We start from the raw sequence: 55,446 nt of genomic DNA, 5'->3' as shown, positions 1-55,446 counted from the left end.
GGCGGAGTTCGGTGAGCCATTCCGGCGGGTCGGTGCGGAGGGCTTCGAGGTCGGCGCGCGAGAGGGGGGTGTTTTGGAAGGATTCGGGGGCCGCGGGGAGGTAGATGCCGAGCTTGTTGGCTGCGGTCAGTGGCTTCATCAGCTGGGGGTTCGGGTCCGGGCTCACTGAGACAGCGTATCGGGTGGCGATAGTGTTCCTGGCATGAGCCGGTTCGAGTCGATCGATGTCGCGCGGCTGCGGTGGTTTGTCGCGGTTGCCGAGGAGCTGCATTTTGCGCGGGCGGCGAAGGGGTTGAATATTTCGCGGCAGCGATTGAGTCAGACGGTCATCGAATTGGAGGGGGAGCTGGGGACGAAACTGTTCGTGCCGGGCGCGCAACCCACTCAGTTGACCGAGGATGGGGAGGCGTTGCTGGCGGAGGCGCGGGAGTTGATCGCGCGGGCCGAGTCGGTGGTCGAGGAGACCGCGGACGGGCCGGCGGCGTTGCGGGTGGGGTTTGTGCCCGGTGTGACGGTGTCGAAGTGGACGCGGGTCTGGGGGGAGCGGTTTCCGGATACGCCGCTCGAGGTGGTGGGGGTGCCGATGGGGGAGCAGGAAGCGGCGTTGCGGGCGGGGCGGGTCGATGTGTGCTTTGTTCGGCTGCCGATCGACCGGGACGGGATGAGTGCGATTCCGCTCTATCGGGAGGTGCCGGTGGTCGTGGTGCCGAAGGATCATCCGATCTCGGTGTTCGAGCAGGTGAGCATGGCGGATCTGGCCGACGAGCGGATGCAGGACGCCTCGGATATAGATGCCGTTTCAGGCGCTATCGAGCTGGTCGCGGCCGGGGTGGGTGTCGCGGTGGTTCCGCACTCGATCGCTCGGCTGCATGCTCGTCGTGACCTGGTGTATCGCACGGTCACCGACGTCGCGGACACCGAGATCGCGTTGGCGTGGCCGACGGATCGGACCAGTGATCTGGTCGAAGATTTCGTGGGCGTGGTGCGGGGTCGCTCCGAGCGCAGTTCGCGGTCGCCGGTTGCGCAGGCGAAAAAGCCTGAGCCGCAGAAGAAGTCGGTGACGAAGCGGGCTGGTGGCCGACCTGGTCCTGCGAAGAATGCGGTCGGTAAGAAGAAGCCTGCGAAGCGTCGGGGACGGTAGCTCGGATCCGGGCGGTGCGCGGGTGAATCCTTTTCCGGAGTCCGCCCCTCTCTTACCTGTGCCGGCAACCACGTCGGCACTGGCTCGGGAGGTTGCTGTGATCATTGTCGCGATTGTCGTTGGCGCACTGCTGGTTTGTGCGTGCAGTGTCGCCGTGCTGCGTCGGCGGAGCCGGAAATGAGCTGGCCCGACGAACAATTGGTGGCCTGCGCGCGGGCGGGTGATGTGGAGTCGATCGCCGCCTTGGTGTCGGGAACGCATCCGCATGTGCGGCGGTTCGCCTATTCGCTGTGTGCGTCGCCGGAGGATGCCGAGGATGCTGCGCAGGAGGCGTTGATCATCCTGTATCGCAAGATCGGCACGCTGCGTGCGTCAGGAGCGTTGGCGGCGTGGATGTTTCGTATCGTGCGCAACGAGTGCCTGCGTCAGTTACGGCTGATGGCGCGACCTGTCGAGGTGACACCCGATGTCTCGATGGTCTCGGCGGAGGACGAGGCGATGCGCCGGTTGGAGGCGGAGCGGGTGGCAACGGCCATCGCGGGCTTGCCGATCGATCAGCGGCAGGTGCTCATCATGCGAGACATTCAGGGGTACAGCGGGCGAATGGTGGCGGACCGCCTCGGTCTGAGCACCGCGGCGATGAAGTCGCGGTTGCACCGGGCTCGTTCGGCCGTGCAGCACTCGTTGCAGAGCGGCGTTGCGGAAGCGGGTCGCGGATGAAGGAGCAAAGTTTCGCCAGCACTTCGGTGCCGCGGCATCTGGCCCGAGGGGTGGTCGGATTCGGCGCACTGATCGGAGCGTTCGCGCTGCTGCCGTGGATCGGTGTCGCGAGCCTGCTACTGGCCCCGCTCGGGTTCATCGCACTCCGCGGCTGCCCGACCTGCTGGGCAATCGGGTTGATGCAGACCATTTCGATGGGTCGGTTACAACGTTCGTGCGTTGATGGCCGATGTCAGCTGACGCTCGCCGACCACGTCACCTGACCCCCGCCCCGCCGTCGAGTGGGCACGGCGGCGGTTAGCTCCCCATGTCCCGCTCGACGCCATCGAGCGGCCGTGTCTTCGACTACCTTTCGTCGAGCGGGACTTAGCGGCGGCAAAGTGCGAGTAAGCGCTGCGGCATGTTCCGCTCGCCGGTATCGGGCGGCTTAGCCGGGAGTAGCGGCGGCGAATCGCGAGTGCGGGCCACCATGATGTCCCGCTCGACGCCGCTACTCCCGCAGCGGTCAGGCGCCGCAGACTCGGTTGAGTTCGGTGGTGTAAGGGTCCAGGTCGCTGACGTTCTCGTCGAGCAGGGCGTTGGCGTAGCCGGTGATGGCGGCCTTCTCCTCGCCCTCGGCGTCGAGGGACATCAGCGTGAAGTGCAGTGCCCGCGCGACGACGTCGTCGATGACACCATCGGGGGAGCCGTCGATGGCCTTGTTGATCGCGACGATGGCGCGGTTGCAGGCATCGGACTGGGCGTGCGCCGGGGCGGCGGGGACTAGGAACAGGGAACCGACAGCGCTGGCGGTCAGCAGCGCGGCGGCGAAGATCTTGGGCATGGGGGTTCCTCACAAGTCAGCAGCGAAGGTCCGCGACTCGAGTGAGCCGCGGACCTCTCGACGCACACCGTACTCGACCCCGCTGGCCTGCTGAAAGCCGGTATATCTCAGGGCATTCGGCGGATCGGCCGGTCGCACCATGATCAACGACCGTGGCGACGATCAGGTGCCGTTGATCGGGAAAGCTAGCGAGGCTTGCGCCGCAGGAACGAATCCCGGACCAGGATGCCGACGATGGCGGCGGCGAAACCGATGAGGAAGATGTCCTCGACCCGCCCCTTGTGGTTACCGATGATCATCGCAAGCAGAATGAACGCGGTGATCCAGCCGGCGATACGGAAGGTACGGGGCGACTCACCGCTCCATCCCCACTCTGCGGAGGGAACCTCGGCGGTGTCCACGTGAGTGACGATGCCGCGCTCGGTGCTGGCGGGTTCGAGTTCCGTGGCGGCCACGATCGCTCCTTAGCTGGTTCGGGTACCGCGGGTTCCGGTACACGCTCGATGGACTGCTGCTCGATATCGTGACATACGACGCCGCGTCGTTGTAAGTCGGCCACGCCGGTCGGGCGCTGACAGCGGGCGGGACGGGTAAGCACTGCACGTACTTTCTTGTGCGCCACAATGAACCCGTGTCCGACATCGTGAGAGTCCTGCTCCTCGGCAGTACCGGATCCATCGGTACCCAAGCGCTCGAGGTGATCGCCGCCAACCCCGATCGGTTCGAGGTGGTCGGCCTGGCCGCGCGCGGCGGCAATACCGAGCTGCTCGCCGCGCAGATGGCCGCCACCGGGACGCGCAATGTCGCCGTCGCCGATCCGGCCGCCGCTCAGCAATTGGACGTGGCGCTGGCCGGTCCCGACGCGGCTACCGAACTGGTGCGGCGCACCGAGGCCGACGTCGTGCTCAACGCGCTGGTCGGCTCGCTCGGCCTGGAACCGACCCTGGCCACCTTGCAGTCGGGCACCCGGCTCGCGCTGGCGAACAAGGAATCGCTCGTCGCGGGTGGCTCGCTGGTTACTCGCGCGGCCGCGCCCGGCCAGATCGTGCCGGTCGACTCGGAACATTCCGCGCTCGCCCAGTGCCTGCGCGGCGGGCGGGCCGAGGAGGTGGACCGGTTGGTGCTCACCGCATCCGGCGGCCCGTTCCGTGGCTGGACCACCGAGATGCTGGAATCGGTGAACCCCGCTGAGGCGAAGACGCATCCGACCTGGTCGATGGGTCCGATGAACACGCTGAACTCGGCATCGCTGGTCAACAAGGGGCTCGAGTTGATCGAGACGCACCTGCTGTTCGGCATTCCCTACGACCGCATCGACGTCACCGTGCACCCGCAGTCGATCGTGCACTCGATGGTCACCTTCACCGACGGCTCCACCCTCGCCCAAGCCAGCCCGCCGGACATGAAACTGCCCATCGCGCTGGCCCTCGGCTGGCCCGACCGGGTGCCGGGCGCCGCCGCGGCCTGCGACTTCGGCACCGCCGCCACCTGGACCTTCGAGCCCGTCGACAACAAGGTCTTCCCCGCCATCGACCTCGCCCGCCAGGCCGGCGAAGCGGGCGGCACCGTCACCGCCGTCTACAACGCCGCCAATGAGGTTGCGGTACAAGCCTTCCTGGACGGAGTCATCCGCTTCCCCGCCATCGTCCGCACCGTCGCCGCCGCGATCGAGGCCGCCGACCAATGGCGCACCGAACCGAACTCCCTCGAGGAGGTCCTCGCCGCGGACACCTGGGCCCGCGACTTCGCCCGATCGCGAGTGCGCGCCTGAGGTCGCTCGCCAACCGCGTACGCACGAGGTCGGCGCGTCGGCGCGCGACGAACTCGCGTTGCCGCGGATCGACTCGCCTGGTGAGCCCTGCCTGGCACACTGAATACGCAGGGTCGGGCGGGGTCCGGTTACTGTGGTCGGGGTGCTCGCGGCCGTGACGGGATGTGCGGGTGCAGGTTTGTGGGCGGCCGACCCGGCGGTCGCACTTCATCGAGGCGAGCTGCGCTATGCAGGAGGGCTGCTAAACACATGGTCTACGCGTTGGGGTTCGTGCTGTTCGCCCTTGGCATCACGATATCGATCGCGTTGCACGAATGCGGGCACATGTGGGCCGCCCAAGCCAGCGGTATGAAGGTGCGGCGGTACTTCATCGGCTTCGGGCCGAAGGTGTTCTCCTTCCGGCGCGGCGAAACCGAGTACGGCCTCAAGGCGCTGCCGCTCGGCGGGTTCTGTGACATCGCGGGCATGACCGCGCTGGACGAACTGGAGCCCGACGAGATCGACCGGGCGATGTACCGGCAGGCCACGTGGAAACGACTCGTGGTGATGTCCGGCGGCATCGCGATGAACTTTGTGCTCGGCTTCGTCCTCATCGTGATCATGGCGGTCGGCTGGGGGCTGCCGATATTGACCGAACCGCCGGTGAAGGTCGGCGAATTGCAATGCCTGTCCGACGAGAACCCGGACCGCACCACCAAGCCGTGCTCGGGCGTCGGGCCCGCGCAACAGGCAGGGCTGCAGATCGGTGACACCATCACCGCCGTGAACGGCAAGTCCGTCGACACCTGGGCCAAGTTCACCACCGAAACCAGGAACGCGACCGGGGAGATGACCTACACGGTCGACCGCGCCGGGCAGTCGCTGAGTTTCCGAGTCAACCCCCAGCGGGTCGTGCGCTACACCGAAACAGGCGAGAAGCGTGAGGTCGGCGCGGTCGGCATCGTCCGCGAACTGCCGAAGAGTCCCGATTACAACGTGCTGACCGCGATCCCGGCCTCGCTGTCGTTCACCGGTGACCTCACCGTCCGCACCGTGCAGTCGCTCGCCCAGATGCCCGCGAAAGTGGCGTCGCTGTGGGAGGCGGTGACCGGTGGCGAACGTGACCCGGAGACTCCGGTGAGCGTCTACGGCGCGAGCCGGATCGGCGGCGAGACCGCCGAGCGTGGCCTCTGGGGGATGTTCATCCTGGTGCTGGCCAGTCTGAACTTCTTCCTCGGCGCCTTCAATATCCTCCCGCTGCTGCCGCTCGACGGCGGGCACATCGCCGTGGTGATCTACGAGAAGATCCGCGACGTTCTCCGCCGCTGGCGCGGGCTCGCACCGGGCGCACCCGTCAACTATCTGAAACTGCTGCCCGCCACCTACGTGGTCGTGGTCATCGGCGGTGCGTACATGCTGCTCACGCTCGCCGCGGACATCGTCAATCCGATCAAACTGTTCTGATTTCGCACTACTCGACCCGGACGAGCTCCCGGTCGAGGACCGAACCCCCACTGTGCGCCCGCGACGCGGTACCCTGTCGCCGGCACATGGGGGACAGCACGTTGTCGTGGGCGTCACAGGGTGGTCGTTCGGCGTGCGCGACTAAGCTCGGAAGGCGAACGGCCCGGAATGTACGTACGAAAGTAGGCAGCCGAAGGTGACCAGCACAATCGGATTGGGGATGCCCGCCGCTCCTGCGGCCGTTCTCGCTCCTCGACGCAAGACCCGTCAGTTGATGGTGGGCAATGTCGGGGTCGGAAGTGATCACCCGATCTCCGTGCAGTCGATGACCACCACCAAGACCCACGACATCAACGCCACGCTGCAGCAGATCGCGCAGCTGACCGCCTCCGGCTGCGACATCGTGCGCGTGGCCTGTCCGCGTCAGGAAGACGCGGACGCACTGGCGACGATCGCCCGCAAGAGCCAGATCCCGGTGATCGCCGACATCCACTTCCAGCCGCGCTACATCTTCGCCGCGATCGACGCGGGCTGTGCCGCGGTGCGCGTGAACCCGGGCAACATCAAGGAATTCGACGGCCGGGTCGGCGAGGTCGCCAAGGCGGCGGCGGCCGCGGGCATCCCGATCCGCATCGGCGTCAACGCCGGTTCGCTGGACAAGCGGATGCTGGAGAAGTACGGCAAGGCCACCCCGGAGGCGCTGGTGGAATCCGCGCTGTGGGAGGCCAGCCTGTTCGAGGACCACGGTTTCGGCGACATCAAGATCTCGGTCAAGCACAACGACCCGGTGGTCATGGTGGAGGCCTACCGGCAGCTGGCCGCGCGCAGCGACTACCCGCTGCACCTCGGCGTCACCGAGGCGGGCCCGGCGTTCCAGGGCACCATCAAGTCCGCGGTGGCGTTCGGCGCGCTGCTGTCGGAGGGCATCGGCGACACCATCCGCGTCTCGCTGTCCGCGCCGCCCGCCGAGGAGATCAAGGTCGGCGACCAGATTCTGCAGTCACTGAACCTGCGCCCGCGCAAGCTCGAGATCGTGTCCTGCCCGTCGTGTGGCCGCGCCCAGGTGGACGTCTACACCCTGGCGAACGCGGTCAGTGCCGGACTGGAAGGCATGGAGGTGCCGTTGCGGGTGGCCGTGATGGGCTGCGTCGTGAACGGTCCCGGTGAGGCGCGCGAGGCCGATCTCGGTGTCGCGTCCGGCAACGGCAAGGGACAGATCTTCGTCAAGGGCGAGGTCATCAAGACCGTGCCGGAGGCGATGATCGTGGAGACCCTGATCGAGGAGGCGCTGCGTATCGCCGAGCAAATGGGCGTGGAAGCGGGTGCGGGCGAACCGGTCGTCACGGTCGGCTGAGCCGCCGACCGGACTTTCACCAGGCCCCGGCGCGCGCTGAAGGTGCGCTTCGCGCGGTTCAGTTCGACACACCTCGGACTGTTGCGTTCGGCATAGCCGTACCACATCGTCGATATTCGTGGCAGGCTATCACCGTGCGGAGTCTGCTGGAGCCGACGCGAAGGGCGAAGTACGTCCCCGCGCGGCAGCTCGCGAACCGGGACCTGGGCCAGGTCCTGCGAATTCTGGATGCCGATCCGGTGGCCTCGTGCATGGTCGCCGCCCGGCTCCAGGAATTCGGCCTGGACACGGCCAGGTGCGGGCAGGGTGAACTGTGGAGTCGCGGCGGCCCCGCGGAGTCGTTGTGCTTCTCCGGCGCGAACCTGATCCCGCTGCGCGGTGACCGCAATGCGCTGCGGGCCTTCGCGGACCGGGCGATCCGGTGGCCACGCATCGCCTCCTCGGTGGTGGGACGTCGTGAACTGGCGTTACCGCTGTGGGAGATGCTGTCCGACCATTGGGGTCCGGAGCGGGAATTACGCGGCGAGCAGCCGCTGCTCGCCCTCACTCAACCGCCGCTGGTGGCTCCCGACCCGACCGTCCGCCGGGTGCGCCCGGATGAACTCGACCGCTACCTCTGCGCCGCGATCGCCATGTTCATCGAAGAGGTCGGCGTGGATCCCCGCGCTGGTGACGGTGGCCGCGGCTACCGTCGCCGCATTCAGAGCCTGATCGAATCCGGCCGTGCCTGGGCACGTTTCGAGGACGGCGAGGTCGTGTTCAAGGCCGAGGTCGGTTCGCTGTCCCGGCGCACCGGCCAGATCCAAGGTGTCTGGGTGCATCCCGAACATCGCGGCACCGGGCGCGGCACCATGGGCACCGCCGCCATCGCCAACGCGGTCATCGCGTCCGGCCGCACCGCGAGTTTGTATGTGAACGACTACAACGAAGTCGCGCGCCGTGCTTACTCCCGGGTCGGCTTCCGGCAGATCGCTACCTTCTCCACGGTCCTGCTCGACTGATCCGCTTACGCTGAAAACCGTTTCAGTGGAAAGAAACACGGAGCGGCGCGAGTGTTTGCTCGGTGTTGGCTATTACCATCGGTATCGATGTCGACTAGCACTACACCGCTGAGAACACCGCTTCTCATCACGCTCACTGTCGCGCTGCTCGCGGTGCCCGCGGCGGGTTGTGCGCGCGGTCCGCAGGGACCGGTGCCCGCGGCCGACGACTTCGTCGCGGCGTTCGCCGAGCGCGACCTGTCGGGAGCGGCGCGGCTCACCAATCAGCCCGAAAAGGCCGGTGCTGCAATGGGTTCCGCCTGGGACAACCTGCAGGCCGAGCGGCTCACCGCTCGCATCGGCTCGTCCAGGGTCACCGGCGACACCGCGACCGTGGACTACACCTACGAGTGGCGGCTCCCCAAGGACCGGACCTGGCGCTACACCGGGCAATTGCAGATGGGCCGCAGCGGCGGTCGCTGGAAAGTGCGCTGGACCTCCTCGAACATCCACCCCAAACTCGGTGACACGCAGACGATGTCGCTGCGATCGACCCCGGCCCCGCGCGCCAGGGTCAACGAGCAGGCGGGCAGCGACGTGCTGGTGCCCGGCAAGGTCTCCCGGGTCGCGTTCACCGCGGCGAAAGCCGCCGACCCCGGCGCGGTCGCGACCGTGCTCGCGGCGGCGCTGGGCCGGTTCGACCCGCAGCTCACGCCCGAATCCATCCGGGACGCCGCCACCGCGACCAGCGGCGCGTACACGGTCGCATTGCTCAGCGAGCACGAATTCGACCAGGTGAGTACCGATCTCATCGGCCTGCCCGGCGTGGTGATCAGTACGCAGTGGGACCTGGTGCCCACCGACCGCGCCTTCGCCCCGGATTTGCTGGCCCAGATCCGCAAGACGGTGATCGCCGAGGTGGACGGCAAGGCGGGCTGGAGCGTGGTCACCATGAACGCGAACGGCGCCGACACCGATGTGCTCACCGAGGTGCCGTCACAACCCGCCCCCTCGTTCTCGCTCAGCGTGGACCGCAATGTGCAGAACGCCGCGCAGCGCGCCGTCGACCTGCGCGAAGAGCAGACCATGATGGTGGCGCTGCGCCCGTCCACCGGCGCGATCCTGGCGATCGCGCAGAACAAGGCGGCGGATCGGGACGGCCCGGTCGCGACGATCGGGCAGTATCCGCCGGGTTCGGTGTTCAAGACGGTGACCGCGGCCGCCGCGATGTCGACCGGCCTGGCCACCCCGGACACGGTGCTGCCCTGCCCGAGCCGAATCACCATCGGGGAACGCATGATTCCCAACTACAACCTGTTCACAGTCGGTGACGTGCCGATGATCACGGCTTACGAGCGGTCCTGCAACACCACCTTCGCCAACGTGGCCAGCAGGCTGCCGGGCGACGCGCTGCACGCGGCCGCCGCGAAACTCGGTGTCGGACCGGGCTATACGGTGGCCGGCCTGCCGACGTTCTCCGGCTCGGTGCCGCCGTCCGACGAGCTGATCCAGCGCACCGAGGACGGTATCGGCCAGGGCAAAGTGGTGGTCAGCCCGCTCGGCATGGCCTTGATGGCGGCCACCATCGCGCACGGCTCGGTACCCGTGCCGTACCTGATCGCGGGCCGCACCACCACGGTCGACGGCGAACTGACGACCTTCTCGCCACAGGTGATCACCGGGTTGCGGGCGATGATGCGCAGGGTGGTCACCGGCGGCACCGCGGAGCGGATCGCCGATCAGGGGGAGGTGTACGGCAAAACCGGTGAGGCCGAGGTCGACGGCGGGTCGCACTCGTGGTTCGTCGGTTATCGCGGGGATATCGCGTTCGCGACGCTGCTGGTCAAGGGTGGCAGCTCCGACAATGCGGTCGCGGTCACCCGCGATATGGTCGCCGCGCTGCCGCCCGGTTACTGAGCCGGGTCTTGCGCTGACTGGTTGCTGGTCGCGGCGGAGTGGTCCATGATCGCGGCGCCCGCGTCGCCGCCGTCGAGGATCTGGACGGTGGCCGCGCCGCTGAGGATGATGGCCACGCTGGCCAGAACTGTGGTGGAACGCTTCATTGTTCGGCTCCCTCGGGTCAGGGGTGTCGACGGGGGAATGGTGCTGATTACTCCGCGCGAGGGTTGCCGCGCAGAGTTTTCTGAAAGTTTGCTGAAGCAGAACCGTAAACCGAGATCGATTCAGTGAACAAGCGCAAGTGACGGACGGCACGTCAGGCCCGTCAAGTGCGGCAGGTCACATTTGCTGACGATCTTCGGTGAGGCTACCGTCGGGCGAGAGGCCGATTCCGCAGATTGTGGCGATGGTGGAACTACTCCGTAAAAGGAGCGATCGGGCCGAATAATGTCGAGAATTTACCCGCGCTCGGCGGAGGTATTCGGATCTGCAGGATTTGTCCGCTGCGTGGGGGCCGGTTGGCCCTCGCCGGACTCGGCGCGGCCCGCGTGTGCCGTCGTCGCCGACCACGACGATCGAAGATATGGCCGCTCGGCCCGCGGCCATTCGCACCGGCAGCGGCGACCGGCGGTTGGTCGAGCTCGTTATGTACGGCCTCGCCGCGTGGAGCCTTTCGTGCGCAGCTACTCGGCGCGGTGCAACGTGGCGGCGAGGTGGTGTTGCAGTGGCTCCCCGACGGCGGCCATCCGCAACGTGTAATCGATGGTGTCGCCTTTCAATTGAAAGGTGCGACCAAGGGCGGTAACGAGTTTCGCGGTGCCGGTGCGGCCGATGCTGGTGGAGTCGAATTCCATGTGCAGCGCACCGTCGGCGACATTCAGTGCGCCCTCACATATTTCGGTGATTCCGGTGGGGTGCGCCAAGATCAATTCGACTCGGTCCGGGCTCGGGCACCGCAGATAGCCGGTTTCGGCGTGCATCGGGCGGCTGCCGTCGGCGGCGCGGGTGCGCTGCCGATAGGTGAGGAACGGGCGGCCGAGATGGCCGAACCGGACTTCTTCCAGGTAATCGAACGACTGGATGGTCGGGTATTCGCCGCGTCCGTTGCCACGCCAGGTGCCGAGCAGTGGAGCGAGGGGGGCGATATCGGGATGGGGCGCGATTGCGGGTTGGGGTTCGACCACGGCGCACAGCCTAAACCTTGTTGGTTCGCGGGGTGTTCGTATACTGCCGAATTCTGCTGGAGCTAAGGTTAGCATCGCCTAAACGCCAATCGTGGTGTGTGGCCCACAGAAATTGCCGGCAAATGTCGACCGGCTCGGAGAATGCGCGTTCGTCGCTGGTGGCGCGTGCTCCGCTGTGTGGTTCGTCCCGGCAGGGGCGAGTCTGTCGGAAAGGAACAAGATGGTGAACGGACACTGCAGTGATGTGCGCCCGGCCGGTGCGTGGCGGGCGCGGACGAGAAACGGTCTGCTGCGCGCCTCGGTGCTCGGCGCCGCGCTGGTGGTCGCCGTCGCATGCTCGGAGTCCAAGCCGGCCGACACCGAGGTTCCCGCGCTGGACGGCAATCGGTATGTGCAGACGAACCTGGCCGCCAATAAAGCCGAGTATCAGGCGCTGTTCACCTTTCCCGACATGGTGAATGCCTGGGGCCTCGCCGACCGGCCGAAGGGTGCGGGTGGCCATTTCTGGGTGGGTGCGGGCGGCAAGTCGTTCCAGTTCGTCGGCGATGTGACGGCGTCCGCGGACCCGAAGCTGCAGAAGCTGTTCCAGGATCCGCTGAAGATCGTCACCATTCCCGGCGCCGACGCCGACACCTCGGACAACGGCATCGGCAAGGCCACCGGTGTGCTGTTCAACCCGGCGCCGATCACCTCCGACCTGTTCGTGGTGCGCGATCAGCCGGTCGAGGTGAACGGTGCGCGGCAACTGCTCAGCGGTTCGGCGCGGTTCATCTTCGCCACCGACTCAGGCAAGATCTCCGGCTGGACCGAGCAGGCCGCCGACGGCACCATCGTCCGGCAGGACGGACCCGCCAACCTGATGTTCGACGGCGAGTCGCAGGGCATGCAGTTCTTCGGAATCGCGCTCTCCCCGTCCGGTGACAAGCTGCTCGCGGCCGACTTCGGCGAGGAGCCGCAGGTGCGCACCTTGGACAAGAATTGGCAGCTGATCCCGACCACCGGCTTCGTCAACCCGTTCGCCACCGGAGATGCCGTCGACGCCGCCGCACCGGACAAGGGCAAGAAGGTGAAGCCGGGCGATCCCGCCCCGTTCAACGTGTCCACCGTCGGCGACCGGGTGTTCGTCGCCTACGCGACCACCAAGCCGGCCGAGGCCGACCCGGCCAAGCTCGACGTCGGCGAAGAGGATTCGCTGGACAAGGATCAGGAGACGGACGCGAAGGGTCTGCCGGACAAGGGCAAGGTCGCCGAGTTCGACGCCGACGGCAAGCTGGTTCGGGTGCTCGACGGCGACAAGCGCTTCAACGCACCCTGGGCCGTTACCGTCGCGCCCGCCGGCTTCGGCCCGCTCAGCGGCAAACTGCTGATCGGCAACTTCGGCGGTGCCGGCTACATCCTCGCGTTCGATGACGCGACCGGCGAGTTCGTCGACTACCTGCGCGATGCGGAGGGTAAGCCCGTTGCGGTCGAAGGGCTCTGGGCGCTCATGTTCGGCAACGGGGAGAGCCTCGGGGATGCCGACTCGCTGTACTTCACGGCGGGTCCGGAGGATGAGAAGGACGGGCTGTTCGGCAAGCTCCGGCTGAAGTAGACCTTGACGTCGACGGCCCGCGCTCTCGGAGTGCGGGCCGTTCGCGTTTGCCCGCCAGAGCCCGCGCGGGCCATCGAGATGCGAATCGACCGGAGTCGAATGGTCGCTACCTGATCTTGTCGAGCAACCATATGACTCTGCTGAAGTGGCAACGCTCGACAACGCCGCCGCAGCCCTGTCGATGCCGCCCAGTTGTGCCTTCGCTCGTTATCTGCTGGTGGGTGCGGATGGCCGGGGTTGGATGTTCTGGGCACGGATTGCCTGTTCGACCTCCTCGACCGCGGTGCGAATCATGGTGGCGTAAGGGGTGTCAGGAAGGGTGTGGAGGGTGGCTCGGGCGGCGCTGACCTCGCGTTGGGCCGCAGTGAAGGAGCTCAGCCGGCGATAGTTGTCGGCCAGGTTGAGGTGCAGGGAGGGGTAGAAGCCTTGAACGTCCAGGCTGGGCTCGTACTGCTGGGCGCGGGCGTTGGTCAGCGCGGCTGCGGCGTCGAGGGCGCGGATGTCCCAGGTGAGGGCTTCGGCCGCGTCGTCATAGAGGTCGGCGAGGTAGTGGGCGAGGCTGCAGCGATGTAGCGGATCACCCTGCGGGCCAAGGGAATTCCAGAGGGTCAGCAGGGACTCGCGGGCCGCGTCGGGGTGGCCTTCGTGCCCGAGTGTTACCGCCTGCGTGATGGCGGCCATGGTTTCGTCTGTCATGGCGGAGGTCCTTATCTGTCGAGTGGCTGCCGGGTCGGCATGGCCAGGGTGGTGAGGTCGCCGTCGGTGGCGGAGCGCAGGACGACCGGGAGGTCGGCTGCGGCGATGTCGAGCATGAGCTCTGGGCCCAGCGCGGTGTGGATCGCGGGCAGCAGTGTTGCTACGTCGAAGGAGATATCGATGGCGTCGCCGGTGACCGTGGCGGGGAGGTGGTGTCGGCCGCTGCCATCGGAGACTGTGAGATCGGTCTGGTCGCGCGGTGCGGCGGCACCGGTGGCGAACGGGTTTACGAAGCCCGTGGTCGGGATCAGCTCGAACCGTACTGTGCGGGAGGAGTTTTCGAGTAGATCGCGTAACCGATCCCGGGCCGTGAGTACCCGTGTTCGGACCGGCGCGAGTCCGGACAGCACCGCGCGATAGTCGGGAAACGGTTCGTCGATCACTCGGCAATGTCGCTCGGCGCCGTCACCGGTGAGTACCAGTGCCTGATCCCGTGGGGCGGCGATGATTTCGTCCTGCCGGCGCAGCCATGCGATGACCGGCGTGACGTCGCTCGCGTCGACGACCAGCGCCCAATCGTCGCCTCGCCGATCCCGTGTCACCACTGTTCGTGTCGACAGCCGATACCGATCGGTGGCGGTGAGCGTCAGCGAATTCGCGTTGGCCTCCACCAGAATCCCGGCGAGCACGGGTATTTCGCGACCGATCGCCGCAGCGGCCCGCACCTGTTCGAAGGCCGCTGCCAGCAATGCGGCTGGCAGCACGACCCGGTCGCCAGTCGATCCGGCGCCGAGGGTCTGTTTGATCGTCTCGGCAACGCGAGCGGCCTCCTGTGCCCGGCGCGTCAGCTCGCCGACGTGCTCGTCCAGCAAGCATTCCGCGCGCTCGGTATCACCGGACAAAATGTCGGAGATGGAGTCGAGCGGTACCTCGATCGCCCGCAGCCTGCGGATGAGTGTCGCGCGTTCCCGCTGCGCCGCCGTGTAGTAGCGGTACCCGGTGAGCGGATCCACCCGTGCGGGCACCAGCAACCCGCTGTCGTCGTAAAACCGCAGCGCACTGGCTGTGAGCCCACTCGCTCGCGCCAGCACGCCTATCGTGATCAACCCGTCGGACTCTGCCACTCCGTCATCATGGAGTCTCAAGTAGGCGGAAGGTCAAACCGTGCGATCGGCCGGATCGGTCAGTGTCGCTGCCCATCGTCGCGACCAATCCCAGACGCCGCGCAGGGCGACGCCGAGTTCGGTTCCCGCGGTGGTGAGTTCGTAGGACTTATCCGTGTTCTTCACGATCAGCCCCGCGCTTTGCAGGTGTTGCAGGCGCACCGACAGCATGCTGGAGGAGCAGTTGTCCATCCGTCGCCGCAGTTCGAGAAACCCGAGCCGCCCCGGTTCCAGCTCCCACAGCACGCGCAGTACCCACCGCTGACCCAGCAGGTCCATCGCGGCCAATACCGGTGCGTTCGCTGGATCTGCCCGGTCCTTGGGCGGTTTCGCCCCGCTTGCACTTCTCATTTAGAACTACCATAGTGATTCTGAATTAGAAGCAATCCGCCGGGCCGCCGGGTCCGCAACCGAGAGGGAGACGGTGGTCGAACCAGCCGGACAGCGAATCGTTCTGATCACGGGTGCCTCCCGCGGCATCGGCGCCGAAACGGCGCGCATCCTCGCCGGCCGCGGCGACCATGTGATCATCAACTATCGCGAAAAGGCCAAGCGCGCCGACACGCTCGCGGGCGAGATCATCGCCGCGGGCGGCAGCGCGTCCGCCGCGGGCGCCGACATCTCCGACGAGGACTCCGCGCGCGCCCTCATCGACGGCATCGCCCAGCAGTTCGGCCGTCTGGATGTGCTGATCCTGAACGCCTCGGGCGGCCTGGAGCGCAACGCCGCCGCCGGCTACGCCATGTCGATCAACCGTGACGCGCAAACCCGGCTGGCCCGACTTGCCTTGCCGCACATGCCTTCCGGTGCGCGCATCGTCTTCGTCACCAGCCACCAGGCGCACTTCCACGGCCGCAAACCCGTTCCCGCCGAATACGAACCCATCGCCGCCAGCAAACGCGCGGGCGAAGACGCACTACGCGCCATGATCCCCACCCTCACCACGCACGGCGTCACCCTGCACACCGTCTCCGGCGACATGATCGACGGCACCATCATCGTCCAGCTCCTGGAACGCCGAAACCCGGACGCCGTCGCCGCCCGCCGCGACACCGCACCACTGCCCACCATCACCGAATTCGCCACCGCCGTAGCCGAAGCCAGCACCAGCCCCGCCGAATCCGGCCACACCACCTACATCGGCGGACCCGACTACCTCACCACCGAGCCCGCCCTCTCGTAACCGGCGCCCGCGTCGGGGTCGGATCAACCGACGGCGATGCCGGATCGACCGGCGTCGTATCGACTGGCGGCGGCGCTGGGTCAACTGGCGGTGGCGTACCGACAGACGGCGGCGCTGGATCAACCGGCGGCGGCAGATCCACCGACAGCGCCGCGGCATCGACCGGCGGCGGTGGCTCGACCGACAGCGGCGGCGCTGGATCAACCGCCCAGCGGTGCTGGATTATTCAGTGGAGACCCGCGGCCCCAACTCCCAGGATGAAAGCATGGTCGACGACGGGGACACCGCCTTCCGGATCGAATGGGACCAGCTGCCGCACGATGTCCGCATCGGGATCGAGCGTCGGCTCGGGAGCACTGTCGTCCGTGCGGACGGGCAACAAACCGGGTTCAGCCACGGCATGGCGGCTCGGTTGCTGCCGGCGGACGGTTCGCGAGTATTCGTGAAGGCCATCCGTGCCGACGACGAGCTGGCGGGGATGTATCGCCGCGAGGCGGCAATAGCGGCGCGGCTACCGGAAAGTCTTCCGGCAGCACGATGTCGGTTCGAAATGACCGTGGCAGATTGGTTCGTCTCGGCATTCGAGGACGTGGCGGGTGCGCAACCTCGATTGGCCGACCCGGGGGAGCTGGCCGATGTGCTGCGGACGGTGCAGCGGCTGGCCGAAACGCTGACGCCATGCCCGCTCGGGGACATCCCGGAGATTGCGGCCGAGATGGAGTCCGAGTTCACCGGGTGGCGAGGTTTCGCGAAATCGGGAGCACCCGCGGATCTGGACGATTGGTCGGTACGCAACCTCGACCGGTTGGCCGAGCTGGAGGCCCGCTGGTCGGCAGGTGTGCGCGGCGAGACGCTGCTGCACGCGGATCTGAGTCCAGGGAATCTGGTGCGACGGCCGAATGGTGAAGTCGTCGTGGTCGATTGGGCCTGGGCGTGCCGGGGAGCGGCTTGGGTCGATCTGATCCTGCTCGCCCCGTATTTCGCAGCCTGCGGTGTCGATCCGGAGCCGATCGTCGCCGGCCATCCGGTCACCGAGGATGTCGATCCGGCCGAGATAGACGCGCTGGTGTGTGCGCTGGCCGGGTATTGGGCGGTCAACTCCCGGCGGCAGTCGCCGGCCCGCTCGCCGCATCTGCGTGCGCATCAAGCACGATTTGCCCGACTCGCCCGGGATTGGTTTCGGCGTCGCGTCGATTGGGTATAGCCGCAGGCCATTAGTTCCGGGTGGCAGATTAAGGTGTGCTCACTCGAAGTTTGCCGAACCCGGAGGGACGCGACGGCAGGCTGGTGGGGAGGTTGCTGACCAGCGCGTGTCGGATGAACGGAAGTAGGTGAAATCGACGTGGAGGGGGGAAGTCTCGTTCACGCTATCGATGTGTGCCAGGTGCGCGATGAGCTGCGGCGACGGTGCGGTGTTCGCTACCAGGGTGCGTGGTCGCACGACCAGGTGGGTGCGCTGCGATGAATCACTCGGGCAACGACCGCGCGCTCCCCGGAAAAGACCTGCTGCTCGCGGCCTTCCGCGGCTTCCCGCACGAGGACCATCCGATGCTGGAGGCGGCCGGTGAACTGGCTCAGTTGCATCTGGTCCGCGAGCGGACCCCGGCGACCGAGTCGGTCAAGATCGATCGGCGTCGCATCCAGCTGGTGCGCACCATCGACCGCTGGGTCACCCTGGCGACCCCGGTCCCGGAGATCGCCGCCCCCGAGCACACCGAAACCGTCGGCAGAATCGTGGACCGGCTCGCGGGGATGACCGCGCAGGCGTTCGCCGCGCTGGCCTACGCCCCGGAGGCGGTCTTCTACGACGCGTGGGTACAGATCGAGGAGCTGGCCGACGTCTACCAGGACCTCATCGACGACCTGCGCTACGGCATCCGGCGCTTACCGGACGACCCGTACGAGCGCTCGTGACTATTTCCCGCGGCCGAACAGCCGGAACGACCGGCTCCGGCGCTGCGGCAATGTCGCGTAGACCATGGTCATATCGGCGAACACCTCCGCCTCCCGCTCCCGCTCGACGCCGAACTCGGTCCGGCCGAGCACATGCTCGATCGACTGCGGCGACACCGACGGCAGCAGCAGTCCCAGCGCAGGCGGCACCGGCGCGCTGCGATCCGATTCGGTCGTGCCGTGGCCGAGCAGCATGTGCCCCACCTCGTGCAGGATGATGTGGTCGGCATTGCGGTCGGTGGCGTCGACGTCGTAGACGATGATGTCGTCGTGTTTGCGCGCGACCCAGAGACCGCCTCCGCCGCAACCGATCTCGTTCAGCAGCGGCTTGGGCGCGGTGTGCAGGCTGATGGAGCGGCCGCGGTGCGCGGCGACAGCGGCCAGATAGGCCGCCAGGTTCCACGGGTTGGGGAGGGGCACGGTTCGGGTCGCGTCACCGAAACGAGCTTCCATGCTGGTCATCCCGGCACACATTACTCACCGTGCCGCGACTAGTCACCTGGTGATCCGGGCGAACCCGGCGTGAGTTGGTGCACTGTCGGAGAACAAGATCCACTATTCGACGGGTGGTTTCGCCGCTGCGGGTGCGGCGTGGAAGTACCGAATCGCCAGGTGGTTGACGCCCCACAGCACGACGCCGACCGCGAGCAGCACCCCCGCGATCGCGTACTGCTGCGGATTCCGATCGGTCCACGGCGTCACCAGGAACCCGCACGTCAGCGCCCCGATCACCGGCAGCGCGGTCGGCGTGCGGAAGTGCTCGTGCGCCACCGGATCTCGGCGCAGCACCAGCACGGCGACGTTCACGATGGTGAACACGGCGAGCAGCAGCAGCGCGGTGGTGCCACCGAGCTCGGGCACCTCGCTGACGACCGCGATCAGGCACAGCGCGAGCAGCGTGGTGAACAGGATCGCGATGTAGGGCGTGCGCCGACCGGCGTGGACGTGCCCGAGCGGCCGCGGTAACACCCCTTGCCTGGCCATGCCGTAGAGCAGGCGGCTGGCCATCAGCATGTTGATCAGCGCGGTATTGGCGACGGCGATCATGCTGATGTAGGCGAAGACGTGCGTCGGGAACGCCGGCCAGCCCACCTGCACCACTTGCAGCAGCGGTGTGTCGCCTTGGCCGAGTTGCGCCACCGGCACCAGCGCGATCGCGGTGATCGAGACGAGCACATAGACGAGCGCGGTGATGGCCAGGCCGGCCAGCAGCACCTTCGGGAAGATCCGGCTCGGCTGCTTGCACTCCTCGGCCATATTGACCGAGTCCTCGAAGCCGACCATCGCGTAGAAGGCCAGCGTGGTGGCGGCGATGACGCCGCCGACCGCGGTCCGGTCGCCGGTGTCGAATTCGACCACCCGGCCGAAGTCGCCGTCGCCCGCGCCGAGTGCCCAGCAGCCGATCCCGATGACGATCAGCAGACCGGTCAGCTCGATGCAGGTGAGCAGCACGTTGAGTTTGACGCCCTCGCTGACCCCGCGCAGGTTGATCGCCGCGACCACCATCATGAAGGCCAGCGCGATCATGGTGATCGCGATGCCCTTGCCGAGATCCAGGTCGAAGGCCGCGGCGAAGTTGGCCGCGAAGGCGCGCGACGCCGTCGAGGCCGAGGTGATCCCGGAGCACATCACCGCGAACGCGACCATGAAGGTCAGGAATTGGATGCCGAAGGCTTTGTGCGTGTAGAGCGCGGCGCCCGCCGCATGCGGGTATTTGGTGACCAGTTCGAGGTAACTCATCGCGGTGACCAGCGCGACCAGGAACGAGACCACGAACGGTACCCACACCGCGCCGCCGACCTCGTTGGCCACCTTGCCGGTGAGCGCGTAGATCGAGGAGCCGAGGATGTCGCCGACCACGAACAGCAGCAGCAGTCCAGGACCCATCACCCGCTTCAGCTCCGGCTGCGATTCCCGCTGTGCGGTGACCTCGGCCATGGTCCCTCCCAGATGTTCGAACAGATGGATGCGGTACCTCGAACCACTCGAAAGTAGTCGACCGGCTTTTACTTTCGCGGCAAATCGCGCGACGCGGTGAACCGAATCGCGCGCTGTCTCGGTATCCCTTAGGACAGTCACCCGCGACATGCGGACAAGTGCCGGTTCCCGGCAAACCGGTGCGGATATCCGCAGGATGAGAGCGTGCAGATGAGCCTGCTGATGGTGGCGTCACGGCCGCGGATCGGGGCGGCCGCTCAGTGGTGGGTGCTGACCTGCCGCCTGATCCGGCCGTCCTGGCGCAATGGCGAGTTGGTGACCGCCGTGGTCGCGCCGACCGTGTTCACGCTTGGGTTCTATGTGCCACTGAACCTGGTGATGAGCGTGTACGGGCACGGGCTCAGCAGTTATGCCCAGTTCCTCATGCCGATGATCGTGATGCAGGCGGTGGCGTTCTGCGCGACCTCGGCCGCGTTCCGCGCGGCCAGCGACGCCAAGGATGGGCTCACCGTCCGATTCGGCTCGATGCCGATGCCCGCGACGGCGCCACTGGCGGCGCGGGTGACGGCGGCGATGTACCGGGCCGTGGTCTCGTTGGCGGTCGCTGTTGGGTGCGGGCTGGTGATCGGCGTCAGGTTCTACGGAAGCTGGTGGCATACGGCGGGATTCATGGCTCTCTCGTTGTTCATCGCGTTGTCGTTCTGTCTGGGCGCCGATCTGATCGGCAGCCTCGCGAAGAGTCCCGAAGCGATCACGCAGGCGCTCATTTTTCCGCAGCTGATCCTCGGCCTGGTGTCCACCGGTCTCGCACCGGCGCACCAATTCCCGTCCTGGCTCCAGCTTTTCGCGCGCAATCAGCCGGTGTCGCAGTTCGTGTACGGTCTGCGCGCGCTGGCCGGTGATCCGAGTGGCAACGCGGGCATCGTCGGCTGGCCGGTGCTCGGGCCCGGCTTGGCCTGGGCGGTCGGGATACTCGTGGTGTTCGGTACGCTCAGCGCGGTCGTCGCCCTGCGGAGGGCGGGATGACCCGCACGGACAGTCGGGTAGCCGCCGCCGATCTGCCGGTGGTGCACGGTCGCACCGAGACCTGGCGATTGCTGGTGCCGCAGACCGTCATTCAAACCCGGCGACTGCTGCTGCGCTGGTGGCGTGACCCGTTGACGATGGTGCAGTCGCTGGTGTTTCCGGCGTTATTGCTGATCGTTCTGAATACCGTGCTGGGCAAGCAGATTTCGGTATTCTCCGGCGCGAGTGCCCTGTACGGCTCGGTGCCGATGGTGGCGCTGGTCGGGGTGATGTCGGGGTCGCTGGCCGGGGCGATCACGCTCGGCCGGGAACGTGATCAGGGGTTGCTCGCCCGACTGTGGGTGCTGCCGGTGCATCGCGCGTCCGGGCTCGCCTCGCGGATTCTCGCCGAAGGCGTCCGAATCCTGTTGTGCACCACGGTGTTGTTCGGGGTGGGCATGCTGCTCGGCTTCCGGTTCGAGCAGGGGCTGCTCGCCGGGATCGCGCTGTTCGGGGTGCCGCTGCTGTATGGGCTCGGCTTCGCGACGCTGGTCACGGCGGTCGCGGTGTTCAGTGCGAAAGCGGCACTGGTGGAGGCGGTTTCGCTGGGCTCCTCGATCATGATGTTCTTCAGCACCGGGTTCGTGCCGTTGGCCGCGTATCCGCGCTGGGCGCAGCCGATCGTCGCGCACCAGCCGATGAGCTACGCGATCGACGCCATGCGCGGGCTGTCTCTCGGCGGAGCGGTGCGAACCCCGTTGCTCGCCACCGTGGCGTGGTCGGTCGGCGCTATCGTGCTGTTCGCGGTGCCCGCAGCCGTCGGCTACCGCCGTGCCAGCCGCGGTTAGTGCCCCATCCGCGCCGCGGCGTCCATGATCATCTCCGCGGAGTCGCGCGGGCTCAGCGCCATCGCGCGTAGCTGGTCGAAAATCACGCCGAACCGCCGGATTTCGGGGTGACCCTCGATGAGTTCGTCGCCCGCGATGCCCTCCACGTACACCAGCTCCGGGTCGGCCGGATCGTGGAAGTCGAGCAGGGTGAACGAGCCTGCCATGCCGGGGTGCGCGCCCGCGTCGAACGGGAGGACCTGCAGGATCACGTTCTTGCGCTTGGTTTCCTGGAGCAGCCGATTCAGCTGGCCGTGCATGACGGCGGGCCCGCCGACGGTGCGCCGGATCGCGGCCTCGTCCATCACCACCCACAGTTCGAGTGGGTCCTCCTTGGTCAGGTTGGCCGCGCGGTCCATCCTGGCGCGCGCCCGGTCCTCCATGATCGACGCTTCCACCTTCGGCATCGACGTGTCGATCACCGCGGTCGCGTACTCCATCGTCTGCAAAAGCCCTGGGATGGTGGAGGTCTGGTAATGCCGCGCGGACAAGGCCTCGGCCTCGAAATTGATGTAGGCCGCGTACACCTCGGACACGCTGCCCTCGTACGCCCGCGACATACCCGGCTTGAGCGCGTCCGACAGCAGCTCCATCGCGTCCTCGCGCTGCTCCTCGGTCACGCCGTACAGATCGAGCATCGCCTGCAGGGTGCGCCGCTGCGGCCGGGCCTGCGCGGTCTCGATCCGGTACAGCGTGGTGACGTTGATACCGGTCTTCGCACTCACGTCTTCTTTGCTGAGCTCGGCCTGCTCGCGCATCACCTGCAGCATCGAGGCCAACCGGCGTAATCGCACGGTCAGGACGGTGCGCTTGCCTGCCATGACCACTTCCCTTCGGTCTGCGCGCTGCTCGGCACACTCGCGGGTCGGTGAGGAAAGTCCACGTCGACGGCAGAAGTGCCACGGGAGCGTGTTCGTAGACGAAGCGTACCGCTTTCGATCTCGCTGCAATCCAAGGTTTTAGGTTCTCGATCAGTAGGTTTTTCAGCCGCGTTTGTGGCGGAAGGCGTCGAGGCCGTTGCGGTTGAGCATGCTGAACGTCGTTTTCCACCACGGGCGGGCAGGGTCGGGATCGTTGCCCGCGCCGAGCCGGTGCAGCTGATCGGTATGCCATTGCAGATCCAGCGCACCGTCGAGCGAGCGCAGGCTGGTGACCTTGGACAGTGGGCCGCGCAGGCCCATGGCGATGCCGACGGTGCGGAGGCGTTCGTCGCGGCCGGTGAGTACGGCGTCGGCGGCGTCGGGGGTGACACAGGTCGGACGGCCGATGCCGATCACGTCGCAGCCGCCGGAGGCGAGGGCGTCCGCCATGGCGGTGCGCGAGCGGAACCCGCCGGTGACGGCGATCGGCAGCGCGCCTGCGGCGGCGCGGGCAGTCCGCGCGTAGTCGAGGAAGTAGGCCTCGCGGGCCAGGGTGCTCGCCGCTGGTGCGTCTTTGCGGCCCATCATGGCGGGGGATTCGTAACTGCCGCCGCTGATCTCGATCAGGTCGAGGCCCTCGGTGGCGAGCCGTTCGATGACACCTCGCGACTCGTCCTCGGTGAAACCCCCGCGCTGGAAGTCGGCGGAGTTCAGCTTGATGCCGACGGCGAAGCCCGGTGCCACCGCGGCGCGAATGCGGCGGACCACCTCGACGGCGAAGCGCATGCGGCGCTCGGGATTACCGCCCCACCGGTCGGTGCGCTGGTTGGCGAGCGGCGACAGGAACTGCGACACCAGGTATCCGTGCGCTCCGTGGATCTGCACGCCGTCGAACCCCGCTATCTCGGCGATCCGCGCGGTTGTCGCGTAGCGGTCGATGATGTCTTCGATCTCGGTGTCGGTGAGCGCCCGCGGCGTCGGCATGCCGGGGATCTTCGGGGCGATCGCCGACGGTGCGACCGGGCGGGTCCGTGTCACCAGCGGATTAGCTTGTCTGCCAGGGTGATTGATCTGCATCCAGATCGGCGCGCCGCCGTCGTGGGTGGCCTTCGCCCACCCGGTCAACGCGTCGAGATCACGCTCGTCGTCGACCACCACATTGCCCGGCTCGCCGAGATGGCCGCGGTCGACCATCACATTGCCGGTGACCACCAATCCGTAACCGCCTGCGCCCCAGCGCGTGTAGAGCCGAGTCAGTCGCTGGTCCGGTGCGTTGGCGGTGTTGCCGAGGCCTTCGCTCAATGCCGATTTCATCAGCCGGTTGGGCAGGATCTGGCCGCACGGCAATGCGAGCGGGTCGGCCAGGGTGGTGGCGGGGGTCATGCTGAGTCCTTCTGCTGGGCAACGGGTTCAGGATCGTGCGGCGGCCGCACGCGGGGTACGGACCGCGAGTTTCTTGGCCGCGGCGAGCGGCTCCCACTTCGCGGAGTCGGCGGCAAGGTCGGCTACGCCGAAGACCTTGCCTGCGCGGATCTCCGCGTCCAGGTCGCGCCCGCACGCCGCCCCCGCGGCATGCAGGCCGGACAGCATCGCTCCTTCGACCGCGGGACCCCATGCGGTGCTCGCGCCGCACAGGAACAGGCCGTCGATTTCGGTGCGGGTACCCGGTCGCAGCGGCCCGAACTGGGTGAGGGACAGCTCGAGTCCGTACGGGGTGCCCGCCGTGGCGCGGGTGTAGCGGTGCTGGGTCAGCGGGGTGGCCGCCTCGCACCACACGATGTGGTCCGCGATGCCGGGGATGACCTCGGCGACCCGCGCGATCATGATCTCGGTGAATGCCGCTTTCACGCGCAGGTATTCGGGGTTGCGCTGATAGCTGTCGTCGCCGGCCGCGGGCCAGGCGGTCAATCCCCAGAATTCGGGCTCGGAGGGAACCAGGGTCATCACCTCGAGTACCGAGGAGCCCGTCGGCGCGCCGTGTGGATTGTCCGGGTCCTTGACCGTGGTGACACTGACGTACGCGGGCAACCGCTTTCGAGCCTCGGCGATGCGCTCGTCCTTGGTGTAGCCCGGCTTGTTCTCCGACAGGGCTTGGAACAGTGAGGTGACATCCTCCGAGGTCGGCAGCGAATAGAAGTTGGTGTTGGCCATCCGGGTACTCAGGTCGAGGTCGACGCCCAGGTAGCAGTTGAAGAAGGATTGCGACATCCGCAGTCGCTCGACCCGCGCGATGGTGGTGCGGCGCAGGTGTTTTCGGCCGACGAGCTCGAGATAGGTCTGTTTGAGGTCGGCGTTGGAGACCACGATCGGCGCGGTGAACCGGGTGCCGTCCGCTAGTTCGACGCCCGCTACCGCCTTGTTGTCGACCAGGATGCGGCGCACCGCGGACCGTGTACGAATCTGTCCGCCGTTGGCGACCACGACCTCGCCGAGCCGAGTCGAGAGCACTTGCCCACCGCCCTTGGGGAACCAGGCGCCGTCGCTGAGGAAGTTCTGCAGCATGAACGCGTGCACCGCGACCGGGGTGCGGTGCGGTGGGCTGGCGTAGGTGCCGTACTGCACCGACATCGCGGCTTTGAGTGGGGGACTGAGTAGGTGGGCGTTCAACAGCTGGGTCAGCGGAACCATCGCCCATGGCGCGTGTATACCGGCCGCCAGCAAGAACTTCGCGTTGCCGAGCAGGGATGCCGGGGTGCGGCTGTGGTCGATGCTCGCGCCGATCCGCCGCAGAATGCCGACCACCCTGCGGATCTTTCGTGCCTCGGCCGGGAACGCCTCGATCAGGTTGCGCTGGTAGTTGTCCCAGCCCCGGGGGATCTTCAGCGTCAGGTCGGGAAAGACGATGGTGTCGAAACCGTCGGGGTCCAGCGGCAAGAACTCGATCTTCTTGTCCAGCCCGAGGCCGCGCAGGATGGTCGGGATCTGGCCGTTCGGTCCGCAATCGCCCAAGTAGTGCACGCCGACGTCGAACTCCCACTTTCCCGCCCGCCGGAACACGTGGGTGCAGCCGCCGATCACGTCGTAGGCCTCGAGCACCAAGGTGCGTTTGCCGGCCACCGCCAGATACGCGGCGGCGGTCATGCCGCCGATACCTGCGCCGACGACGATCGCGTCGAAGGGATGGCCCGCGGTGGTCGCCGCCGGATCGACGAGAGCGGTCATGTGTTCCTCCATGATCGTGCCTCGCCGAGGCGAGCTGGGCCGTAGGTGTTACCAAAGGTCACGGGTTCCTACACGGTAGTAGCATGATCGGTCTACCGCAAGCAAAAAATGGGTAAGCTGCGACCATGACGATGCGTCCCCGTGAGCGGCTCATCATGGGCGCGATCGATCTGATCCGCCGCCGTGGCGTCGCGGGCACCGGCATGACCGAGCTGCTCGCGCACAGCAGCACCGCTCGCCGGTCGATCTATCAGAACTTTCCGCGCGGCAAACAGCAGTTGGTCGAGGAGGCCACCCGGACAGCGGGCAAGGTGATGGCCGCCGCGATCACCGCGACGGCGGAGTCCGGTACCGCTGCTGCCCGGCTCGCCGACTTCGTGCGGATGTGGAAGGACACGCTGGTGAAGGCCGACTTCACCGCTGGGTGCCCGGTGGTCGCGGCGGCCTTGGCGGGGTCGGAAGTGCCTGCGGCGCCTGCTATTGCCGCGGAGGCGTTCGCCGAATGGGAGGGGTTGATAGCCGAGCAGTTGATCGCCGAGGACTTCGACGGCGCGACCGCGGCATCCCTGGCAACCACGGCGGTAGCGGCCATCGAGGGTGCGGTTGTCATGTCTATCGCCGCCCGCTCGGTTACTCCGCTCGAGCGGGTCGCGGCACAGCTCGATCAGCTGCTCCGTTGCCCGCGGCCCGGGCGCGAGGCTTAGTCAGGACTTCTTCTACGGTCCACCAGATCCGGCGCGGCTTCGGTGCCGAATACGTTCTGGTCGAAAGTGATGACCTGGGTCGACTCGGGCTTCGTTCGGCCTGTCGGCGAGCACGAATCCATCGAAGGAGATCCCGTGTCCCTCAGCTACCGTTCGACCGGTGCCGCAATCCTCGCAGGCGCGGTACTCGGTGCGTGCATTCTGGCCGCGCCCAGCTCGGCCAGGCCGGATCCGGCCGGAGACAACGCACGCATCACGTGCAAGGAAAGGCGGCCAGGTTACCTGGCTCAACGTGGGAATCGGCGAGAAAGCCTTGCCCGTCGGATGGCAGGCGACGATTCTCTTCAGCGGCTGCTCGGGGCCGGACATTTCGCTGACCAAACCGAAACCGGTCAGCATGGCCATCGCGGGGACTGAGAAGGTCGCCTGCGACGGTCCGGTCACGGAGCATAAAGGCACCGGGGCGATCACCTGGTCGGATGGAACCACCAGCAAGATCAGTCAGACGAGTGAAGGGCAGACCAAGACCGACGGCTCCGGCCCTGGTGATTTCCCGATCGAGATCGAGTCGGGTCATTTCAAAGGCCATCAGGCAGTGGACAGCAATGATGTGACAGTTCAGGGCACCTGCCCGGGTGTGACCGCAGGGGTGCTCACCGGAAAGTTCTACATCTTCTGATAAATGCCAGACCCTTCCGAGTTCGGCCCGCTCCGGGCGGAGCCGATTCTGCTCGCGCATCCGGATGTTCTCCCGGACCGGCTGACGATGTTCCACCGCCGAGCCGCGCACGACGGGCCTGCGCCAGTCCCGTGCGCGGCAACGCATTTGCTCACCACGGGCGAGGCCGAACACGACGAGTTCTTCGGAATCCGGCGTGCGGCAGGGGATGCCGAGTCGCTCTGGCATGCCGCGTTCGCGCGTGTCATCGAAGCTGTTGTGGCACATACTCCGAGCCATCAGCACGAGGTGCTGCACGCCGCTGTGAGCACAGCGTTCCCCGCGCTTCGCTGGCCGTTGGCACAACCACCGGATCGACGACAGTGGACGGGCCTCGACTACTGGGTTCGTGGCCATCAATTATTCGCGGTCCTGACCCAGGCGGCCACGGTGAGCATGCGTCACGCCTGTACCCGCGCACGACGCGGCGATATGACGGCTGCCGTGGCAGGCCTCGAAACCACGGCCGCTGTCTTTGGTTGCAGCGCAGCGGCTTTGCGCCTTACCGCAGGCTTCGGTGCCGACGAGTATCGGACGCTGGTGCGGCCGTTGATGGAACCGCCGCGGGTCACCGCGGGCTTCAGTGGGATCCTGTCCGTCGACCATCGTGCACTGGTCTCCGCGCTGCGAAAGTGGCAGGGCTACAGCGAGATCCGTGAGATGTCCGGCGGCGCCGCGCTGATGCGGGATGCCCTTGCCGCTGTATACGCGGCGCACGTGGGCGTGTGCGAGCGCTTCGTCGGCGAGCAGGCGCCCAGTCTCCGCACCGCCGCCACCGGACAGCAGTCCGCGGCGGTGCGGGTGCTGCGTGCGCTGGGGCAGCGCCGACTGGGCTCGGTCGACGGGTCCGCGGAGTGATCCACGGCCACTCAGTCGCCGAGTATCCCGGATGCGGTGCTGCTGAGCAGATCCCATGCGGCGGAGACGTGCTCGTCACGGGTCGCGGTGCCGCCGACGGCGAGCCGGAGGGTGAATTCCTCCCGAACCATGGTGTGGGACAGATAGATTCGCCCGGAGGCATTGACCGCCTGCAACAGCTGCCGATTGAGCTCGTCGGGGCCGCGCAGCCGGAAGCAGACCAGCGAAAGCGGATGTGGGGCCATCAGTTCGAAGCGGTCGTCGGCGGCGACCCACGTGGCGAACCGTTGCGCCAGCGCGACGCTGTGCCGGATGTGTGCCCGCAGTCCTTCGACGCCGTAGCAGCGGATCACGGCCCAGAGTTTGAGCGCGCGGAACCGCCGTCCCAGCGGTACCTGCCAGTCGCGGTAGTCCACCACCGCGTCCGCCGCACTCACGGTGCTGCGCAGATACTCTCGCACTACCGAGAGCGCACCGACCAGTGCCGCGCGGTCGCGGACATAGCAGGCGTCGCAGTCGAAGGCGGTGAGCAGCCACTTGTGCGGATTCGTCGCATAGGAATCGGCGTAGTCGCCCACGCCGTGCTGGATCCAGCGCAGCTCCGGACACACCGCGGCGACTCCCGCATACGCGGCGTCGACGTGCAGCCACGCGCCGAACTCGGCGCAGATCGGGCCGATCCGGTCCACCGGATCGATGGCGCTGGTCGAGGTCGTTCCTACGGTGGCCATCACCAGCACCGGGACAAGGCCCGCTCGCACATCACTCGCGATCGCCGTCCGCAACGCCTCGGGGTCCATCGACGAGTCCGCGCGAGTACCGATGAACCGCACCGCCGCTGTGCCGAGACCGGTGATGCGTGCCGCCTTCTCCAGCGCGGAGTGTGCGTCGGTCGAGGTGTAGACACGGTAGCGCGCGCGGTCCACGCCCTCGGTCTGCACGCGGCCATCCGAGGTCCGGTGCAGTGCCGCGAGCAAGGCGACCAGGATCGCGCTGGAGGCCGAGTCCTGGATGACGCCGCCGCCGCTGCCCGCGAAGGTGAAGCACTCCGGCAGTCCGAGCAGGCCCGCGAGCCAATCGAGCACGTGCTGTTCGAGTTCGGTGCAGGCGGGGCTGGTCTGCCACATCATGCCCTGCACGCCGAGGCCGGCGGACAGCAGTTCCGCGAGCACCGCCGGACCCGACGTGCTGGACGGGTAGTACGCGAAGAACCCCGGGTGCTGCCAGTGCGTCAGCCCGGGCACCAGGATCGAGTCGAGATCCGCCAGCACCGCGGTGAAGGGTTCGCCGGTCTCGGGTGGCGTGTCCGGCAATCCGGCTCGCACCTGTCCGGGCGTTACCTGGGACAACACGGGCAGCGACGCCACCCGGTCCCAATAGTCGGCGACCCAGTCCACGACCGCGCGGCCGTGTCGGCGAAATTCGTCGGTGCTCATGTGGTCGGGCGCAGGGTGCATTCCTGGTATTCGATCCGGTGACCCGCGCGGATAGGCCACGAACTGCGAAAAGTGCTGTCGGGCACCAAAGCTTCACGGAGCGGAAACCTGCGGAAACCTGGAGTTCGGATCGGTCACGTAGGTTCACGCGTTATGACTGGGGCGGGATCGACCTCGAAGCGGTTCGTGCACATCGTCGTTGTGGTGACTGCCGCGTTGGCGCTGATTTTCGGGCTGTCCACCGGCGCGCCGGAGCAGGCGCGGCCGGTGCGGGCGGACGAGTCGATCGTGCTGGTCAGCGCCGCTGTCCCGCAGCGGGCCTGGGACACGCTGGCGCGGATCGATGCGGGCACGTGGCCGCCGAATGACGGATCGGGCACCAAAGGTGGTGGGGTCTGGTCGAACCGGGAGGGGAGGCTGCCTGCTACCGACTCGGCGGGCAGCCGGATCGCCTACCAGGAGTGGGACGTCAATATAAAGAAACCAGGGCAGACTCGCGACGCCGAGCGCATCGTCACCGGAAGCGACCGATCCGCTTGGTACACCGGCGATCACTACGCCAGCTTCACGCGAATGCGCTGAACGGGCCGGACCGGGCTGCGGCTCGGTTGGTAACCCACCTTGACATGATCGGCGGCTGAGATCGAGGTCCGCGGCGTGTCCGGCAACCGATCGGCATCCGCTCGAGTGGTGGGCGAATCGCGTCGATCCGTACTCCGCGCGGTAGCCCCGCACCTACGCTGGCGTGCAGTGAAAGCCGGCTCTCGTATCGTCTCGTAATCCGCGGCGACGCCCTCGGCTCAGGTGGCGCTGAAGGTGTTGTCAGCCTGCGGAAGCGGGCGCTTGATCCCCCGCGTAGCGGCCGGTTGCAGCAATGCAGACGCACTCTTGCGTTCTTGCATCTGTAAGAGCATGATCCAGCTAGCCTAGTTGTGAACAACCGATCCGATGACCGGGATTACGGAATCGAGAGCCAATTATGTTGGTACAAAGCGTGTTGGTATCGGGCGCACTCGGGGTGACACGATGAGTGCACCGACCGTGGGGGTACTGCCGACAGCTCCGCAATTATTGTGTGCCTTTCAAGGACGTCGTTTCCAAGATCGGGAAATGCTGCGTTCCGCGCATGCGCTCGCCGAACTGCATGCGCGCAGGCAGCAGGTGCGCGACACCGCATTGATCATCGAAATAGACTACCGCCGGGGTGAACTCGTCGACGAGATCAATGATTGGATCGGCAAGGAAATGCCGCAGCATCGCAACGGCGCGTCGCTGCACACGGAAAGCCTCGGTGCGGTGGTGGACCGGATGGCACGCAGCTGGGTGGACGCGAACCAAGCCATTGACGTCTCGGGCGCGCGTAGCGACAATACCCATAAACATTGGTATCACCTGGCCGAACTTGTTGATGGGTACACTGATCTGGTAACCGACGTGGCCGGTGGCCGGCGTCGATTGCCTGAGCAGTGATCTTCTCGACCGATGTTCTCACCGCGATAGTGACACTGCCCCGACAGCGTCGCTTGCCAAAAAGGGCGACGTTCAGCGTAGTCATCCGACCAGTGACTTTCTCTGAATGATCACGTCGTCACAGTGACGGCGGGCGCAACGGGGCGCCCCGCCCGGCGTGCCGCGTGGTCGACTGGCGCGGCACGCCCGCTGGAATCTCATTCGCTGCAATCATTCGGCAACGGTGAAGATTTCATGCGCCGCCACCCGGACGCTGCTCTGTCCATGAGTCCGCATCCGGGTGAGTAGCTCCACCCAGGCGGGCGTCCAGCCGAAGTGGCTGCCGCACTGCGCGATCAACGCCAACGCGGCCAGCGCGACCGCGCTGTCCACGTCCACGGACAACTCGCGCGCCACCCGCGTCATAGTGTCGGCATCGACCATCTGCCCGCTGCGGGACAGCCGCGTGCGCAACTGTTCGGCCGGATAGACCACCAGAGCGCCGCGGGCGAACCCGCACGCCTGTCGGATCGACCGCACACTCGAATCAACGTCGGCCCAACGGATTTGGGCCACCAGCAGATCGATCGCGAACCGGCGCCACTGCGGTTCGACCGCCAGCCGTTCGGCCACGGCGACCGCCGTCTGGCGTGCCGCATCGGACCCGCCTGCCGAGCTACCCAGATTCCCGAGCAGCGTCGAGAGTCGTTGCCGGGCAGGAAGGTCCCGCCCCGCGATGACGACATCCTCGGCGGCGAGCAGCCGATCCACCGCAGCGGGCACCGCCGCCCGGAAGTCGCTGGCGACGAGCACGCGCGCGGCGTGCCGCCAGAGTCCCGTCTCGCTGAGGTCGGCGAGCCGGTGCACCAGCATGGCGCCGGTATCGGCGGGTGCCCAGCGCTGCCATCCGCCGAGGACCCGCATCGCCTCGGTGGCGAGCTGGACGTCGGCGCCGCCCGCCATCTCGCGGACCAGCCCGGCCATCCGGCGCCGCTGTGGGATCGGTAGCAGGGCGGGCACGAGATTCAACGCCTCACCCGCCACCGCCGGGTCGCGCGACGCCGCATCGAGGATCTCCCAGGCGTCCTCGTGGTCGAGCAGCCAGCGGCACGCGAAGACGACCGCGCGCCGGACATCCCGGTGCTGGTTCGGGCGGTCCCAGATCGCCCGGAGGACGGCCATCGCCTCCGGTGCGTGCAGCGCGGCGAGCAGCCGCACGCCCTCCTTCAGCGAGGTGATCTTCGGGGAATCGAGCAGCGGCGTGAGCGCGGCCGCGAGCCGGTCCGGGGCGATACTCCTGGCGCGGGAAGCGATGCCGCTCACCGCGACTCGCGCTCGATCGGAGTCCACGTACCTGCTGAGCACGCCGATCGCGGCCTCGGCCTCGGTGCTGCGGCCGAGCGCGGTGAGCGCCGCCTCGGCCACCGTGAGCTCCGGGTGATCGGTGTAGCCGACGAGGCGGGCGAAGCTGCCGGGCAGCCGGCCCAATCGGCGCACCGCCCAGGCCTTTTCCCACGGCGAGGACTCCTTGGCACGCACCAGCGCGGTGAGCGTTCGCGCGTACAACTCGACCTGTCGTGCGGTCCAGCCGCCGAAGCCTTCCGAAAAGTCGGGCACCAGGCGCACTTTCGGCGCGATGAAGCGCCCCGGTGTGGCGCCGTTGAGCACCGTGTCGAGCAGGTCGGTGCGGCGCGTGGCGATCAAGTGCTGCACTCGCGGCAGCGAGATGAGCGAGCGGTCCCGGTTCAGCAGGGTGGTGAGATGCTCGTCGCGGGTGGCCGGGTCGGCCAGTGCCAGGTCGACCGCGCGTTGGATGACGTAGTCGTTGCGTGCGCTGCACGCCCGGAGCAGCAACTGCTGTAGCGGCACAACGTTCCAGGCGCGCTTGTTCAGGCCCTGGGCCAAGTCGAGGGTCAGCCCCCATTCGTCGCGCACCGCATCGCCGTCCAGTCGCCGGCGCAGTGCGGCGAAGAGTGGCTGTTCCGCGCCGCGCGGCAGATCGCGGTCCAGCTCCCATAGCGGTAGTGAGACGGCTTGTGCAGCAAGGTGTTCTATCAATCGCATCGCCGACTCGGTGTAGGCCGGATCGGCGGCGCGGGCGCCGTGCACCAGCAGCGTGCGGGCCAGGGTGCCCACCGCGCCGGTGGTCATGGCGGAGCGATCGCGGGCTTGCAGCGCGTCCGTGCCCAGTCCCTCCAGCGCGGGTAGGTGTTCGGTGCGCAACAGGGTGGGTGGGATCTGGTTGATCGCTTGTAAAGCTGTGCGCCGCACCGGGTCCTGTTCGTTGCGCAGCCGACGCATCGCCTCGAACAATGCGCCGACCACCGCGGGGTCACGACTGCCGACTGCCGCGGCCACCAGCAGCGGATAGGCTTGCGCGCGCTCGTCGGCGGTCGGGCGGCGGATGCTCTCGCGCAGCACGGGTTCGGCTTCCGACCACGGGAGCCGGGCGATCAGCCGCTCGCGAGCCGGCCGATCATCGGATCCGCCTCGGCGCGAGAGCAATTCGCGTGCCAGCGTGGCGCGGTCGTGCCGGGGCAGGCTGTCGAGGGCGTCGAGATCCACCTGCGCGGCGTCGATGCCGGGCCGGATGAAGACCTGCCGCACCGGCGCGAGGCGCCGGCTCGGCGGCAGGACATGCAGCAAATGCCGTTGGTGATAACCCGAATACGCGGCGCACACGGCGATCAGGCGCTCGTCGGGGAGCTCGCGCAACGCCGTGAACAGCGCACGTCCGGTCAGGCAGGTGCCGCGCCCGCTCGGATGCAGGATCAGTTCGACGACGGCATCGGCGTTGTGCCGAGCCAGCTTCCCCGCGACGGCATGCAGTCCGTAGGGTTGCACGTACCGAACCGCTTGTCCGGCGAGGGCGAGCAGGAGGTCCGGGTCGCGCAGCGCGAAGCTGCTCGCACCGGCGGCAATGCGCGGCCACAGCTCGGGCCAGTCGGATTCGCCCGCCTGGGCTGCGAGATCCGCCAGATAGGTGAGCACCGCCTCGGTGTGCCTGCGGCCCAACGTCTGCCAGTTGGGCGCCGCGTACGCGAACGCGGCCAGATGCTCGGTGACGAGCGCCGTCGAGCAATACGGCAGCACGCGCACCGCCTCCGCGTCGCCGAAGCGGCGTCGGATCTCGGGCAACAGGGCGTCGGCGAGCGCCGCACTGTGCTTACGCCGCCCGATCGCGCGATACAGCATCGTCCGCGTCCGGTGCGCCATCCGTGGCAATCGCTCGACGAGCACCGGTGGCTCGACGCCGATCCGGACCAGTGCGACGATGGCCCGGGACACGAACTCCTGCTCGCCCGAGTCCACCTGGCCGACAAGGTGATCACGGTCGGCGGCGATCGCGGCGAGGTGAATCGAGAGGACCCGCTCGTAGTGACCGCGCCCGGCCAGATCGGTCAGCAGTGCGCGCAGCTCCGCGGTGCCCGCCAACCGCAATGCCGCCGTCGCGAGGGCCCGGCGCCGCTGCGGCGCGGACAACGGCTCGAGGTCCTTCACTAGCTTCGTCGCCGGTGCTGCCATTCGTCGACCGCCAACCTTTCCTCGGGTGTCGCGGGATCACCCCGTGGTCGTTGTGAGGATATGTCGCGCACACCGGGTTTCGCGGAACGAGCTCGAATCGACGGCCCGCACCGGGTTTTTCGCCGACGGTGAGCCGCCTGGCGCTCAGGTCGCGGCGGCGGTCCGCGCCGCCCTGCGCTGTCGGCGGCGGCGCAGGTAGCGGCGGATGCGGGTGGCGAGGAAGGTGACCAGGATCAGGCCGATCAGCAGCAGGATGCCCGCGATGATGGCCGCGGGCAGCGGGTGGAAGATGGCGAGGGTGATGATGCCCGCGACGGAGATGTCCTCCGCGGTGCTGGTCACGATGTTGCTCGCCGGTTCCGGCGAGGTGTTGATCGCCATTCGGGTCCCGGCCTTCACCAGATGACTCGCCAGCGCGGTGGCGCCGCCGACCGCGCCCGCGGCCAGCTCGGACAGCGAACCGTCCTGTCCCGCAAGCAATGCCGCGACGACGGCGCCCGAGGCGGGCCGGACCACCGTGTGTAGTGCATCCCAGAAGGAATCGAAGTACGGAATCTTGTCGGCGACCGCCTCGATCGCGAACAGCGCCCCGGCGGCGATCAGCACGTCGGTGCGTTGCAGCGCCTCGGGCACCGCATCGGACAGGCCGGTGCGACCGAACAGGCCGAGCAGCAACACGACGGCGTAGGCGTTGACTCCGCTCGCCCAGCTCGCGGTGAAGATCAGGGGAAGTGCTGACACGTCGCCATCCTAGGTCGAGACCCGGCCACCCGCCCTGACCACCGCAAACCCGCGCGCCGCCGCACACGTCCCGAGGTCGCGCATACGCAATCGCATGCGGGAACTCAGGAGGCGTGCGGCCGGTCAGCGCAGGGCGGCGCGACTGCGCAGACGGCCGAGCAAGACCAGCGCCAGCAGGGTGACCAGGACGAGCAGCGTGGTGCTCGCGGCCGCGTCGAACACCTCGCCGCGGTCGGTTTGGGCGAAGATGCCCACCGGCAAGGTCTTCCAGGTGGCCGGATAGACCATGATGGTGGCGCCGAGCTCGCCCATGGACAGCGCGACGGCGAGTCCGGCGGCCGCGCCGAGCGCCGGGAGCAGCAGCGGCAGTGTGACCTGGCAGAGCACCCGGACCGGGCCGGCGCCGAGGGACTCGGCGGCCTGGCGGTAGCCGGGGTCGATGCGGTCCAGCGCGGCGGCGACGGCGCTGAAGGCGTAGGCCAGCACGAGGACCGAATGTGCCAGGATGACAATCCATTTGGTGCCGCCGAGCAGCACCGGTCGCTCGTTGAACGCGATCAGCACGCCGAGGCCGATGGCCACCGACGGGACCGCGACCGGCAGATGGAACACCGCGTCGGTACAGCGCCGCCACCAGCCAGGTGCCTCGCGCGCCGCCAAGGCCGCCCAGGTGCCGAGGACCAGTGAGACGGCGCCGGCCAGCAGCGCGGTCTGCAAACTCACCGAGAGGCTGGCCGCCTGCTCGCCGGACAATGCGCGCTCGAAGTTGGCGAAACCCAGGTCCGAAGGCAGCGAGCCGGTCCAGTGCCCGGCGAGGGCGGCCGCGACCACGGTGGCGATCGGTGCGACGAACACCGCGAACACCACCAGGGCGAACACGGCGAGCACCGCGAACCGGCCGCGTCTGGTCCACATCAGCATCGGTTCAGTTCTCCTTCTTCGCCGTGAACCGGGCGAAAATCAGCCGGTACCCGACGTACAGCGTGAGCGAGAGCAGCACCTGCACCGAGGCGAGCACCGCGGCGCCGGGCAGATCGAAGGTGACGATGCCGCGGGTGTAGATCAGCGCGGGCAGCGTGATCACGCCCTTGGCGCCGGTGAACAGCACGATGCCGAACTCGTTGAGCGTCAACAGCAACACCAGGCTGCCGCCCGCCGCGAGCGCGGGCCACGCCTCGGGCAGCACCACCTGGCGCAGTACCCGCCACGGCGATGCGCCGAGACTCGCGGCCACGTCGAGCTGTTCGCGCGGTAGTTGGGCGAACGCGGCGAGCAGCGGCCGCACGACGAAGGGCGTGAAGAAGGTGATCTCGGCCAGGATCACGCCGAGCGGGGTGCTCAGGAAGTTCAGTGCGGGTTCGTTGTTCCCGGTGATGCTCGTGATCAGCGCGTTGACCGCGCCTGCCGTGCCGTACAGGAACGTGAATGCCAGCGTGATGAGAAACGACGGCAGCGTCAGCACGGTGTCGATGAGCCTGCCCACCACCTGCGACCCGGGAAACGGCACGAACGCCAGCACGATCGCCAGAAACGCGCCGAGCACCAGGCAGCCCGCGGTCGAGCTCACCGCGATGAACACGGTGCGCCACAACGCATTACGGAATGATTCGGAACCCAGCACCTGCGACCAGACCGAGGTGCCGCGCCCGGTCGGGGTCACCGTGGATTCGGCGAGGACCCGCACGATCGGGTACACCGCGATGAACAGCACCACCAGCAGCGGGGGCAGGCTCCACAGCACCGGTTTCCAGTTGCGTTGCCGCGCAGTTGGTTGCGGCGCGCCGGGCGCGGTGATCGGCTCCAGCACCGCGGACGCGCTCATGATCGGCCGCCGACCGCGCGGGGGATCAGCACCCCGGCGGGGTCGGGGAAGCGGACACCGACGACCGAGCCGATGGCGGTGTCGAGCTGACCGGGGACGTCGGCGGTGACTTCGTCGGCCAAGCCGTCGACCGCGAGCGTCAAACGGGTGGACGCGCCGCGCCAGACAGCGGAGACCACCGTGCCGCGCAGTGCGTCTCGTTCGGCGGTGGCGCCGATCCGCACGGTGTGCGGGCGCACGCACAGCAGGGCAGGGGAGTCGAGGGCCCAGTTCTCCTGGCCGACACCGGGTGTGGGCGCCTCGGCCCGCAGCGTCCGGTTGCCGACGGTGACCAGCGCCGACCCGCCCGACAGCCGGTTCACCGTGCAGGACAGCAGGTTCGCGCCGCCGAGGAAGGCGGCGGTGAAGTCGCTGGGTGGCCGCCGCCAGAGGTTCTCCGCGGTGTCGATATCGACCAGGTGGGCGTCGCGCATGACCGCGATGCGGTCGGCGAGCGCGAGCGCCTCGGACTGGTCATGGGTCACGTACAGCATCGCCGTGTCCGGCAACGCCTTTCGCAGCTGCTGGAGCTCGCCGAGCATGGACTGGCGCAGCTGCGCGTCGAGTGCGGCCAGCGGCTCGTCCAGCAGCAGCACCTTGGGCCGGATGGCCAGCGCCCTGGCGATCGCGACTCGCTGCTGCTGGCCGCCGGACAGTTCCCTGGGCAGGCGCTGGGCGTAGGCGCCCATGCCGACCATGGCCAATGCTTCGGTAACGCGTGCGCCGATCTCGTTGCGCGGCACCCGATGCGACTTCAGCCCGAAGGCGACGTTGCCGTGCACACTCATGTGCGGGAACAGCGCATACGACTGCACGACAACGCCGATCCCGCGTTTGGCGGGCGACAGGTCGGTGACGTCGCGCCCGGCCAACCGGACCGCGCCCGAGGTCGGCCGGACGAATCCGGCCAGCGCCTTGAGCGCGGTCGACTTGCCGGAACCGCTCGGTCCGAGCAGGGCGACGGTCTCGCCCGCGGCGACGCGCAGCGTGAAATCGGCCAGCGCGACAGTGGTTTTGCGGCCGCTGCGGTAGCCGACGCTGACCCGGTCGAACACGATCGCCGGTTCGGCAGCGGCCGGTCGGGACAGGGCGGTGGTGGATGACTTCGTGAGTGCGTCACCGGTGGACATGGTCGACTCCCTTGGGGTTGACGGCGTTTCAGCTACCGGTGGCCTTCTGGTAGGCCGCCAGATCGCCGTCGAGGTCGGTGAGCACCGTGTTCCAGTCGACCGGCAGCAGTTCGACACCCTTCAGCACTGAGCTCGGCGACGGGCCTGATCCGGCCGGGGCATCGCGCAGTTCCGCGCGGGCGGGCACCGCGAAAGCGTCCGAGCCCAGCGACTTCTGCGCCTGCGCCGAGAGCAGGAACTCCATCAGCTTCTTCGCGTCGTCCTGGTGCGGGGCGCCCTTGGCCAAGCCCATCACATAGGGCACCGCGACGGTCGACTTCTTGCCGTCGGCGGCGGCCGGGAAGAAGACGCTGAACTTCGCGCCCTTCTCCTTGATGGTGGTCAGGTTCATCTGCACGTCACCGTTGGCGATGCTCAGCTCACCCTTGTCGACCTTGGCCTGCAGCTTGCCCGTCGACGAGGACGGCCCGACATTGTTGGCCTGCAGCTTGTTCAGGTAGTCCAGCGCGCCCTGCTTACCGAGCAGCTTCTGCAACAGGATCAGCACGGCGGTGCCGTCACCGGCCTGGCCCGGCGTCGAATACTGCAGCTTGCCTTTGAAGTCCGGCTTCAGCAGGTCGTCCCAGGTGAGCCCGGTGGTGTCGACCGACGGGTTGGCGATGAAGCACAGGTAATTGTTGGCGAGGGTGACGTACTTGCCCTCGGCGTCCTTGTCGGCGGACGGGACCGCGCTGGTGTCTACACCGCTGTCCTGAAGCAGGCCACTGGCTTTCGCCTTCTGGATGAACGGCGGCAGCGTGACGACCACATCGGCCTGCGGGTTGGCCTGTTCCTTGTCCACCCGGTTGACCACCTCGCCGGAGCCCGCCTCGACCAGGTTGACCGCGATGCCGGTCTGCTTCTCGAACTCCGCGAACTGGGTCTGGTACCAGCTGCCGACACCGTCGGCGGAGTAGACCGTGACGGTTTTGCCGCTCGCGCTCTCGGTGCCGGTGCCGCCACAGGCGGCGGTGGCCGCGACGGCGGTGGCGGTAGCGAAGAGCAACGCGGTGCGGGCGAGGGTGCGCGCCAGGCGGGCCGGCGGGTACGAAGTACGCACGATGACTACAACTTTCGGTTCGTGAGGAGTGTCGGAGTCGGAAGGGTGGATGAACCGGCGGCCGCCGGAACGGTTCAGCTGTGCTCGGCGAGCACCAGTTCGGCGAACTCGACGACCGACGGCACGACGTGGGTGGCACCCGCCGCGCGCAGCTGTGCTTCGTCGTGTGCGCCGGTGAGCGTGCCCGCGACGATGCGGGCGCCCGCGGCGAGGCCGGTGGCGATGTCGCTGGTCGTATCGCCAAGCACCGCAACACGATCCACGGCGTCGGCGTGCAGGCGGAGCAGCGCGGTGAGGACCATGTCGGGGTAGGGGCGGCCACGCCCGGCGTCCGAGGGAGCCAGGGTCAGGTCGGCGATGTCGGTCCAGCCCAGCGCGTTCAGCAGCCGATCCTGGGTGGACCGGCTGAACCCGGTGGTCAGTACGACCCGCACGCCGGCGCCCCGCAGCTTGCTGATCGCCTCGGCGGCACCGGGAATCGGCGTGATCTCGACCTCGTCGATCAGCGCGTCGTAGGCGGACTCGAAGGCCCGATTGGCTTCCTGCGCGCGCTCTTCGTCGCCGAGCAGGGCACGGAACACCGCGATCTTGGACTGGCCCATCGTGTCCAGCACGTACTGCCGGGCCTGCTCGCGTTCCGGTCCGTCCGCCGCGATGCCCGCCGCGGTCGCGGCGGCCTCGAAGGCGCGCAGGACCAGCCCGCCATCGGCGACGGTGGTGCCCGCCATGTCCAGCACGACGAGTTGAATGGTGTTGTCGGACATCGCAATCCTCACAAGTTCAGCAGGTCGGCGGTGTGCTCGCCGAGTGCGGGGCCGAGGGTCATGCCGCGGCCGCCCGGGCCGGTGATCACCCAGATGTGCGCGCCCGCCGCGGCGCGGGTGACGACCGCGGTCGGGTCGACGCTCTGGCTGTACACGCCGGCCCAGCGCCGAACCACCTGCGGCAGTGTGCGTCCGAGCAGTTCCTCGGTGACCGCGGTGAGGTGCTCGTAGGGCGCCTCGTCCACGTCGAAGGCGAACGGCTCGTCGTATTCGTGGGTGTCGCCGATGGTGAGCCCGCCGTGCAACCGCTGTACGCAGAGCAACTGCATCTTGTGCTCGGCGGCGGTGGCCGACTGGGACTGCTCCCGGTTCAGCGTGTCCACCTCGTCGCCCGCGAAGCCCGGGTAGTAGCGGAAGCTGTCGCCGTCGGCGATGGCGGTGGTGAGCGGCTCGCCGAGCGGCGCGGTCTGCATCATCTGCAAACGGACCCGGCGCACCGGCAGATCCTCGACCAGCTCGCGGGTCAACCCGCTGTGTGCCGCGCCGGGGCAGACCAGTGCCAGATCGGCCTCGAAGCGGCGGCCCTGGTCGTCGAGCACGGTGGCACCGGTGGCGGTGTCGAGGACCGACCTGGCCTCGGTGGCCGCGTGGAAGGTGTATCGGCCGGTGGCGGCCAGGTAGGCGCGCAGCGCGGGCAGCGCCTGGCGCGACTCGACCGCGGCGTCGGTCGAACAGTGCAGTCCGGCAAGGAATTTTCCGCGCAGTGCGGGGTTGATCGCGCGCACCCGGTCGGGATCGAGCAGCTCGAAGCCGCGGGTCTCGGCGGTCGGTCCGGCCGCGGCCTTTTCGGCGACGGCGAGTTCGGCAGGGGTACGAACCAGCGTGATCGATCCGGCGGGACGGAATCCGACAGCGGGGACCTTGCCGCCGATCTCCTCCCACAGCTCCCGCGAGCGCAGCGTCAGCTCCAGTTCGGCGGCGGAGCGCCCGGAGACCCAGACCAGGCCGAAGTTGCGGACGGTGGCGCCGCGGGCCTCGGTCTCCCGCTCCAGCTGCACCACTTCGTGACCGCGGCGGACGGCGGCCAAGGCGTGTGCGGTGCCGAGGATTCCACCTCCGATGATGACCAATCGCATGGACCCCATCGTGCACATTGGTCTAGACCAAGCGGTGTTGCCTGTGCGAACGCCAGGTTAATAATTGGTATAGACCAATTGCGGGTAGGCTGTGCCGCATGGAAGCAACGGAGGTCGGTGCCGAGGTGGCGTCCGGCGACACGCGTGGCGGGCGAGCCGAATTCGCGCTGCCCGACCGGCTGCCGAAGTCGTACCGCGTGCGCACCGAACTCGAGACGATCCTGCGCGATCTGAACGAGGGCGATCCGGTTCCCTCCGAACGTGACCTGGCGGTCCGCTTCGAAGTGGCGCGGGAGACCGTTCGCCAAGCATTGCGAGATCTCCTGGTGGAAGGCCGGATTCGCAGGCAGGGCCGGGGCACCGTGGTCTCCCGGCCCAAAATGGTGCAGCCGCTGTCGCTTCGCTCCTACACCGAAGGCGCCATCAGCTACGGCCGCGTCCCCGGCCGCCTGCTCGTCAGCTGGGACGACATCCCCGCCGATCCCGACACCGCCCGCGATCTCGCTGTGCCCGTGGGTACTTCGGTCATGCACCTGGAGCGCGTCCTGCTCGCCGACGGTGAACGCATCGGCCTGGAAAGCACCTTCCTGCCGCTGCACCGCTTCGCCGGCCTGCGCGCCACCTACGACCCGAGCACCTCGCTGTACGCGGCGGTGCGCGGGTCGGGCGTGATCTTCGGGCAGGCCACCGAACGCATCGAAACGGTCCTCGCCTCCCCCCGCGAGGCCGCACTCCTCGAATGCACCACGGCCCTACCGCTTTTGCTGCTGCACCGCCGCAGCCTCGACGCCGCAGGCGACCCGATCGAACGCGTCCGCGGCCTCTACCGCGGCGATCGGATCGCCTTCGAGGCACACCTCACCCAATAGTCCACGCCGATGGCCGCCGTCAGGCGGGAAGCAATCGGCCCATCGAGTGGATTTCGTTCACATCGGCGCCGGTGATGAAGGACCAAGGAGCGGTGAAGAAGCCGTTCTTGCCCCAGTTCGGGCCCCATGAATTCTCGACTGTCACGCCTTTTGCATCGTAGGCGACGATGGTGACCTCGTGGCCGCCGAGGATTTTCTCGCGGGCCGATGGGTTGTAGTTGTCATTGGTGCTGTCCAGGGCTTCGAAGCTTTCCCTGGCGTCGAAGCCGAAGGGGACCGGCAGGCCGGATGCGATCGCCTTCTTGATGTTGGTGACGATATCGCCCTTGGTGAGATCCTGTGCTCCGGACAGTTTGTAGTGGGCGGCGTTCGCGCGTTCCGCGGCGTCGGGCTGGGTCGTGTAGTCGAAATCGCCCTGCCAGTAGTCGGATTTGGTGTCGATGCCCTGCTGCTGTTCCAGCGGCAACGCGACTCCGGCGTAGGTGCCCTGATCGCTGCCCTGCGCGATCTGCGCGTAGATGAACATTGGAGCCATCGGATCGCCTGCGATCTGCTGCTCGTTCATCAGCACCCCGTACCCGGTATATCCGGTCGCCCAGGTGACGCACGATCCGACCGGCCCCTGATCGCCCGCGGGTAAAGCGTACTGGCGCAGCGAATATGCGGCCGGTGGTGCGCCGGCCGCACCCAGTTGAACCGGCAGCGCCGAACCGACGGTGGTGTCTCGGCCGAGGCTGTCGTGCGCGGCCGCGCGGTCGAGTCCGAATGCGTGATGCTTGATCTGCGGCGAGGGTGCGTCCGGGGCGGCGTGCGCGGTACCGGTCACCGCGAGGCTGATTCCAAGGATGGATACGAAAGCGGTGGACAAGCGCGAATAGTGCAAGGTTCCTCCTGCTGAGCCCCATGATCCATCACTTCCGGATGGAATGATCGGTGAACTGAACAGGGAGTGTTCCACGGCATTTCAGCGACAACAATATAAAAGTCACCTTGATTCCTTTAAGTCGCGGTTAACGGCGGTGTCGCACAAGTAAATTCACCCAAGTCGCCCATTCGCACGATGATTCGATGCGGTGGTATTGCGGCCGGGAGCGCGGATATGTACCGTGCGATGGTATTTCCGCTCGGAAGGATGAGATGTGACGTCGAAATGGAAGCTGTGCTGCCTGGTCTCGACGTTCCTCGCCTGCGCACTGCACGGCTCCGCCGTCGCCGAGCCGGGTCCCGCCGAGCGGAATGCCGCCGGGCATCCCCACGGTTTGGTGGTGACGCCGAACCTGCCTCGGGTTCCGGAACCTCGCGCCGCCGCCTTCGGCGCGCAGACCCTGCCGTATCTCCAGCAGACCCAGATCGCGGATCAGTGGTGCTGGGCCGCCGACGGCTCGTCGATAGCCACGTATCTGCACCGGCCGATCAGCCAGAATCAGTATTGCGCACTGGTACACGGCGTCAGTGCCGAGGGTGCCTGCCCAGATGAGCAGGCGTCGCTCGAGCAGATCGCGTCCGCTTTCCGGGGGATCGGTTTCGCCGCGGCCGTCGGTGCGCCGTTGTCGATGGCCAAGGTTATCGATGAGATCTCGGCCGACCGGCCGATCCTCACCGGTATCGCGTGGACGGCAGGCGGCGGGCACGCGCAGGTGATCTACGGCTTCGACACCGATGCCGGCACCGTCACCTACGGGGATCCCTGGCCCACCTCGCGGCGCAGCGTCACACAGTCGCTCGACTCCTACACCCGGAATTCGGACTGGACGTGGTTCGGCGAGGATTACGGCATCGCACTCCGATGAGTGGATCGGTCCTGCGCATCGCGATCGGACTCTTGGTTGTTGGTCTGGGCCTGTCGGGGTGTGCGGATCACGGTGCACCCGCGACGGCGTGGGAGAGCGAGCCGGACGGCAGTGTCATCGACAGCGCGATCGACACTCCGGCGGCGCAGCGTCTCGTCGGATCGTTCCTCCGATCGTCGGGTGCGCCGAATGATGTTGCGGCCGTGACACTTCAGCGAGCCGGCGCCCCGGTCATGGTGTATGCGACCTACCCGTCCTCCGCTGACGATCCCGGACACTCCCTCGAGCGTGCCGGGATCGAGTCCTACATCGCGGTGCCGGTTCGGGTGGCCGGGCGCAATGCCGCCGACACGTTGCAGTTGGAACCGTCGCCACCGTATCTGCCACGGGCGATGGCATCGGGAGTAGAGGAGACAAGCCGGCCACGTGCCGCCGGTGCGCGACTGCTGCTCGATTTCCCGACCCATACCTGGTTCGCCTGGACGCGAACCCACGTCACCGTGATCTCCTCGGAAGAGACCCCAGCGTTGGCAGGCGATGAACTCAACGCCGAGGCCTTCTATGCCTGGCTCCAATCCCGCTGACCCGCCGAGTCGTTCGCGCGCCGCGCAACCACCTGTTGGATCTCCAAGTGCCGCAGGCGACCCGATCGAACGCGTCCGCGGCCTCTACCGCGGCGACCGCATCGCCTTTGGGGCGCACCTCACCCAGTAACTCAGCGCACCTGCGGGGCTACCTTCTCGCCCAGCAATTCGATGTTGTGCAGGACCTTTTCGTGCGGGAGGGTGCCGACGCTGGTGTGCAGCATGAAGCGGTCGAGGCCGAGGGTGTCGCGGATGTCGGCGACCTTTTCGGCGACGTAGTCGGGGGTACCGACGAACAGCGAACCCTCCTTGGCGCGCAGGGCCTCGAATTGCGGGCGGGTCATGGGGCCCCAGCCGCGTTCGCGGCCGATGACGCTCATGGCGAGTGCGTACGGCTCGTAGAAGTCGGCGACGGCTTGTTCGTCGGTGTCGGCGATGTAGCCGTGGGCGTGCACCGCCACCGGCTGCTTCTCGTGGCCGCCCTCGGCGAGGGCGCGGTGGTACAGCTCGACCAGCGGCTTGAACCGGGCGGGCTGACCGCCGATGATCGCGATGGCCAAGGGGAGTCCGAGCAGTCCGGCGCGGACCACCGACTCGGGGCTGCCGCCGACCGCGATCCATACCGGCAGCGGCCGGTGGTCGGTGCGCGGGTAGGCGATGGCTTCGCGCAGCGGCGCACGGAACTTGCCGGACCAGGTGACCGGCTCGTCCTCGCGCAGGTGCAGCAGCAGCGCCAGCTTCTCCTCGAAGAGCTCGTCGTAGTCGGACAGGTTGTAGCCGAACAACGGAAAGCTCTCCGTGAACGACCCGCGCCCGGCCATCAGCTCGGCGCGACCCTTGGACAGTCCGTCCAGCGTCGCGAAATCCTGGTACACACGTACCGGATCATCGGAGCTCAGCACGGTGACCGCGCTGGTCAGCTGGATCTTCTCGGTGCGCGCCGCGATGGCGGCCAGCACCAGCGCGGGGGCGGAGGCGGCGAAATCCTTGCGGTGGTGTTCGCCGACGCCGTAGACGTCGAGTCCGGCCCGCTCGGCGGCGACGGCCTCCTCGACCACCTCACGCAACCGCTCGCCCGCGGTGGGTGCGGGGCGGTCGCCGACGGGGTACAGCTCGGCGAAGGTCGTGAGTCCCAATTCCACGGTCGAGCCTCCTTCCTCAGTAGTGTCGATGTCAACCAATACCGTAAACGGACCATGGTCCGTAGGTATTCCGCGTGGGTCGACGCCGGTGCGGTCTGGCTTTGCCGCCCTGCGTCGGCCGGGCGCTGCCGCGCCGCTCAGGTCCGGCGCTGCCGCAGCGCCCGCCATCCGATTACTCTGTTCGCATGTCTGTCCGCACTCGCAAGCCGCTCGTCCCCGGCATCCAGTCACCCACCCGCGAGGTCCCGCGCACCATCGAGCGCCCGGAGTACGCGTGGAAGAAGACTGTCAACGAGGGGCGTGAGCCCTGGGTGCAGACGGCCGAGACGATCGACAAGATGCGGATCGCGAGCAAGATCGCGGCGCAGGCGCTGGAAGAGGCGGGCAAGGCCGTCGCGCCCGGCGTCACCACCGACGAGCTGGACCGGATCGCGCACGAGTACATGTGCGACCACGGCGCCTACCCGTCGACCCTGGGCTACAAGGGATTTCCGAAGTCGTGCTGCACCTCGCTCAATGAGGTGATCTGCCACGGCATTCCGGACTCCACCGTGATCGAGGACGGCGACATCGTCAATATCGACGTCACCGCCTACATCCACGGCGTGCACGGCGACACCAACAAGACCTACCTCGCCGGCGAGGTGGACGAGGAGGTCCGGCTGCTGGTCGAGCGGACCGAAGAGGCCACCATGCGGGCGATCAAGGCGGTCCGGCCGGGCCGGGCGCTGAACGTCATCGGCCGCGTCATCGAGTCCTACGCCAACCGCTTCGGCTACGGCGTGGTCCGCGACTTCACCGGGCACGGCGTCGGTCCCACCTTCCACAGCGGTCTGGTGATCCTGCACTACGACCAGCCCGCCATCGAGTCGATCATCGAGCCGGGCATGACCTTCACCATCGAGCCGATGATCAACCTGGGCGGCATCGACTACGAGATCTGGGACGACGGCTGGACCGTGGTCACCAAGGACCGCAAGTGGACCGCGCAGTTCGAACACACCCTGGTGGTCACCGACACCGGCGCAGAAATCCTCACCCTGCCGTGAGGACGGGTGGGGACAGCCCGGTTCGAGGCTTGCGCCGTCCGGTGGTCACCGACACCGGCGCGGAAATCCGCACGCTGCCGTGAAAGGTGCCCTGCTGGTCGCGGGGACTACCTCGGACGCGGGCAAAAGCGTTGTGGTGGCGGGCATCTGCCGGATGCTGGCGCGGCGTGGCGTGCGGGTCGCGCCGTTCAAGGCGCAGAACATGTCGAACAACTCCGTGGTCACCCTCGACGGCGGCGAGATCGGGCGGGCGCAGGCATTGCAGGCGCAGGCGTGCGGGCTCGCGCCGAGTGTGCGGTTCAACCCGGTACTGCTGAAGCCGGGCAGTGATCGGCGCTCGCAGTTGGTAGTGCGGGGTAAGGCGGTCGGCACCGTCGGCGCGCGGGACTACTTCCGGCACCGGCAGGAGCTGCGCGAGGTGGTCGCCGCCGAACTCGCCTCGCTGCGCGCCGAATTCGACGTGGTGATCTGTGAAGGCGCCGGATCACCCGCCGAGATCAATTTGCGGGCCACTGATCTGGCGAACATGGGGCTCGCCCAGCCCGCGGGGCTGCCGGTGCTGCTGGTCGGCGACATCGATCGCGGCGGCGTGCTGGCCCACCTGTTCGGCACCGTCGCCATCCTGGAACCCGAAGACCAGCAACTGATCTCCGGTTTCGTGATCAACAAGTTCCGCGGTGACGTCGAGCTGCTGCGCCCCGGCCTCGACCGCCTGACCGAGCTGACCGGCCGCCGCACGCTCGGCGTGCTGCCGTACGCCGAGGACCTGTGGATCGACGCCGAGGACTCCCTCGGCACGGTCGCGGACGCACCGGTCGGCCGTCCGCGACCGCCGGTCGGTACCGAGTGGCTGACCGTAGCCGCCATCCGCCTGCCGCGCATCTCCAACTCCACCGATATCGAGGCCTTGGCCTGCGAGCCAGGGGTTTCCGTGCGCTGGGCGAGTGATCCGTCCCGGCTGGCCGGGGCCGACCTCGTGGTGCTGCCCGGCAGCAAGGCCACCGTGTCGGACCTGGAGTGGTTGCGGCGCAGCGGAATCGCCGAGGCACTGCGCGCACGTGCGGCGGCGGGCGGGCCGATCCTGGGCATCTGTGGCGGTTATCAGATGCTGGGCAAGCGAATCGTCGACCCGGTGGAGTCGGGCCGCGGACGGGTCGACGGCTTGGATCTGTTGGACCTGGCGATCGAATTCGCCGATCCGAAGGTGTTGCGCCACAGCACCGGTCATGGGGCCACCGCCGACACCGCGGGAATCCCGGTGCACGGCTATGAGATTCACCACGGCCGGGTGACCGGCAGCGGCGATCCGGCCTGGCTCGACCTCGCGGGAAAACCGGAAGGCAGTGTGCGCGGCGCGCTCTGGGGCACCCACTTGCACGGCCTGCTGGAATCGGACGACTTCCGCCGCGCCTGGCTGCGCTCGGTGGCCGAAGCCGCCGGACGCACCGGTTTCGTTGTCGCCGAAGACGTCTCCGTCGCCGCTGTACGCTCGGCGCAGCTCGATCTGCTCGCCGACCTGATCGAGCAGCACCTCGATCTCGACCAGCTCGATCGCCTGCTCATCGACGGTGCGCCCGCCCGTCTGCCCACACTGGCGACCCAGCTGCTCCCCACCGCCGCACCCCTCGGTAGCTGAACTGTTGACGTGACGAACGTCGCCCCTTACCTTTCAGTAAGGAATTCGGCTCCGGGTAAGGCGCGGGTCGATGGGCGCGGGAGAAGCACGGGTCGGTGAGTGAAGTGGCGGCAGACAAGAAGTCCACTAGTAGGGCGGGAAATGTGGTGTCCGCGACGGTGACCAGCAAGGGGCAGATCACCATCCCGATCGACGTCAGAGTCGCCATGGGTTTGCGGGCCGGCGTCCGGGTCGCCTTCGTTCCCACCGACAACGGCACCTACGAACTGGTGCCCGAGACCCGAACCATCAAGTCGCTCAAGGGGATAGTCGGCTGGTCCGGCTCGCCCATCGGCCTCGCTGAGATGAACGAGGCGATCACCGGCAATGTCGTGGAAGGCAAGCAGAAATGATCGGTCTGGACGCCAATGTGCTGATCCGCTACCTCACCCAGGACGATCCGGAGCAGTCCGCGCGCGCCAATCAGGTGATCGACGGCCTCAGCGAGAGCCGCCCGGGTTACGTGACGATGATCGTGCTCGCCGAGATCCACTGGGTGCTGCGCCGCGGCTACAAGCAGGACCCCGAGGCGGTCACCGACGTGTTGCTGGGCCTGCTCGACTCGACCGAGATCGTGGTCGAGCGGGCCGACACCGTGCGCCAGGCGCTGCGCCGGGCCGCCGACGGCGCGGATTTCGCCGACGCGCTGATCCAGCAACTCGGCCAGGAGGCCGGCTGCGACCTCACCGTCACCTTCGACCACAACGCCGGGGAGATCGCGGGCATGCGACTACTGGCCTGACGCGAAGATAGGGCTTCGTTCAGCAGACCCGTGTAGCGTCATTCGGCATGAAATCTCGGCAGATCACGGTGGGTGACGGGACCTGGACCGTGCGGGTAGACGGCCCGGAATCTCGGCACAGCGTGCTGCTGCTGCCCGACCTCGGCGACCCGGCGGACGTCTACGACCAGGTATGTGCTCGACTGCACAATTCGGATCTGCGCACCGTGGTGCTGGAGTCGATCGAGGGCCTCGATGCGGCGGGCGTCACCGCCATCCTGGACCAGATCGGTGTGCCCTGGGCGAACGTCGCTGCCCGTGGCGCGGGCGCCGACCTGGCGTGGCGGGCGTGCTCGGCCGGATTCGGCCGCTTCATCAGCCTCGTGGTGGCCGATCGCGGCCATCCGGCGGCTCCGGGCCCGGACGGGACCGTCGCCGACGCCACGGTCCGTCCAGTCGAGTTGCCGACCACGGTGCTGGTCACCAAGAACCTGCCGCGCTCGGTCGCCGACGCCTCGGGGCGGTTCGTCTACGGCGAGTTCCGCGTGGTCGACGTCGACGTCACCGATGTGGCGACCGAGGCCGACCACGAATTGGCCACCGAGATCGTGCTACGCACCAGCACCTGGTGAGCCGTTGCCGGACTTGGCTTGATACACGGCAAGCCACTCCAGCCAGCTGTCGAGTTCGGCGAAGGCGTGGGCCAGCGGTTCGGCCGCGGACAGGAACACATCGTGTTTGGCGCCGTCGATCGGCACGATGTTGGTGCGGTCGCCCAGGCACCCCGACCAACGCTGAATCTGCTTGACGTCCAACACCGCATCGGCCACATCGACGGCGGGGCCGTACCGGCGGGCGAACTTCGTCATCCGGGAGCGCAGGATCAGCGACGGCACGCCGATGTCGAGCCCGGCGTGCAGTTGCGCGTGACCGTTGCGGATGGCGCGCAGCCAGCCGAACCGAACGGGGAAGCCGTGCAACGGTTTCCAGTCGAGGTTGTAATCCCATTCGCCCGCGACGCTGTGGTGCAGGCTGTCACCGTAGGTACTGATCTTGCTGCCCGGCAGTTCGATCATCTTCCGAAAACGGCCGAGCGCCTTGATGATCGGCGTCCCGACGGTCCGGTAGTACGACGGTCCCTGCAGATCGAACCAAGGGCTGTTGAGCACCAGACCGGACACCCCGGCCGCGGCCGTCCCCCGGGTCCGATTGAGCCGATCCAGCCACAGCGGCAGGATCAAGCCACCGGTCGAGTGCGCGTTCAGGACGACCGGAGCGCCGGTCTCCTCCCGCACGATTCGCAATGCCTCGTTCAACTCGTCGTCATACAGTGCGAGATCGGTCACATAATGCGGCGTCTGCCCGTCGCGCAGTGATCGTCCGCACTTGCGTAGGTCCAGCGCGTAGAAGTGGTATCCGAGCGTCGCGAAATGTTCCGCGAGATGCTCTTGAAAGAAGTAGTCGGTAAAACCGTGCACATACAGCACGGCACCGGCGGTGAGTTCGACATCGTCGCCGGGCAGATAGCGGACCAGCGTGGCCACGGCCTCGCCTTCGCCATCGGGATCGGGCCCGAAAGAAAGCGTGCGCTGCTGGTACTTCTCGCCTAGGACATCGGCTTTCCACTCCGCCCCGTGGTGGGTGTCGGTTTTCGTAGCGGCAAGTGAAGTTTCCTTTGTCACATACACAATCTAAGTCACATTCTGCGGTTTCGGCGCAGGGGATCGACGTGGTGAGGTGCACAATTGAAGCTAGGTGAACGGCGGGTAACCTAGCTCCCGCCATGGTTCACGGACCAGAGGCAAGAACCGCAAGCACCGTGCCCAGGCAGGTCCACCCGCCCGGTGGGCCCGCGAGAAGGACAAGGAAGTCGATCTAGCCGTGCCGAACGCTGCCATGACTGAAAAGACCGATGTTGTACTCATCGGCGCCGGCATCATGAGTGCCACCCTCGGTGCGCTGCTGCGCCAACTGCAGCCCGACTGGTCGATCTCCCTGTTCGAGCGGCTCGACGCCGCGGCGGCGGAGAGCAGCGACCCGTGGAACAACGCGGGCACCGGCCACTCCGCCCTGTGCGAACTGAACTACAGCCCGCAGAACGCCGACGGCTCGGTGGACATCACCAAGGCCATCGACATCAACGAGCGGTTCCAGGTGTCGCGCCAGTTCTGGTCCTACGCCGTGGAGAACAACATCCTCGGTGACCCGTCCCGGTTCATCAACCCGATCCCGCACGTGAGCTTCGTGCACGGCGCGGACAACGTCGACTACCTGCGCAAGCGCTACGAGGCGCTGTCGCGGCACCCGCTGTTCGAGGGCATGGAGTACATCGACAGCCCGGACGAATTCGCGCGCAGGCTGCCGCTGATGGCGCGCGGCCGCGACTTCTCCGACCCGGTCGCGCTGAACTGGACCGACGGCGGCACCGACATCGACTTCGGCGCGCTCACCCAGGAACTGCTCGCCTACCTCGGTGCCAGCGGTGCCGACCTGGCCTTCGGCCACGAGGTGCGCGACCTGTCCAAGCAGTCCGACGGGTCCTGGCTGGTCAAGGTGCGCAACCTGCGCACCCGCGAAACCCGCACGCTCATCAGCAAATTCGTCTTCGTCGGCGCGGGCGGCGGCGCGCTGCCGCTGCTGCAGAAGTCCGGCATCAAGGAGATCGACGGCTTCGGCGGCTTCCCGGTCAGCGGGCAGTTCTTCCGCTGCACCAACCCCGAGCTCATCCAGCAGCACGAGGCCAAGGTGTACGGCAAGGCCGCCGTCGGCGCGCCGCCGATGTCGGTGCCGCACTTGGACACTCGCGTCATCAAGGGCACGCCCGGCCTGCTGTTCGGCCCCTACGCGGGCTGGACGCCGAAGTTCCTCAAGGACGGCAAGCTCACCGACCTGTTCAAGTCGGTGAAGCCGAACAACCTGTTCTCGCTGCTCGGCGTCGGCGTCACCGAACTCGGCCTGACCAAGTACCTGGTCAGTGAGCTGCTCAAGTCGCAGGCGGGCAAGGTCGACACGCTCTCGGAGTTCATCCCGCGCGCCGACGGCCGGGACTGGGAGCTGATCACCGCGGGCCAGCGCGTGCAGGTGATCCGGCGCAAGGGCGCGGGCGGCGTGCTCGAGTTCGGCACCGCCGTGGTCGCCGCGGCCGACGGCACCATCGCCGGCCTGCTCGGCGCCTCCCCGGGCGCGTCGACGGGCGTCACCGCGATGCTCGACGTCATGCAGCGCTGCTTCCCCACCGAGTACGCGCAGTGGACGCCGAAGCTCAAGGAGATGATTCCCTCACTGGGCGTCAAGCTGTCCGAGGACCGGGCGTTGTTCCACGAAGTATGGGACTGGACCTCCAAGACGCTGAACCTCGCGGGTGGCACAGATAACACGCCGAGGCATGCGGGGGTCGCGGCGAGCCGCTAGGTGTGATAGCAACAGGCGATGATGTCAACGGTTGTTCTCAAACGGTCATGGGCGTTGGATCTCGACACCGCCACCCTCTATCAGCTGTTGAAACTTCGCGTCGAAGTCTTTGTCGTCGAGCAGAAGTGCGCGTACCCCGAGTTGGACGGGCTGGACCTGCTGCCGGAGACCCGGCACTTCTGGCTCGATGACGAGGGCGAGGTGATCGCCACCTTGCGGCTGCTCGAGGAGCACCACGACGGCGTGAAGTCCTTCCGCATCGGACGCCTGTGCACCGTCGTCCCCGCCCGCGGCCACGGCTACACCACGCGCCTGCTGCAGGCCGCGCTCGCCGAGGTCGGCGAGGCGACCGTGCGGTTGAACGCGCAGACCTACCTCGTCGACATGTACGCCAAGCACGGGTTCAAGCCCGACGGCGAGGAATTCGACGAGGACGGGGTCCTGCACATTCCGATGCGCAAGGGGTGACCGTCTCGCTTGCCTGCCCGCCGCCCTCGTCGCCCGCCGCGACGAGGGCGGTCCGGTATGCGTAGGCCCTGTATCGGCGGGTGCGTGTCGCGCGCATAGAGTTGGGGCGTGTCCTTGTCCCATGCCGAAACTGTGTCGCCTCACTCGTTGACCGGATCGCGGACGCGTCCGGCCGTCGAGGGTGAGGCGGGTTTTCCGTTCTCCGCCGTGGTAGGTCAGGAGCGGCTGCAACTGGCGCTGATCCTGTGCGCGGTGCACCCCGGCATCGGCGGCGTGCTGGTGCGCGGCGAGAAGGGCACCGCGAAGTCGACCGTGGTGCGCGCGCTGGCGCAGCTGCTGCCGCCGGTGGTGGACGAGACCGGGGCGCGGCCCGCGCGGCTGGTGGAGCTGCCGGTCGGCGCCACCGAGGACCGCGTGGTCGGCTCGCTGGACCTGGAGCGGGTGCTGCGCGACGGGGAGCAGGCGTTCCGGCCCGGACTGCTGGCCGCCGCACATCACGGCGTGCTCTACGTCGACGAGGTCAACCTGCTGCACGACCATCTGGTCGACGTCCTGCTCGACGCCGCGGCGATGGGCCGGGTCCACATCGAACGCGACGGCGTCTCACATTCGCATCCGGCGCGGTTCGTGCTCGTCGGCACCATGAATCCGGAAGAGGGCGAGCTGCGCCCGCAGCTGCTCGACCGGTTCGGGCTCACCGTCGACGTCGCGGCCTCGCGGAACGTGGACGTGCGGATGGCGGTGGTGCGGCGGCGGCTGGACTACGAGGCCGATCCGGCCGGGTTCGCCGAGAGCTACGCCGCCGCCGACCGGGCGGTGGCCGAGCGCATCCTCGGCGCGCGGGACCGGGTCGCCCAGGTGCGGCTCGACGATGACGAGCTGCGCCGAATCGCCGCGCTGTGCGCCGCATTCGACGTCGATGGCATGCGGGCGGACCTGGTGGTCGCGCGGACCGCGACGGCGCACGCCGCGTGGCGTGGTGCGGACGCGGTCACCGAGGACGATGTGCGGGTCGCCGCGGAACTCGCACTGCCGCACCGGCGTCGACGCGATCCTTTCGACGAACCGGGCATCAGCGAGGACCAGCTCGACGACGCGATGCGGGATGCCGCTGCGGAAGTGGATCGCTCGGCTCAATCCGACGGGGACGCAGCGGAATTCGATCAGAGTCAGGTACCCGAGGACGCATCGGATCAGTCGCAGGACCCGAATCAGCCTGCGCCGGACAACGATCAGGCGCGAGCAGCGGACGGGCAACACGAGGACGGCGACGATCCTCAGTCGCGGGAGGAGCCCGGCGATCCCCGGTCGCAAACGGATGAACCGACTCCGAACAGTGACGATCCCGACGACGATCCCGACGGCCCCGGCGGTGGGCAGCGGCCCGGCGCCCGTGAAGGCCGCAGTGGCGCACCGGTTTCCGCCGCCGCGACACCGCCGCGCTGGGAAGTGCCCGGCATCGGTGAAGGCGCCCCCGGCCGTCGCTCCAGGGCCGAGTCCCGCCATGGTCGCGTCGTACGGCCCAGCACCGACACCGGGACCGGCCTGCACCTGCTCGGCACCATCTTCGCCGCCGCGCCGCATCAGCGGTCGCGTGGTCGCGGCGACGGTCCGCTGAAGCTGGCCGCCGAGGACCTGCGTGGCGCGTATCGCGAAGGGCGCGAAGGCAATCTGGTCGTGTTCGTGGTCGACGCGTCCGGCTCGATGGCGGCCAGGGATCGGCTCTCCGCCGTCACCGGTGCCGTTGTCGCTCTGCTGCGCGACGCGTACCAGCGCCGGGACAAGGTCGCCGTCATTACCGTGCGCGGGCAGGATGCCGAACTCGTACTGCCGCCGACCTCTTCGGTCGATATCGCGGTACGCCGCCTGTCCGGGATGCGTACCGGCGGCAAGACTCCGCTCGCCGCGGGGCTGCTGAAGGCGCGCGAGATCGTGCAGCGGGAACGCGTCCGCGACTCGCGCCGGCGCCCGATGCTGGTGCTGCTCACCGACGGTCGCGCCACCGGGGGCGTCGATCCGGTGCCGCGCGCCCGCGCCGCCGCCGCGCTGTTGGCCAACGACGCGGTCACCTCGATCGTGGTCGACTGCGAGCGCGGCATGATCCGGCTCGGCCTGGCCGCCGAGCTGGCTCGGGAACTACGTGGCGGATATCTGAGATTGGCTGAGCTGACCGGGGATTCGGTCGCCGAAGTGGTGCGTGCGGGGTCCGGACGCCCGGGTGCCCGCGCCGCTTGAGCCGCAGGGGATCGAACTAGCAAGGAGAGTGCATGCCCAAGGGTGTTCCGGAGACCGTGCCCGATGACGGGCTCACCACACGGCAGCGGCGGAATCAGCCGGTGCTCGCGGTGCATACGGGGCCGGGCAAAGGAAAGTCGACGGCCGCCTTCGGGATGGCGCTGCGGGCCTGGAACCAAGGTTTCGACGTCGCGGTGTTCCAGTTCGTGAAGAGCGCCAAGTGGAAGGTGGGGGAGGAAGCCGCTTTTCGCACCCTCGGCACGCTGCACGAGGAGACCGGTGCCGGCGGCGCGGTCGAGTGGCACAAGATGGGTGAAGGCTGGTCCTG

Annotated in this window: 56 protein-coding genes (2 of these 56 cut by a window edge); 31 read left to right on the top strand and 25 right to left on the bottom strand. The window is 67.8% G+C overall.

The window, feature by feature from the left end; genetic code table 11:
* On the bottom strand, positions 1-166 hold the start of the coding sequence (locus DMB37_RS09685) for a DUF5997 family protein (RefSeq protein WP_135232407.1). 248 nt of this gene lie to the left of the window's left edge; the window shows 166 of its 414 coding nt (coding positions 1-166); the start codon lies at positions 164-166; its stop codon lies off the left edge, out of view.
* Between the two features lie 36 nt (positions 167-202).
* Here DMB37_RS09685 and DMB37_RS09680 point away from each other — a divergent pair, with 36 nt between their 5' ends.
* From DMB37_RS09680 to DMB37_RS09670, 3 genes are all read left to right on the top strand, one after another.
* Positions 203-1,141, top strand: coding sequence for a LysR family transcriptional regulator (locus tag DMB37_RS09680; RefSeq protein ID WP_135232406.1), 939 nt, complete (start codon positions 203-205; stop codon positions 1,139-1,141).
* 177 nt (positions 1,142-1,318) lie between these two features.
* Positions 1,319-1,861 carry an RNA polymerase sigma factor gene (locus DMB37_RS09675; RefSeq protein WP_135232405.1) on the top strand — a complete coding sequence of 181 codons (543 nt, stop codon included), beginning with the start codon at positions 1,319-1,321 and terminating at the stop codon, positions 1,859-1,861.
* On the top strand, positions 1,858-2,124 hold the full coding sequence (locus tag DMB37_RS09670; protein WP_135232404.1) for a hypothetical protein: 267 nt from the start codon (positions 1,858-1,860) through the stop codon (positions 2,122-2,124). The genes DMB37_RS09675 and DMB37_RS09670 overlap by 4 nt, the downstream gene beginning before the upstream one ends.
* A gap of 242 nt (positions 2,125-2,366) precedes the next feature.
* On the opposite strand, the gene DMB37_RS09665 is transcribed toward DMB37_RS09670, so the two are convergent.
* Both DMB37_RS09665 and DMB37_RS09660 read right to left on the bottom strand, forming a co-directional pair.
* Positions 2,367-2,684, bottom strand: coding sequence for a hypothetical protein (locus DMB37_RS09665; RefSeq protein ID WP_135232403.1), 318 nt, complete (start codon positions 2,682-2,684; stop codon positions 2,367-2,369).
* A 185-nt stretch (positions 2,685-2,869) separates the two neighbouring features.
* Positions 2,870-3,139: a DUF2631 domain-containing protein gene (locus tag DMB37_RS09660; RefSeq protein WP_107658342.1), complete on the bottom strand. Its 270-nt coding sequence runs from the start codon at positions 3,137-3,139 to the stop codon at positions 2,870-2,872.
* Positions 3,140-3,315: 176 nt separating this feature from the next.
* On the opposite strand from DMB37_RS09660, the gene dxr reads away from it, so the two are divergent.
* From dxr to DMB37_RS09635, 5 genes are all read left to right on the top strand, one after another.
* Entirely contained in the window at positions 3,316-4,455 is a 1,140-nt protein-coding gene (gene dxr / locus DMB37_RS09655; RefSeq protein ID WP_135232402.1) for a 1-deoxy-D-xylulose-5-phosphate reductoisomerase, read from the top strand.
* Positions 4,456-4,704: 249 nt separating this feature from the next.
* Positions 4,705-5,898, top strand: a complete 1,194-nt coding sequence (locus tag DMB37_RS09650; RefSeq protein ID WP_135232401.1) for an RIP metalloprotease — start codon at positions 4,705-4,707, stop codon at positions 5,896-5,898.
* Positions 5,899-6,094: 196 nt separating this feature from the next.
* A complete protein-coding gene (gene ispG / locus DMB37_RS09645) occupies positions 6,095-7,252 on the top strand; it encodes a flavodoxin-dependent (E)-4-hydroxy-3-methylbut-2-enyl-diphosphate synthase (protein ID WP_135232400.1) in 1,158 nt (385 codons plus the stop codon).
* Between the two features lie 134 nt (positions 7,253-7,386).
* Positions 7,387-8,253 carry a GNAT family N-acetyltransferase gene (locus tag DMB37_RS09640; RefSeq protein WP_186818349.1) on the top strand — a complete coding sequence of 289 codons (867 nt, stop codon included), beginning with the start codon at positions 7,387-7,389 and terminating at the stop codon, positions 8,251-8,253.
* A gap of 87 nt (positions 8,254-8,340) precedes the next feature.
* Complete coding sequence (locus DMB37_RS09635) at positions 8,341-10,149, top strand: penicillin-binding transpeptidase domain-containing protein (RefSeq protein ID WP_135232399.1); 1,809 nt, start codon at positions 8,341-8,343, stop codon at positions 10,147-10,149.
* Here the strand turns inward: DMB37_RS09635 and DMB37_RS40440 are convergent.
* Both DMB37_RS40440 and DMB37_RS09630 read right to left on the bottom strand, forming a co-directional pair.
* A complete protein-coding gene (locus tag DMB37_RS40440; RefSeq protein WP_167768793.1) occupies positions 10,143-10,295 on the bottom strand; it encodes a hypothetical protein in 153 nt (50 codons plus the stop codon). The two genes, DMB37_RS09635 and DMB37_RS40440, sit on opposite strands and share 7 nt — an antisense overlap.
* A 519-nt stretch (positions 10,296-10,814) precedes the next feature.
* Entirely contained in the window at positions 10,815-11,315 is a 501-nt protein-coding gene (locus DMB37_RS09630; RefSeq protein WP_135232398.1) for a peroxynitrite isomerase, read from the bottom strand.
* A 220-nt stretch (positions 11,316-11,535) separates the two neighbouring features.
* Between DMB37_RS09630 and DMB37_RS09625 the strand changes: the two genes are divergently transcribed.
* The gene (locus DMB37_RS09625) at positions 11,536-12,906 is read left to right on the top strand and encodes a TIGR03118 family protein (protein WP_135232397.1); all 1,371 of its coding nucleotides are present in this window, start codon (positions 11,536-11,538) and stop codon (positions 12,904-12,906) included.
* A gap of 207 nt (positions 12,907-13,113) precedes the next feature.
* On the opposite strand, the gene DMB37_RS09620 is transcribed toward DMB37_RS09625, so the two are convergent.
* From DMB37_RS09620 to DMB37_RS09610, 3 genes are read right to left on the bottom strand one after another with little or no spacing between them, the layout of a single operon-like run.
* Entirely contained in the window at positions 13,114-13,602 is a 489-nt protein-coding gene (locus DMB37_RS09620) for a hypothetical protein (RefSeq protein WP_135232396.1), read from the bottom strand.
* An 11-nt stretch (positions 13,603-13,613) separates the two neighbouring features.
* Positions 13,614-14,726 carry a MerR family transcriptional regulator gene (locus tag DMB37_RS09615; protein ID WP_135232395.1) on the bottom strand — a complete coding sequence of 371 codons (1,113 nt, stop codon included), beginning with the start codon at positions 14,724-14,726 and terminating at the stop codon, positions 13,614-13,616.
* Between the two features lie 33 nt (positions 14,727-14,759).
* Positions 14,760-15,116 carry a helix-turn-helix domain-containing protein gene (locus DMB37_RS09610; RefSeq protein ID WP_167768792.1) on the bottom strand — a complete coding sequence of 119 codons (357 nt, stop codon included), beginning with the start codon at positions 15,114-15,116 and terminating at the stop codon, positions 14,760-14,762.
* A 73-nt stretch (positions 15,117-15,189) separates the two neighbouring features.
* On the opposite strand from DMB37_RS09610, the gene DMB37_RS09605 reads away from it, so the two are divergent.
* The 3 genes from DMB37_RS09605 (at position 15,190) to DMB37_RS09595 (ending at position 17,862) form a co-directional block, all read left to right on the top strand.
* Positions 15,190-15,948, top strand: a complete 759-nt coding sequence (locus DMB37_RS09605) for an SDR family oxidoreductase (protein ID WP_240772320.1) — start codon at positions 15,190-15,192, stop codon at positions 15,946-15,948.
* A gap of 265 nt (positions 15,949-16,213) precedes the next feature.
* A complete protein-coding gene (locus tag DMB37_RS09600) occupies positions 16,214-17,152 on the top strand; it encodes a phosphotransferase (RefSeq protein ID WP_135232394.1) in 939 nt (312 codons plus the stop codon).
* A 257-nt stretch (positions 17,153-17,409) separates the two neighbouring features.
* Positions 17,410-17,862, top strand: coding sequence for a DUF4254 domain-containing protein (locus tag DMB37_RS09595; protein WP_135232393.1), 453 nt, complete (start codon positions 17,410-17,412; stop codon positions 17,860-17,862).
* On the opposite strand, the gene DMB37_RS09590 is transcribed toward DMB37_RS09595, so the two are convergent.
* Together DMB37_RS09590 and DMB37_RS09585 are read right to left on the bottom strand one after the other, a co-directional pair.
* Positions 17,863-18,363: a hypothetical protein gene (locus DMB37_RS09590; protein WP_240772319.1), complete on the bottom strand. Its 501-nt coding sequence runs from the start codon at positions 18,361-18,363 to the stop codon at positions 17,863-17,865.
* Between the two features lie 93 nt (positions 18,364-18,456).
* Positions 18,457-19,839, bottom strand: a complete 1,383-nt coding sequence (locus DMB37_RS09585) for an APC family permease (protein ID WP_135232391.1) — start codon at positions 19,837-19,839, stop codon at positions 18,457-18,459.
* A gap of 210 nt (positions 19,840-20,049) precedes the next feature.
* On the opposite strand from DMB37_RS09585, the gene DMB37_RS09580 reads away from it, so the two are divergent.
* Together DMB37_RS09580 and DMB37_RS09575 are read left to right on the top strand one after the other, a co-directional pair.
* Entirely contained in the window at positions 20,050-20,865 is an 816-nt protein-coding gene (locus tag DMB37_RS09580) for an ABC transporter permease (protein WP_135237462.1), read from the top strand.
* The gene (locus DMB37_RS09575) at positions 20,862-21,692 is read left to right on the top strand and encodes an ABC transporter permease (RefSeq protein WP_135232390.1); all 831 of its coding nucleotides are present in this window, start codon (positions 20,862-20,864) and stop codon (positions 21,690-21,692) included. The genes DMB37_RS09580 and DMB37_RS09575 overlap by 4 nt, the downstream gene beginning before the upstream one ends.
* Here DMB37_RS09575 and DMB37_RS09570 read toward each other — a convergent pair.
* From DMB37_RS09570 to DMB37_RS09560, 3 genes are all read right to left on the bottom strand, one after another.
* Complete coding sequence (locus DMB37_RS09570; RefSeq protein WP_135232389.1) at positions 21,689-22,552, bottom strand: helix-turn-helix transcriptional regulator; 864 nt, start codon at positions 22,550-22,552, stop codon at positions 21,689-21,691. The genes DMB37_RS09575 and DMB37_RS09570 overlap by 4 nt on opposite strands.
* Positions 22,553-22,714: 162 nt before the next feature.
* Complete coding sequence (locus tag DMB37_RS09565) at positions 22,715-23,974, bottom strand: NADH:flavin oxidoreductase/NADH oxidase family protein (protein ID WP_135232388.1); 1,260 nt, start codon at positions 23,972-23,974, stop codon at positions 22,715-22,717.
* A 27-nt stretch (positions 23,975-24,001) separates the two neighbouring features.
* On the bottom strand, positions 24,002-25,753 hold the full coding sequence (locus tag DMB37_RS09560) for an NAD(P)/FAD-dependent oxidoreductase (protein ID WP_206055222.1): 1,752 nt from the start codon (positions 25,751-25,753) through the stop codon (positions 24,002-24,004).
* A 125-nt stretch (positions 25,754-25,878) separates the two neighbouring features.
* Here DMB37_RS09560 and DMB37_RS09555 point away from each other — a divergent pair, with 125 nt between their 5' ends.
* From DMB37_RS09555 to DMB37_RS09545, 3 genes are all read left to right on the top strand, one after another.
* Complete coding sequence (locus DMB37_RS09555) at positions 25,879-26,457, top strand: TetR/AcrR family transcriptional regulator (RefSeq protein WP_240772318.1); 579 nt, start codon at positions 25,879-25,881, stop codon at positions 26,455-26,457.
* Positions 26,458-26,749: 292 nt separating this feature from the next.
* Positions 26,750-27,136 carry a hypothetical protein gene (locus tag DMB37_RS09550; protein ID WP_135232386.1) on the top strand — a complete coding sequence of 129 codons (387 nt, stop codon included), beginning with the start codon at positions 26,750-26,752 and terminating at the stop codon, positions 27,134-27,136.
* A 3-nt stretch (positions 27,137-27,139) separates the two neighbouring features.
* The gene (locus tag DMB37_RS09545; RefSeq protein ID WP_135232385.1) at positions 27,140-28,033 is read left to right on the top strand and encodes a hypothetical protein; all 894 of its coding nucleotides are present in this window, start codon (positions 27,140-27,142) and stop codon (positions 28,031-28,033) included.
* Between the two features lie 11 nt (positions 28,034-28,044).
* Here DMB37_RS09545 and DMB37_RS09540 read toward each other — a convergent pair whose 3' ends face one another.
* Positions 28,045-29,469, bottom strand: coding sequence for an aminotransferase class V-fold PLP-dependent enzyme (locus DMB37_RS09540; RefSeq protein WP_135232384.1), 1,425 nt, complete (start codon positions 29,467-29,469; stop codon positions 28,045-28,047).
* Between the two features lie 153 nt (positions 29,470-29,622).
* Here DMB37_RS09540 and DMB37_RS09535 point away from each other — a divergent pair, with 153 nt between their 5' ends.
* Both DMB37_RS09535 and DMB37_RS09530 read left to right on the top strand, forming a co-directional pair.
* A complete protein-coding gene (locus DMB37_RS09535; protein WP_135232383.1) occupies positions 29,623-30,051 on the top strand; it encodes a ribonuclease domain-containing protein in 429 nt (142 codons plus the stop codon).
* Between the two features lie 528 nt (positions 30,052-30,579).
* Positions 30,580-30,939 carry a DUF4254 domain-containing protein gene (locus DMB37_RS09530; RefSeq protein ID WP_107658318.1) on the top strand — a complete coding sequence of 120 codons (360 nt, stop codon included), beginning with the start codon at positions 30,580-30,582 and terminating at the stop codon, positions 30,937-30,939.
* 210 nt (positions 30,940-31,149) lie between these two features.
* Here DMB37_RS09530 and DMB37_RS09525 read toward each other — a convergent pair whose 3' ends face one another.
* The 8 genes from DMB37_RS09525 to DMB37_RS09490 form a co-directional block, all read right to left on the bottom strand.
* Positions 31,150-34,443: a hypothetical protein gene (locus DMB37_RS09525; protein ID WP_135232382.1), complete on the bottom strand. Its 3,294-nt coding sequence runs from the start codon at positions 34,441-34,443 to the stop codon at positions 31,150-31,152.
* Positions 34,444-34,587: 144 nt separating this feature from the next.
* Positions 34,588-35,184 (bottom strand): DUF4126 domain-containing protein, encoded by a 597-nt coding sequence (locus DMB37_RS09520; RefSeq protein WP_135232381.1) that lies wholly within the window; start codon positions 35,182-35,184, stop codon positions 34,588-34,590.
* Positions 35,185-35,307: 123 nt separating this feature from the next.
* Entirely contained in the window at positions 35,308-36,105 is a 798-nt protein-coding gene (locus tag DMB37_RS09515) for an iron ABC transporter permease (protein WP_135232380.1), read from the bottom strand.
* A 4-nt stretch (positions 36,106-36,109) separates the two neighbouring features.
* Entirely contained in the window at positions 36,110-37,006 is an 897-nt protein-coding gene (locus DMB37_RS09510; RefSeq protein ID WP_135232379.1) for a 2-aminoethylphosphonate ABC transporter permease subunit, read from the bottom strand.
* Positions 37,003-38,175 carry an ABC transporter ATP-binding protein gene (locus DMB37_RS09505; protein WP_135232378.1) on the bottom strand — a complete coding sequence of 391 codons (1,173 nt, stop codon included), beginning with the start codon at positions 38,173-38,175 and terminating at the stop codon, positions 37,003-37,005. The genes DMB37_RS09510 and DMB37_RS09505 overlap by 4 nt, the downstream gene beginning before the upstream one ends.
* 28 nt (positions 38,176-38,203) lie before the next feature.
* Positions 38,204-39,274, bottom strand: coding sequence for a 2-aminoethylphosphonate ABC transporter substrate-binding protein (locus DMB37_RS09500; protein WP_206055221.1), 1,071 nt, complete (start codon positions 39,272-39,274; stop codon positions 38,204-38,206).
* Between the two features lie 74 nt (positions 39,275-39,348).
* Positions 39,349-40,038 carry a phosphonatase-like hydrolase gene (locus DMB37_RS09495; protein ID WP_135232377.1) on the bottom strand — a complete coding sequence of 230 codons (690 nt, stop codon included), beginning with the start codon at positions 40,036-40,038 and terminating at the stop codon, positions 39,349-39,351.
* A gap of 8 nt (positions 40,039-40,046) precedes the next feature.
* Positions 40,047-41,174 carry a TIGR03364 family FAD-dependent oxidoreductase gene (locus DMB37_RS09490; protein ID WP_135232376.1) on the bottom strand — a complete coding sequence of 376 codons (1,128 nt, stop codon included), beginning with the start codon at positions 41,172-41,174 and terminating at the stop codon, positions 40,047-40,049.
* A 98-nt stretch (positions 41,175-41,272) separates the two neighbouring features.
* Here DMB37_RS09490 and DMB37_RS09485 point away from each other — a divergent pair, with 98 nt between their 5' ends.
* Positions 41,273-42,043, top strand: a complete 771-nt coding sequence (locus DMB37_RS09485) for a GntR family transcriptional regulator (protein ID WP_135232375.1) — start codon at positions 41,273-41,275, stop codon at positions 42,041-42,043.
* 19 nt (positions 42,044-42,062) lie between these two features.
* On the opposite strand, the gene DMB37_RS09480 is transcribed toward DMB37_RS09485, so the two are convergent.
* Positions 42,063-42,911: a C1 family peptidase gene (locus tag DMB37_RS09480; RefSeq protein ID WP_206055220.1), complete on the bottom strand. Its 849-nt coding sequence runs from the start codon at positions 42,909-42,911 to the stop codon at positions 42,063-42,065.
* A 271-nt stretch (positions 42,912-43,182) separates the two neighbouring features.
* Between DMB37_RS09480 and DMB37_RS09475 the strand changes: the two genes are divergently transcribed.
* Both DMB37_RS09475 and DMB37_RS09470 read left to right on the top strand, forming a co-directional pair.
* Positions 43,183-43,833 (top strand): papain-like cysteine protease family protein, encoded by a 651-nt coding sequence (locus DMB37_RS09475; RefSeq protein ID WP_135232374.1) that lies wholly within the window; start codon positions 43,183-43,185, stop codon positions 43,831-43,833.
* Positions 43,830-44,417, top strand: a complete 588-nt coding sequence (locus DMB37_RS09470) for a hypothetical protein (protein ID WP_135232373.1) — start codon at positions 43,830-43,832, stop codon at positions 44,415-44,417. Before DMB37_RS09475 ends, DMB37_RS09470 begins: the two co-directional genes overlap by 4 nt.
* Before the next feature lie 131 nt (positions 44,418-44,548).
* On the opposite strand, the gene DMB37_RS09460 is transcribed toward DMB37_RS09470, so the two are convergent.
* Positions 44,549-45,559, bottom strand: coding sequence for an LLM class flavin-dependent oxidoreductase (locus DMB37_RS09460; RefSeq protein WP_135232372.1), 1,011 nt, complete (start codon positions 45,557-45,559; stop codon positions 44,549-44,551).
* A gap of 185 nt (positions 45,560-45,744) precedes the next feature.
* On the opposite strand from DMB37_RS09460, the gene map reads away from it, so the two are divergent.
* From map to DMB37_RS09435, 5 genes are all read left to right on the top strand, one after another.
* Positions 45,745-46,608 (top strand): type I methionyl aminopeptidase, encoded by an 864-nt coding sequence (map, locus tag DMB37_RS09455; protein WP_135232371.1) that lies wholly within the window; start codon positions 45,745-45,747, stop codon positions 46,606-46,608.
* Positions 46,609-46,687: 79 nt separating this feature from the next.
* Positions 46,688-48,244, top strand: coding sequence for a cobyric acid synthase (locus DMB37_RS09450; protein ID WP_135232370.1), 1,557 nt, complete (start codon positions 46,688-46,690; stop codon positions 48,242-48,244).
* A gap of 95 nt (positions 48,245-48,339) precedes the next feature.
* Positions 48,340-48,636: an AbrB/MazE/SpoVT family DNA-binding domain-containing protein gene (locus DMB37_RS09445; protein ID WP_240772317.1), complete on the top strand. Its 297-nt coding sequence runs from the start codon at positions 48,340-48,342 to the stop codon at positions 48,634-48,636.
* Positions 48,633-49,025, top strand: coding sequence for a PIN domain-containing protein (locus tag DMB37_RS09440; RefSeq protein ID WP_135232369.1), 393 nt, complete (start codon positions 48,633-48,635; stop codon positions 49,023-49,025). The genes DMB37_RS09445 and DMB37_RS09440 overlap by 4 nt, the downstream gene beginning before the upstream one ends.
* 47 nt (positions 49,026-49,072) lie before the next feature.
* Positions 49,073-49,636: an alpha/beta hydrolase gene (locus DMB37_RS09435; protein ID WP_135232368.1), complete on the top strand. Its 564-nt coding sequence runs from the start codon at positions 49,073-49,075 to the stop codon at positions 49,634-49,636.
* Here DMB37_RS09435 and DMB37_RS09430 read toward each other — a convergent pair.
* Positions 49,616-50,686, bottom strand: a complete 1,071-nt coding sequence (locus DMB37_RS09430; protein ID WP_135232367.1) for an alpha/beta hydrolase — start codon at positions 50,684-50,686, stop codon at positions 49,616-49,618. The genes DMB37_RS09435 and DMB37_RS09430 overlap by 21 nt on opposite strands.
* Before the next feature lie 199 nt (positions 50,687-50,885).
* Between DMB37_RS09430 and mqo the strand changes: the two genes are divergently transcribed.
* The 4 genes from mqo to cobO form a co-directional block, all read left to right on the top strand.
* Positions 50,886-52,415 carry a malate dehydrogenase (quinone) gene (mqo, locus tag DMB37_RS09425; protein WP_255508372.1) on the top strand — a complete coding sequence of 510 codons (1,530 nt, stop codon included), beginning with the start codon at positions 50,886-50,888 and terminating at the stop codon, positions 52,413-52,415.
* An 18-nt stretch (positions 52,416-52,433) separates the two neighbouring features.
* Entirely contained in the window at positions 52,434-52,883 is a 450-nt protein-coding gene (locus DMB37_RS09420; RefSeq protein WP_135232365.1) for a GNAT family N-acetyltransferase, read from the top strand.
* A gap of 147 nt (positions 52,884-53,030) precedes the next feature.
* The gene (locus tag DMB37_RS09415; RefSeq protein WP_167768791.1) at positions 53,031-55,118 is read left to right on the top strand and encodes a magnesium chelatase subunit D family protein; all 2,088 of its coding nucleotides are present in this window, start codon (positions 53,031-53,033) and stop codon (positions 55,116-55,118) included.
* Positions 55,119-55,150: 32 nt separating this feature from the next.
* Positions 55,151-55,446: the start of a cob(I)yrinic acid a,c-diamide adenosyltransferase gene (gene cobO / locus DMB37_RS09410; protein WP_135232363.1), read on the top strand. 319 nt of this gene lie beyond the right edge of the window; 296 of the gene's 615 nt are visible here — the first part of the coding sequence; the start codon lies at positions 55,151-55,153; its stop codon lies beyond the right edge, outside the window.

The sequence above is a fragment of the Nocardia sp. CS682 genome, assembly GCF_004634405.1.
In the GTDB taxonomy this organism is placed as follows: domain Bacteria; phylum Actinomycetota; class Actinomycetes; order Mycobacteriales; family Mycobacteriaceae; genus Nocardia; species Nocardia ninae.
Note: the sequence above shows the minus strand (reverse complement) of the source record. Positions and strands in the feature narration are given on the sequence as shown.

Bases quoted from the DNA above. Each gene is read 5' to 3' on its own strand.
- DMB37_RS09485 (WP_135232375.1), top strand. From the start codon at position 41,273: ATGGAAGCAACGGAGGTCGGTGCCGAGGTGGCGTCCGGCGACACGCGT.
- DMB37_RS09635 (WP_135232399.1), top strand. From the start codon at position 8,341: ATGTCGACTAGCACTACACCGCTGAGAACACCGCTTCTCATCACGCTC.
- DMB37_RS09515 (WP_135232380.1), bottom strand. From the start codon at position 36,105: ATGCTGATGTGGACCAGACGCGGCCGGTTCGCGGTGCTCGCCGTGTTC.
- DMB37_RS09530 (WP_107658318.1), top strand. From the start codon at position 30,580: ATGCTGCGTTCCGCGCATGCGCTCGCCGAACTGCATGCGCGCAGGCAG.
- DMB37_RS09490 (WP_135232376.1), bottom strand. From the start codon at position 41,174: ATGCGATTGGTCATCATCGGAGGTGGAATCCTCGGCACCGCACACGCC.
- DMB37_RS09595 (WP_135232393.1), top strand. From the start codon at position 17,410: ATGAATCACTCGGGCAACGACCGCGCGCTCCCCGGAAAAGACCTGCTG.
- DMB37_RS09555 (WP_240772318.1), top strand. From the start codon at position 25,879: ATGACGATGCGTCCCCGTGAGCGGCTCATCATGGGCGCGATCGATCTG.
- DMB37_RS09620 (WP_135232396.1), bottom strand. From the start codon at position 13,602: ATGACAGACGAAACCATGGCCGCCATCACGCAGGCGGTAACACTCGGG.
- DMB37_RS09585 (WP_135232391.1), bottom strand. From the start codon at position 19,839: ATGGCCGAGGTCACCGCACAGCGGGAATCGCAGCCGGAGCTGAAGCGG.
- DMB37_RS09575 (WP_135232390.1), top strand. From the start codon at position 20,862: ATGACCCGCACGGACAGTCGGGTAGCCGCCGCCGATCTGCCGGTGGTG.
- DMB37_RS09650 (WP_135232401.1), top strand. From the start codon at position 4,705: ATGGTCTACGCGTTGGGGTTCGTGCTGTTCGCCCTTGGCATCACGATA.
- DMB37_RS09600 (WP_135232394.1), top strand. From the start codon at position 16,214: ATGGTCGACGACGGGGACACCGCCTTCCGGATCGAATGGGACCAGCTG.
- DMB37_RS09510 (WP_135232379.1), bottom strand. From the start codon at position 37,006: ATGAGCGCGTCCGCGGTGCTGGAGCCGATCACCGCGCCCGGCGCGCCG.
- DMB37_RS09670 (WP_135232404.1), top strand. From the start codon at position 1,858: ATGAAGGAGCAAAGTTTCGCCAGCACTTCGGTGCCGCGGCATCTGGCC.
- DMB37_RS09565 (WP_135232388.1), bottom strand. From the start codon at position 23,974: ATGACCCCCGCCACCACCCTGGCCGACCCGCTCGCATTGCCGTGCGGC.
- DMB37_RS40440 (WP_167768793.1), bottom strand. From the start codon at position 10,295: ATGAAGCGTTCCACCACAGTTCTGGCCAGCGTGGCCATCATCCTCAGC.
- DMB37_RS09495 (WP_135232377.1), bottom strand. From the start codon at position 40,038: ATGTCCGACAACACCATTCAACTCGTCGTGCTGGACATGGCGGGCACC.
- DMB37_RS09540 (WP_135232384.1), bottom strand. From the start codon at position 29,469: ATGAGCACCGACGAATTTCGCCGACACGGCCGCGCGGTCGTGGACTGG.
- DMB37_RS09675 (WP_135232405.1), top strand. From the start codon at position 1,319: ATGAGCTGGCCCGACGAACAATTGGTGGCCTGCGCGCGGGCGGGTGAT.
- map (WP_135232371.1), top strand. From the start codon at position 45,745: ATGTCTGTCCGCACTCGCAAGCCGCTCGTCCCCGGCATCCAGTCACCC.
- DMB37_RS09545 (WP_135232385.1), top strand. From the start codon at position 27,140: ATGCCAGACCCTTCCGAGTTCGGCCCGCTCCGGGCGGAGCCGATTCTG.
- DMB37_RS09680 (WP_135232406.1), top strand. From the start codon at position 203: ATGAGCCGGTTCGAGTCGATCGATGTCGCGCGGCTGCGGTGGTTTGTC.
- DMB37_RS09420 (WP_135232365.1), top strand. From the start codon at position 52,434: ATGATGTCAACGGTTGTTCTCAAACGGTCATGGGCGTTGGATCTCGAC.
- DMB37_RS09440 (WP_135232369.1), top strand. From the start codon at position 48,633: ATGATCGGTCTGGACGCCAATGTGCTGATCCGCTACCTCACCCAGGAC.
- DMB37_RS09505 (WP_135232378.1), bottom strand. From the start codon at position 38,175: ATGTCCACCGGTGACGCACTCACGAAGTCATCCACCACCGCCCTGTCC.
- DMB37_RS09665 (WP_135232403.1), bottom strand. From the start codon at position 2,684: ATGCCCAAGATCTTCGCCGCCGCGCTGCTGACCGCCAGCGCTGTCGGT.
- DMB37_RS09625 (WP_135232397.1), top strand. From the start codon at position 11,536: ATGGTGAACGGACACTGCAGTGATGTGCGCCCGGCCGGTGCGTGGCGG.
- DMB37_RS09560 (WP_206055222.1), bottom strand. From the start codon at position 25,753: ATGACCGCTCTCGTCGATCCGGCGGCGACCACCGCGGGCCATCCCTTC.
- DMB37_RS09580 (WP_135237462.1), top strand. From the start codon at position 20,050: ATGAGCCTGCTGATGGTGGCGTCACGGCCGCGGATCGGGGCGGCCGCT.
- DMB37_RS09570 (WP_135232389.1), bottom strand. From the start codon at position 22,552: ATGGCAGGCAAGCGCACCGTCCTGACCGTGCGATTACGCCGGTTGGCC.
- DMB37_RS09470 (WP_135232373.1), top strand. From the start codon at position 43,830: ATGAGTGGATCGGTCCTGCGCATCGCGATCGGACTCTTGGTTGTTGGT.
- DMB37_RS09535 (WP_135232383.1), top strand. From the start codon at position 29,623: ATGACTGGGGCGGGATCGACCTCGAAGCGGTTCGTGCACATCGTCGTT.
- DMB37_RS09590 (WP_240772319.1), bottom strand. From the start codon at position 18,363: ATGACCAGCATGGAAGCTCGTTTCGGTGACGCGACCCGAACCGTGCCC.
- DMB37_RS09435 (WP_135232368.1), top strand. From the start codon at position 49,073: ATGAAATCTCGGCAGATCACGGTGGGTGACGGGACCTGGACCGTGCGG.
- DMB37_RS09525 (WP_135232382.1), bottom strand. From the start codon at position 34,443: ATGGCAGCACCGGCGACGAAGCTAGTGAAGGACCTCGAGCCGTTGTCC.
- DMB37_RS09610 (WP_167768792.1), bottom strand. From the start codon at position 15,116: ATGAGAAGTGCAAGCGGGGCGAAACCGCCCAAGGACCGGGCAGATCCA.